At 56.3% G+C, this 56,848-nt stretch carries 56 protein-coding genes and 2 tRNA genes (2 of these 58 cut by a window edge); 21 read left to right on the top strand and 37 right to left on the bottom strand.

Features of this window, described 5'->3' with window-relative positions; translation table 11 throughout:
• From GFR01_RS06995 to GFR01_RS06960, 9 genes are all read right to left on the bottom strand, one after another.
• Positions 1-718 carry the 5' portion of an aldo/keto reductase gene (locus GFR01_RS06995; RefSeq protein ID WP_063903267.1) on the bottom strand. 119 nt of this gene lie to the left of the window's left edge, so the window shows 718 of its 837 coding nt (coding positions 1-718); its start codon is at positions 716-718; its stop codon lies beyond the left edge, outside the window.
• Between the two features lie 156 nt (positions 719-874).
• On the bottom strand, positions 875-2,131 hold the full coding sequence (murA, locus tag GFR01_RS06990; RefSeq protein WP_099181850.1) for a UDP-N-acetylglucosamine 1-carboxyvinyltransferase: 1,257 nt from the start codon (positions 2,129-2,131) through the stop codon (positions 875-877).
• A gap of 13 nt (positions 2,132-2,144) precedes the next feature.
• Positions 2,145-2,696 (bottom strand): dCTP deaminase, encoded by a 552-nt coding sequence (gene dcd / locus GFR01_RS06985; RefSeq protein WP_007281748.1) that lies wholly within the window; start codon positions 2,694-2,696, stop codon positions 2,145-2,147.
• Between the two features lie 72 nt (positions 2,697-2,768).
• On the bottom strand, positions 2,769-3,671 hold the full coding sequence (locus GFR01_RS06980; protein ID WP_099181849.1) for a DMT family transporter: 903 nt from the start codon (positions 3,669-3,671) through the stop codon (positions 2,769-2,771).
• 10 nt (positions 3,672-3,681) lie between these two features.
• Positions 3,682-3,861, bottom strand: coding sequence for a hypothetical protein (locus GFR01_RS15520; RefSeq protein ID WP_145994560.1), 180 nt, complete (start codon positions 3,859-3,861; stop codon positions 3,682-3,684).
• The gene (locus tag GFR01_RS06975) at positions 3,848-5,032 is read right to left on the bottom strand and encodes a glycosyltransferase family 4 protein (RefSeq protein ID WP_167384227.1); all 1,185 of its coding nucleotides are present in this window, start codon (positions 5,030-5,032) and stop codon (positions 3,848-3,850) included. The genes GFR01_RS15520 and GFR01_RS06975 overlap by 14 nt, the downstream gene beginning before the upstream one ends.
• Before the next feature lie 177 nt (positions 5,033-5,209).
• The gene (locus GFR01_RS06970; RefSeq protein WP_099181847.1) at positions 5,210-7,432 is read right to left on the bottom strand and encodes a pyrroloquinoline quinone-dependent dehydrogenase; all 2,223 of its coding nucleotides are present in this window, start codon (positions 7,430-7,432) and stop codon (positions 5,210-5,212) included.
• Positions 7,432-7,812, bottom strand: coding sequence for a glycerol dehydrogenase (locus tag GFR01_RS06965; protein WP_099181846.1), 381 nt, complete (start codon positions 7,810-7,812; stop codon positions 7,432-7,434). The genes GFR01_RS06970 and GFR01_RS06965 overlap by 1 nt, the downstream gene beginning before the upstream one ends.
• A gap of 151 nt (positions 7,813-7,963) precedes the next feature.
• Positions 7,964-9,082 (bottom strand): hypothetical protein, encoded by a 1,119-nt coding sequence (locus tag GFR01_RS06960; protein WP_174694678.1) that lies wholly within the window; start codon positions 9,080-9,082, stop codon positions 7,964-7,966.
• A gap of 236 nt (positions 9,083-9,318) precedes the next feature.
• On the opposite strand from GFR01_RS06960, the gene dnaK reads away from it, so the two are divergent.
• From dnaK to GFR01_RS15515, 3 genes are all read left to right on the top strand, one after another.
• Positions 9,319-11,220 carry a molecular chaperone DnaK gene (dnaK, locus tag GFR01_RS06955; protein ID WP_099181844.1) on the top strand — a complete coding sequence of 634 codons (1,902 nt, stop codon included), beginning with the start codon at positions 9,319-9,321 and terminating at the stop codon, positions 11,218-11,220.
• A gap of 118 nt (positions 11,221-11,338) precedes the next feature.
• A complete protein-coding gene (gene dnaJ / locus GFR01_RS06950; protein WP_099181843.1) occupies positions 11,339-12,457 on the top strand; it encodes a molecular chaperone DnaJ in 1,119 nt (372 codons plus the stop codon).
• 342 nt (positions 12,458-12,799) lie between these two features.
• The gene (locus GFR01_RS15515) at positions 12,800-13,651 is read left to right on the top strand and encodes a hypothetical protein (RefSeq protein WP_145994559.1); all 852 of its coding nucleotides are present in this window, start codon (positions 12,800-12,802) and stop codon (positions 13,649-13,651) included.
• 88 nt (positions 13,652-13,739) lie between these two features.
• On the opposite strand, the gene lldD is transcribed toward GFR01_RS15515, so the two are convergent.
• From lldD to GFR01_RS06925, 4 genes are all read right to left on the bottom strand, one after another.
• On the bottom strand, positions 13,740-14,891 hold the full coding sequence (lldD, locus tag GFR01_RS06940; protein WP_099182126.1) for an FMN-dependent L-lactate dehydrogenase LldD: 1,152 nt from the start codon (positions 14,889-14,891) through the stop codon (positions 13,740-13,742).
• A 144-nt stretch (positions 14,892-15,035) separates the two neighbouring features.
• Positions 15,036-15,602 (bottom strand): histidine phosphatase family protein, encoded by a 567-nt coding sequence (locus GFR01_RS06935; protein WP_099181841.1) that lies wholly within the window; start codon positions 15,600-15,602, stop codon positions 15,036-15,038.
• A gap of 68 nt (positions 15,603-15,670) precedes the next feature.
• On the bottom strand, positions 15,671-16,567 hold the full coding sequence (locus tag GFR01_RS06930; RefSeq protein WP_063905611.1) for a fructose bisphosphate aldolase: 897 nt from the start codon (positions 16,565-16,567) through the stop codon (positions 15,671-15,673).
• Positions 16,568-16,702: 135 nt separating this feature from the next.
• Complete coding sequence (locus tag GFR01_RS06925) at positions 16,703-17,173, bottom strand: Rrf2 family transcriptional regulator (RefSeq protein ID WP_099181840.1); 471 nt, start codon at positions 17,171-17,173, stop codon at positions 16,703-16,705.
• Between the two features lie 79 nt (positions 17,174-17,252).
• Here GFR01_RS06925 and GFR01_RS06920 point away from each other — a divergent pair, with 79 nt between their 5' ends.
• Positions 17,253-18,428, top strand: a complete 1,176-nt coding sequence (locus GFR01_RS06920; protein WP_099181839.1) for a globin domain-containing protein — start codon at positions 17,253-17,255, stop codon at positions 18,426-18,428.
• 3 nt (positions 18,429-18,431) lie between these two features.
• On the opposite strand, the gene GFR01_RS06915 is transcribed toward GFR01_RS06920, so the two are convergent.
• On the bottom strand, positions 18,432-19,037 hold the full coding sequence (locus tag GFR01_RS06915; protein ID WP_099181838.1) for an FMN-dependent NADH-azoreductase: 606 nt from the start codon (positions 19,035-19,037) through the stop codon (positions 18,432-18,434).
• Between the two features lie 92 nt (positions 19,038-19,129).
• Between GFR01_RS06915 and GFR01_RS06910 the strand changes: the two genes are divergently transcribed.
• Positions 19,130-19,510 (top strand): winged helix-turn-helix transcriptional regulator, encoded by a 381-nt coding sequence (locus tag GFR01_RS06910; protein ID WP_099181837.1) that lies wholly within the window; start codon positions 19,130-19,132, stop codon positions 19,508-19,510.
• 45 nt (positions 19,511-19,555) lie between these two features.
• Complete coding sequence (gene dapB, locus GFR01_RS06905; protein WP_174694677.1) at positions 19,556-20,302, top strand: 4-hydroxy-tetrahydrodipicolinate reductase; 747 nt, start codon at positions 19,556-19,558, stop codon at positions 20,300-20,302.
• Positions 20,303-20,324: 22 nt separating this feature from the next.
• On the opposite strand, the gene GFR01_RS06900 is transcribed toward dapB, so the two are convergent.
• A complete protein-coding gene (locus GFR01_RS06900) occupies positions 20,325-21,122 on the bottom strand; it encodes an SDR family NAD(P)-dependent oxidoreductase (protein ID WP_099181835.1) in 798 nt (265 codons plus the stop codon).
• A gap of 286 nt (positions 21,123-21,408) precedes the next feature.
• Here GFR01_RS06900 and metK point away from each other — a divergent pair, with 286 nt between their 5' ends.
• From metK to GFR01_RS06865, 7 genes are all read left to right on the top strand, one after another.
• A complete protein-coding gene (gene metK, locus GFR01_RS06895; RefSeq protein WP_063905617.1) occupies positions 21,409-22,593 on the top strand; it encodes a methionine adenosyltransferase in 1,185 nt (394 codons plus the stop codon).
• Between the two features lie 4 nt (positions 22,594-22,597).
• Positions 22,598-23,293, top strand: coding sequence for a tRNA (guanine(46)-N(7))-methyltransferase TrmB (trmB, locus tag GFR01_RS06890; protein WP_082784536.1), 696 nt, complete (start codon positions 22,598-22,600; stop codon positions 23,291-23,293).
• A gap of 41 nt (positions 23,294-23,334) precedes the next feature.
• Positions 23,335-24,975, top strand: a complete 1,641-nt coding sequence (locus GFR01_RS06885; RefSeq protein WP_099181834.1) for an electron transfer flavoprotein-ubiquinone oxidoreductase — start codon at positions 23,335-23,337, stop codon at positions 24,973-24,975.
• Between the two features lie 106 nt (positions 24,976-25,081).
• Positions 25,082-25,831: an electron transfer flavoprotein subunit beta/FixA family protein gene (locus tag GFR01_RS06880; protein ID WP_099181833.1), complete on the top strand. Its 750-nt coding sequence runs from the start codon at positions 25,082-25,084 to the stop codon at positions 25,829-25,831.
• Positions 25,831-26,736: an electron transfer flavoprotein subunit alpha/FixB family protein gene (locus GFR01_RS06875; RefSeq protein WP_099181832.1), complete on the top strand. Its 906-nt coding sequence runs from the start codon at positions 25,831-25,833 to the stop codon at positions 26,734-26,736. The genes GFR01_RS06880 and GFR01_RS06875 overlap by 1 nt, the downstream gene beginning before the upstream one ends.
• 118 nt (positions 26,737-26,854) lie before the next feature.
• Entirely contained in the window at positions 26,855-27,556 is a 702-nt protein-coding gene (gene lepB, locus GFR01_RS06870; RefSeq protein ID WP_099181831.1) for a signal peptidase I, read from the top strand.
• A gap of 60 nt (positions 27,557-27,616) precedes the next feature.
• Positions 27,617-27,693, top strand: a tRNA-Pro gene (locus GFR01_RS06865).
• A 99-nt stretch (positions 27,694-27,792) separates the two neighbouring features.
• Here the strand turns inward: GFR01_RS06865 and GFR01_RS06860 are convergent.
• From GFR01_RS06860 to GFR01_RS06845, 4 genes are all read right to left on the bottom strand, one after another.
• A complete protein-coding gene (locus tag GFR01_RS06860; protein WP_099181830.1) occupies positions 27,793-28,404 on the bottom strand; it encodes a hypothetical protein in 612 nt (203 codons plus the stop codon).
• Positions 28,401-29,153: a C1 family peptidase gene (locus GFR01_RS06855; RefSeq protein ID WP_099181829.1), complete on the bottom strand. Its 753-nt coding sequence runs from the start codon at positions 29,151-29,153 to the stop codon at positions 28,401-28,403. Before GFR01_RS06855 ends, GFR01_RS06860 begins: the two co-directional genes overlap by 4 nt.
• 105 nt (positions 29,154-29,258) lie before the next feature.
• On the bottom strand, positions 29,259-30,596 hold the full coding sequence (locus GFR01_RS06850; RefSeq protein WP_063905623.1) for a glycoside hydrolase family 68 protein: 1,338 nt from the start codon (positions 30,594-30,596) through the stop codon (positions 29,259-29,261).
• A 42-nt stretch (positions 30,597-30,638) separates the two neighbouring features.
• Positions 30,639-30,980, bottom strand: a complete 342-nt coding sequence (locus GFR01_RS06845; protein ID WP_099182125.1) for a hypothetical protein — start codon at positions 30,978-30,980, stop codon at positions 30,639-30,641.
• Between the two features lie 247 nt (positions 30,981-31,227).
• On the opposite strand from GFR01_RS06845, the gene GFR01_RS06840 reads away from it, so the two are divergent.
• Positions 31,228-31,611: a hypothetical protein gene (locus GFR01_RS06840; protein ID WP_099181828.1), complete on the top strand. Its 384-nt coding sequence runs from the start codon at positions 31,228-31,230 to the stop codon at positions 31,609-31,611.
• 60 nt (positions 31,612-31,671) lie between these two features.
• Here GFR01_RS06840 and hemH read toward each other — a convergent pair whose 3' ends face one another.
• Entirely contained in the window at positions 31,672-32,703 is a 1,032-nt protein-coding gene (gene hemH / locus GFR01_RS06835) for a ferrochelatase (RefSeq protein ID WP_099181827.1), read from the bottom strand.
• A gap of 464 nt (positions 32,704-33,167) precedes the next feature.
• Here hemH and GFR01_RS06825 point away from each other — a divergent pair, with 464 nt between their 5' ends.
• Complete coding sequence (locus tag GFR01_RS06825; RefSeq protein ID WP_099181826.1) at positions 33,168-33,590, top strand: host attachment protein; 423 nt, start codon at positions 33,168-33,170, stop codon at positions 33,588-33,590.
• 18 nt (positions 33,591-33,608) lie between these two features.
• On the opposite strand, the gene GFR01_RS06820 is transcribed toward GFR01_RS06825, so the two are convergent.
• From GFR01_RS06820 to GFR01_RS06800, 5 genes are all read right to left on the bottom strand, one after another.
• Positions 33,609-34,718, bottom strand: coding sequence for an anhydro-N-acetylmuramic acid kinase (locus tag GFR01_RS06820; RefSeq protein ID WP_099181825.1), 1,110 nt, complete (start codon positions 34,716-34,718; stop codon positions 33,609-33,611).
• Positions 34,718-35,605 carry an N-acetylmuramic acid 6-phosphate etherase gene (locus GFR01_RS06815; protein ID WP_099181824.1) on the bottom strand — a complete coding sequence of 296 codons (888 nt, stop codon included), beginning with the start codon at positions 35,603-35,605 and terminating at the stop codon, positions 34,718-34,720. Before GFR01_RS06815 ends, GFR01_RS06820 begins: the two co-directional genes overlap by 1 nt.
• Positions 35,606-35,683: 78 nt before the next feature.
• Entirely contained in the window at positions 35,684-36,727 is a 1,044-nt protein-coding gene (locus GFR01_RS06810) for an aspartate-semialdehyde dehydrogenase (protein WP_099181823.1), read from the bottom strand.
• Between the two features lie 24 nt (positions 36,728-36,751).
• Positions 36,752-37,390 carry a 2OG-Fe(II) oxygenase family protein gene (locus GFR01_RS06805; protein ID WP_099181822.1) on the bottom strand — a complete coding sequence of 213 codons (639 nt, stop codon included), beginning with the start codon at positions 37,388-37,390 and terminating at the stop codon, positions 36,752-36,754.
• Between the two features lie 80 nt (positions 37,391-37,470).
• Positions 37,471-37,788 (bottom strand): hypothetical protein, encoded by a 318-nt coding sequence (locus tag GFR01_RS06800; RefSeq protein ID WP_099182124.1) that lies wholly within the window; start codon positions 37,786-37,788, stop codon positions 37,471-37,473.
• 200 nt (positions 37,789-37,988) lie between these two features.
• Between GFR01_RS06800 and GFR01_RS06795 the strand changes: the two genes are divergently transcribed.
• The gene (locus tag GFR01_RS06795) at positions 37,989-38,963 is read left to right on the top strand and encodes an alpha/beta hydrolase (protein ID WP_099182123.1); all 975 of its coding nucleotides are present in this window, start codon (positions 37,989-37,991) and stop codon (positions 38,961-38,963) included.
• Between the two features lie 84 nt (positions 38,964-39,047).
• Positions 39,048-41,693, top strand: a complete 2,646-nt coding sequence (locus tag GFR01_RS06790) for a 2-oxoglutarate dehydrogenase E1 component (RefSeq protein WP_099181821.1) — start codon at positions 39,048-39,050, stop codon at positions 41,691-41,693.
• Positions 41,694-41,714: 21 nt separating this feature from the next.
• Here GFR01_RS06790 and GFR01_RS15710 read toward each other — a convergent pair whose 3' ends face one another.
• The 3 genes from GFR01_RS15710 to GFR01_RS06780 all read right to left on the bottom strand — a co-directional run bounded on the left by GFR01_RS15710 (position 41,715) and on the right by GFR01_RS06780 (position 43,441).
• Positions 41,715-41,873 (bottom strand): hypothetical protein, encoded by a 159-nt coding sequence (locus GFR01_RS15710; RefSeq protein WP_167384226.1) that lies wholly within the window; start codon positions 41,871-41,873, stop codon positions 41,715-41,717.
• A 54-nt stretch (positions 41,874-41,927) separates the two neighbouring features.
• Positions 41,928-43,238, bottom strand: coding sequence for an ATP-dependent DNA helicase (locus GFR01_RS06785; RefSeq protein ID WP_099181820.1), 1,311 nt, complete (start codon positions 43,236-43,238; stop codon positions 41,928-41,930).
• 127 nt (positions 43,239-43,365) lie between these two features.
• Positions 43,366-43,441: transfer RNA gene (locus GFR01_RS06780), tRNA-Lys, on the bottom strand.
• A 131-nt stretch (positions 43,442-43,572) separates the two neighbouring features.
• On the opposite strand from GFR01_RS06780, the gene GFR01_RS06775 reads away from it, so the two are divergent.
• Positions 43,573-43,953, top strand: a complete 381-nt coding sequence (locus GFR01_RS06775) for a DUF6525 family protein (RefSeq protein WP_099181819.1) — start codon at positions 43,573-43,575, stop codon at positions 43,951-43,953.
• Between the two features lie 32 nt (positions 43,954-43,985).
• Here the strand turns inward: GFR01_RS06775 and GFR01_RS06770 are convergent, their stop codons facing one another.
• From GFR01_RS06770 to GFR01_RS06755, 4 genes are all read right to left on the bottom strand, one after another.
• Positions 43,986-44,471 (bottom strand): peptidylprolyl isomerase, encoded by a 486-nt coding sequence (locus tag GFR01_RS06770; RefSeq protein WP_007281791.1) that lies wholly within the window; start codon positions 44,469-44,471, stop codon positions 43,986-43,988.
• 31 nt (positions 44,472-44,502) lie between these two features.
• Positions 44,503-45,021, bottom strand: coding sequence for a pantetheine-phosphate adenylyltransferase (gene coaD / locus GFR01_RS06765; RefSeq protein WP_099181818.1), 519 nt, complete (start codon positions 45,019-45,021; stop codon positions 44,503-44,505).
• Positions 45,014-47,788, bottom strand: a complete 2,775-nt coding sequence (gene gyrA / locus GFR01_RS06760) for a DNA gyrase subunit A (RefSeq protein WP_373317599.1) — start codon at positions 47,786-47,788, stop codon at positions 45,014-45,016. Before gyrA ends, coaD begins: the two co-directional genes overlap by 8 nt.
• A gap of 142 nt (positions 47,789-47,930) precedes the next feature.
• Positions 47,931-48,695 carry a class I SAM-dependent methyltransferase gene (locus GFR01_RS06755; protein ID WP_244902194.1) on the bottom strand — a complete coding sequence of 255 codons (765 nt, stop codon included), beginning with the start codon at positions 48,693-48,695 and terminating at the stop codon, positions 47,931-47,933.
• An 82-nt stretch (positions 48,696-48,777) separates the two neighbouring features.
• Between GFR01_RS06755 and GFR01_RS06750 the strand changes: the two genes are divergently transcribed.
• Together GFR01_RS06750 and GFR01_RS06745 are read left to right on the top strand one after the other, a co-directional pair.
• Positions 48,778-49,575, top strand: coding sequence for a helix-turn-helix transcriptional regulator (locus GFR01_RS06750; RefSeq protein ID WP_099181815.1), 798 nt, complete (start codon positions 48,778-48,780; stop codon positions 49,573-49,575).
• The gene (locus tag GFR01_RS06745) at positions 49,572-50,039 is read left to right on the top strand and encodes a GNAT family N-acetyltransferase (protein WP_099181814.1); all 468 of its coding nucleotides are present in this window, start codon (positions 49,572-49,574) and stop codon (positions 50,037-50,039) included. The genes GFR01_RS06750 and GFR01_RS06745 overlap by 4 nt, the downstream gene beginning before the upstream one ends.
• A 63-nt stretch (positions 50,040-50,102) precedes the next feature.
• Here the strand turns inward: GFR01_RS06745 and ssb are convergent, their stop codons facing one another.
• Positions 50,103-50,672, bottom strand: coding sequence for a single-stranded DNA-binding protein (ssb, locus tag GFR01_RS06740; RefSeq protein ID WP_099181813.1), 570 nt, complete (start codon positions 50,670-50,672; stop codon positions 50,103-50,105).
• A 128-nt stretch (positions 50,673-50,800) separates the two neighbouring features.
• On the opposite strand from ssb, the gene uvrA reads away from it, so the two are divergent.
• Positions 50,801-53,794: an excinuclease ABC subunit UvrA gene (gene uvrA, locus GFR01_RS06735; RefSeq protein WP_099181812.1), complete on the top strand. Its 2,994-nt coding sequence runs from the start codon at positions 50,801-50,803 to the stop codon at positions 53,792-53,794.
• A gap of 47 nt (positions 53,795-53,841) precedes the next feature.
• On the opposite strand, the gene GFR01_RS06730 is transcribed toward uvrA, so the two are convergent.
• From GFR01_RS06730 to GFR01_RS06715, 4 genes are all read right to left on the bottom strand, one after another.
• Entirely contained in the window at positions 53,842-54,345 is a 504-nt protein-coding gene (locus GFR01_RS06730) for a hypothetical protein (RefSeq protein WP_099181811.1), read from the bottom strand.
• A gap of 13 nt (positions 54,346-54,358) precedes the next feature.
• Positions 54,359-55,432, bottom strand: coding sequence for a purine nucleoside permease (locus GFR01_RS06725; protein ID WP_099181810.1), 1,074 nt, complete (start codon positions 55,430-55,432; stop codon positions 54,359-54,361).
• A gap of 117 nt (positions 55,433-55,549) precedes the next feature.
• Positions 55,550-56,482 carry an oxygen-dependent tRNA uridine(34) hydroxylase TrhO gene (trhO, locus tag GFR01_RS06720; protein WP_174694676.1) on the bottom strand — a complete coding sequence of 311 codons (933 nt, stop codon included), beginning with the start codon at positions 56,480-56,482 and terminating at the stop codon, positions 55,550-55,552.
• A 114-nt stretch (positions 56,483-56,596) separates the two neighbouring features.
• Positions 56,597-56,848, bottom strand: the final stretch of a protein-coding gene (locus GFR01_RS06715) for an autotransporter strand-loop-strand O-heptosyltransferase (RefSeq protein WP_099181809.1). Its footprint extends 1,083 nt past the window's final position; 252 of the gene's 1,335 nt are visible here — the last part of the coding sequence; its start codon lies off the right edge, out of view; its stop codon occupies positions 56,597-56,599.

Here is a 56,848-nt window from a genome sequence, read left to right as displayed (position 1 = left end):
CGATCTGCCGCTTTGGCGTTGCAGACTTCGGAATCGGCACCGACCCAAGCTGGTGATGCCAGCGCAGAATGACCTGACCGACACCCTTTCCAACCCTCTTTGCAATCTTTTCCAGAAGTGGGTTGGTCAATAGGTCATTGGCTCGCCCCAAGGGACTCCATGCCTGGGTAATGATCCCATGATCATGGTTCCATTTCCGCATTTCATCCTGCGGGAAATAAGGATGAAGTTCGATCTGGTTGATGGACGGCAGCACACCCGTTTCAGCCTCAAGGCGTTCCAGATGCTCTGGCAGGAAATTACATACGGCAATGGAGCGGATCTGGCCACGTTTTTTGGCCTCGATCAGGGCTTTCCAGGCTTCCACATATTTGCCCTGCTTCGGGTTCGGCCAGTGGATGTAATACAGGTCGTAATAGTCCAGTTGCGCGCGATACAGGGACTCTTCAATGGTCGCCAGGGCCTCGTCATAAGCATGGTGTCGGCCGGGGAGCTTTGAAGCGATCCGCAGATCCTTGCGATCCCGCCCACTTTCCTTCACGGCGCGACCAACGGCACCTTCGTTTTCATAGTTAAACGCACTATCGAGCGCGTCATAACCAACATTCAGGGCACTTTTCATCGCCTCAACGCCCGCTGCACCATTCAGCTTGTATGTTCCGAACGTCATGGCGGGAAAAGTGGTGCCGTCATTCAGAGTGAGTGTCGGGATCGTCATGCTCTGGTCCTTCTGACTGTCTGGTCAGAGTAGTACGCATGGAGATGGAAAGACGTTTCATGACGGTGCGTGTTTCCGCATGCATCTCCGAGCGTCAGAAACAAAAAAAGGCTCTATCCTAAAAAGGATAGAGCCTTTTTTGACGCTAGAGCCAGATCAGTCTGAAACGCGTTCAATATCCGCACCGCAGGCTGCGAGCTTGCGATCCACGCCCTCGTACCCTCGATCAAGATGATAGATGCGGCTGAGCTGGGTTTCCCCTTCTGCCGCCAGGCCCGCGAGAATCAGGGAGAAAGACGCCCGCAGATCAGTTGCCATGACGGGAGCACCAGACAGCTTTTCCACACCACGGATGATGGCAGAGCGGCCATGCGGGTTGATCCGCGCGCCCATACGGTTCAGCTCAGGAACGTGCATGAAGCGGTTCTCGAAGATCGTTTCCGTGATCATGGAAGCACCTTCAGCCACGGACAACATGGCCATGAACTGGGCCTGCATGTCCGTCGGGAAGCCCGGATAGGGTTCGGTCATGATATCCACGCCCTGAAGACGGCCTGTCCTGCGAACACGCAGGCCACGGGCCTCTTCGGTCACTTCCACACCGGTTTCTTCCAGTGTGCGGACAACAGCGCCGAGATCATCGGCACGTCCGCCAACGAGCAGCAGATCACCTCCAGTGATGCCAGCCGCGCAGGCATAAGTGCCGCATTCGATACGGTCTGGCATGACAGCATATTCCGCACCGTGAAGAGCCTCAACACCGTCAATGATCAGCGTGCCAGACCCAGAGCCTGTGATCTTTGCACCCATTGCATTGAGGCAGTTCACCAGGTCGGTAATTTCCGGCTCACGTGCGGCATTCACGATCTCCGTGCGGCCCTTGGCCAGCGTGGAAGCCATGAGCAGGTTTTCAGTTGCACCCACACTGGCGAATGGCAGGACAATCCGGTCGCCTTTCAGGCCGTTCGGAGCCCGCGCATTGATGTAGCCGTTCTCCAGACGGATCTCTGCACCCAGCGTCTCAAGACCCTTGAGATGCATGTCCACCGGGCGCGTGCCAATCGCGCAGCCGCCCGGAAGCGAGACCTTGGCTTCGCGAGCACGCGCCAGCAGCGGACCAAGCACAAGAATGGACGCACGCATCTTGGAAACAACGTCGTAAGGCGCTTCGACCGAAGCGATCTCGCCACCGATAGACAACGTGCGCGGCCCGACATCGTCAACCGAAATGCCCAGACGTGTCAGCAGGTCACGCATCGTCTTGATGTCGGCAATCTGCGGTACGTTGGACAGGACGAGACGCTCGGCCGTCAGCAGTCCGGCCACCATGAGCTTGAGGCCAGAGTTTTTCGCGCCGCCGATCTCGATTTCGCCAACAAGACGACGACCACCGCGAATGATGAAACGATCCATGACTATGCGCTCCTTACAGGCGAGGCGTCGTTACGCCGGACTGGCGCATGTATTTACCGGCACGATCTGCGTAGCTGACTTCACAGGGGCTCGCGCCCTGGAAGAACAGGAACTGGCAGATACCTTCATTGGCATAGATACGGGCTGGCAGCGGCGTGGTGTTGCTGATCTCGATGGTGACCTGCCCCTCCCACTCAGGCTCCAGCGGTGTGACGTTCACGATGATGCCGCAGCGGGCATAGGTGGATTTGCCGAGGCAGACGACCAGCGTGTCGCGCGGGATGCGGAAGTATTCCACCGTATGCGCCAGCGCGAAGCTGTTCGGGGGAATCGTGATGTCCCCCGTCCGCGTTACGAAGCTGTTTGCTGCAAAATTCTTCGGGTCCACGATGGCACTGTCGACATCCGTGAAGATCTTGAAATCTTCAGCGACGCGGGCATCGTAACCATAGGAAGACAAACCGTAGGAAATGACGCCTTCCCGTTTCTGGTTTTCCACAAACGGTTCGATCATGCCGTGTTCTTTGGCCATCTGGCGGATCCAGGTATCAGGCATGATCGGCATGGACGCATTAACTCCTACGCGTGGGGATCGATCTGCTCTACCGATAGCAGCCCGATCACGCAATGTGTCCGTTCAGCCATTTTCCGTGAGGTGCTGTTGCTTTCTGACAAGCCAGCGCGGTCTCATCTCGCTGGCCAGCACGCCACACACAATCAGCGCGGCCCCAAGAAGGGTCGTGGCTGGAAGCTGATCCCCCGCAATCCAGCCAACCAGGCCGCCCCAAACAGGCTCCCCCGCGTAAATAACGGCGGCTTTTGAAGGGGGCACGGATTTCTGCGCCCAGTTCATAACAAGCTGCACGAGTGCGCTGAGGCTCCCCAGCGCTGCGGCACATGCAACCCAGATCCACGAGAACACCGGAACGTGCTCTCCCATGACAGGCATGAGCAACAGGGCGAAAAGACCGCCTCCGGCAAGCTGGCACACCGTGATTCGGCGGCTATCCACGCCTTGAGCAAACAGACTGATCAGCACAATCTCGCTCGCAACTGCGCAGGCTGCGAGAACGGTCAGAAGATCACCATGACTGAATGTCAGGTTCAAAGCTTCCGGACCGGCCAGGGCAATCAGGCCAGCAAAGGCCAGACCTATACCAATCCAGCTCATGAGATGGGGAGGTTTGCGCAGGATCGCCCACTGAAACAGAGGCACCAGAGGAACATAAAGCGCCGTAATGAACGCCGATCGACTGCTGCTGACAAACTGCAGGCCAGCGCTCTGAAACACATATCCAACCGAGAGCGCGACACCGATAATAAACCCGGATCGAATTTCCCGCCGGGTCACGCCAGCCATATGCTTCCCTGCCAGACAGGCGACCATGAAAGCAGCCATCAGAAAGCGCACGCCTACGAAGAAGAGCGGTCCGCTATGTTGCATGGCGAGATGCAGGACGAGAAACGTTCCGCCCCACAGAGCCGTCACCCCGGTCAGAGCCAGTTCCTGCGGCGTGGGCGTCGCCAGACGAAATTTCACTCTGGGGAGCTCAGTTTTCTGAAGAGGACGAAGGCGTTGCCGGGCGGATACGCTGCTGCTGCTTGCGACGAAGCAGATTGGCTCGAAGGGCCTTGGCTTCCCGCTCTGCACGGGCATCCCGGGCAGCCTTGGCCTTGTCGGTCAGGTGAGCAGGCTGTTTATCGTTTTCGGGGTTGTCAGGTGTCATCATTCTGTCCATCGAAAGACGCTCGAAGGTGCGTTCCAAGCAACTCGTCATATACACCGAGCGTCGCGGACTGCATCTGCCGGATCGTATAATTCTGCAAGACGTGCTGACGGGCATTCTCGGCGAGGTAAGCCCGTGTCTCATCGTCAATCGACAGCGTAGCCGCGAGAGCGTTCGCAAGAGCCTGGGGATTGTCTGGCGGGACGACCAGACCCGTCTGCCCAGGAAGGACAGTCTCCATCATCGCACCCTGTGCAGTGCCAATCACAGGCTTTCCCATCATCTGGGCTTCGACGAGAGTGCGACCAAAAGGTTCTGGCCTTAGTGAGGGAGCGACTACAACCGTTGCCAGTGCACAGGCTGCAGGCATGTCCTGACAGGTTCCACCAAAACGGACACACTCTTCCAGCCCCAGTTCCTTTACACGCAGTCCCAGCGAGCGTGCGAATTTCCGGTCCGTTTCTGGGCCGGCAAGAACACAGATCCAGGGTTCAAGAGCTGTCTGCTTCAGGAGAGCCAAAGCCTCCACCAGAACGCCCTGCCCCTTCCATGCCGTCAGACGCGCAGGCATCAGAATGACATGGACACCATGCGGGATAGTCCATGTTTCGGCCAGCTTCTGGATCCGTTCACCTGAAATGCCTGCGGGATCGAAAATCCGTGAATCCGCACCACGGGGAATGGTGCGAAGACGATCTGCCTGAACGCCGTACTGCCCTGAAAGACGTCCGGCAATGTAGTGCGAAATGGCGATGACCCTTGCGCCCCTCGCGAGCACCGAATTGTAGAGTTTTTTGCCCCACCAGCCAGCCTCGTGGACTCCGTGCCACGTTGTCACAAAAGGAATATTCTCACGACGGCAAGCCAGCCATGCCGCCCATGCCGGAATACGGGACCGGGCATGAACCAGATCGACCTCTTGCTCCCGGATCAGCTTCTGAAGTTCACGCACACGGCGCCGAACGGAAACTGGCGATTTGGATTTGAGATCCAGTGGCACATGCACCGCCCCTGCGTGGCGAAGCTGTACGAGAAGCGGGCCAGTTTTCGAAGCAACAATCGCCCTACCGCCGGCCTGCGTAATGGCTGCGGCAATTTCAATAGCTCCCCTTTCCAGACCGCCCGTGCTGAGAGCTGGCAGAACCTGCAGGATGACGGGAGAGCGGGCAGTCATGGTGGGGTGACAAACCATTCTGAAAGTAAGAGCCAGACGAAACTCTCATGTCAGACCGACATCCATAGGAAAGAACCGGAAACGACAAAGGAGACTTCCATGCTTGGCTAGCACGAAAGTCTCCTTCTGACGATGGAGTGTGGCGGATATGCACGACGCATCCGCCACAGGACTTGGTTACTGTTTTACGGCATCCGGCAGCGCGTAAACCACGAGCTGGTCAGATACTGGCGTCATCATGAAGTGATGACCGCCCGCCATGATGGCGACGTACTGGTGGCCATTGGCTTCATACGTCATCGGATTGGCCTGACCGCCGCCAGGAAGGACTGCGCTCCAGACAACCTTACCAGTATGTTCGTCAATCGCGCGGATCTGGTTATCCGTTGCCGCCGCGATGAAGATCAGACCACCACCAGTCACGACCGACCCACCATTGTTCGGAGTGCCGATTTCCCATGGCAGACCCGTTGGCAGACCCCATGGACCATTAGCACGAGCAGTACCGAGCGGATGCTGCCAGAGTACCTTCTGACCGTGCTTCATGTCGATGGCCGTGATCATGCCATAAGGCGGCCGGTTACACATCATGCCCGTGTACTGATCCCAGAAAGGGGTCACGACGATACCGTACGGTGTTCCGTCCATGGCGCCGTTACCTTCGGCGCCGCCGCCGCCGGGCTTGAAGTTCGGGTCGTCGATCGGCATCAGGCCGAGCTTGTCAGCCTTCTTGCGGGTCACGAGCTGGTCGTACATCGGCGTGATGTTCCAGTTCGCAATCAGGATGCCGGACTGCGGGTCATAGGACATGGAGCCCCAGTCGCTGCCACCGTTATAGCCCGGATATTCAATCCATGGCTTATCGACGCTCGGCGGCGTAAACTCACCTACATAGTTCGCACGACGGAACTTGATGCGGCAGAAAAGCTGATCGATGGGGGACATACCCCACATGTCCGTCTCTTTCAGATCAGGCACGCGAAGAGCAGGCATCCCGACAGACCATGGCTGTGTCGGAGAACGTGGATCACCCGGGATAACGCCAGGAGACGGAGCGGGGCGTTCTTCAACCGGCAGGATCGGCTTGCCGGTACGACGGTCCAGCACGAAGGTCTGGCCACGCTTGGTCGGCATGATAAGAGCCGGAACCGTCTGACCATCCGGGCCAGGCATATCCATCAGGGTTGCCTGGGAACCGATGTCATAGTCCCAGACGTCCTTATGAGCAGTCTGGAAGACCCAGCGCGGAGACCCCGTCTTGACGTCAATGGCGACAACAGCAGAGGACACCTTGTTTTCAGCATCGCTACGCAGGGCGCTGTAATAATCAGCAGCGGAATTACCTGTCGGGACGTAAACGAGACCCTGCTCATTGTCGCCCGTCAGGGTGGCCCAGGAATTCGGCGTTCCACGGCTGTAATGGCGATTGCCCGTGGGCTGGCTGTGATCATCCGGATTGTTGACGTCCCAGGCCCAGACGAATTTGCCACTTTCAGCATCGTAACCACGGATCACACCCGATGGAGCCCACCGGCGCTGACCGTCCAGCACTTCGTGGTTCACGACCAGAACGCCATTGATGACCGGCGGAGGTGCCGTCATGGAAACGAAGCCCGGCACAGACTCACCAAGGCCCTGCATCAGGTTGACCTGACCACCATGACCGAAATTGGGGCAGAAATCCCCGGTTTCAGCATCTACTGCAATCAGGCGCATATCCAGCGTGCCTTCGATGAGGCGATTGTGGCAGGGCTGGCCTTCCGGAACGACGGAAGACGTGAAGTACGTCACGCCTTTACAGGCGGCCGTGTACGGAATGGAGTGGTATTTGACATCCACGTTCCGACGCCAGATCTGCTTGCCCGTAACCGGATCCAGCTTGATGATGTCGTTCATAGCGGAACACATGTAGAGGCCGTCACCCACCTTGATCGGCGTGGTTTCTGCGGCCCATTTATTCACCTGTCCCGGACGCGGATAACTGCCCGTGTGGTAAGTAAAGGCAACCTTGAGCTTGTCTGCGTTCTCAGGCGTGATTTCCGAAAGCGGAGAATATCGCGTCTGGTGATCATCACGCCCGTAAGCCACCCAGTCTTCGCGTGCAGGATTGGCGCTCTGCTGCGGAGCCATGGCCGGGACCTGCGAGGCATCGATCGACTCAATGTCCGGCAGATTGGCCGCGTTTACGCCGGGAGCCTGTGGGGCATAAGGCGATGGTCCAGAGAAATAACCCTGATTTTTTGGGGAGCTTTCGGTCGGTTCGCTCGCATTTCCTGGGCCAGGAACGGCCGCGGAAGGCGCCCCGCCTGACCCTGCGGGAGCGAACTGTGCGTGAGCAGCAAGCGGCGAACAGGCGAGAGCAAGTCCAGCGGCTGTTGCGAGAAGGTGAGACCGGCGCATCAGACGGCTCCTCTGAGAGTACGACGGCTTTCCATGCGACGCAGGACCGGGATGGTCAGGGCGACGAGAATGCCGAGGATGGTCGGGCCGAAAGCACGGGGCAGAAGGTCAACGGGGCTAAAACCGACTTCCCAGAGGGACCAGACCCAGGTGTAGGCCAGAGCAGCGAGATACAGGAATGCCCCGAGCGTGCGCCCCATGAGCATGAACACGCCACTGGCGACCAGCACGATGCCACAGAGGACATAGTAGGTTGAGCCGCCCAGCATCGCGAGGTCACCGCCCGCGATAACGAAGAACAGGCCCACGAGAAGGATGACGACCCCCAGAAGCAGCGTCAGCCACTCCGTAAGAGTCCTGTTGCCTTGAATATTTGGCATAACCGAATGCCTCCCAAACTGAATACTGGGGACGGTAAATCCATATTCAGTCCAGGTCCATAAAACTTCGTTTTGAAATGCCTTAACAAAGCCGTGTTCAAGGTAACAAAAATTTGTTCGGAACTATTTCTGGAGAGAATGTCTATTCTGTTTAGCCAGCTGGGATTGTGACGACCGCGCCACCAGTATGATTGGTCGCTGCCAGAGCGCTTAATACCTGCACCATTGTAAAAGCTAGCTTGCTCTGGAAATCTTTTTCATCAATCCAGAACCACATATCATTGTATTCGACGGCCGCATACCGCCGTTCAGGAACTTTGTGGCTTGAGTGAATGACTACTTCAGGACGGTTTTCAATGCCAACCTGACTAATGGTAGGAGGCGTACGCCCTGCTTTAATATCCTCTTCCGGAACCTCGACCTCATAAGCAAGCTGGGTCAGCATAGCGAGCATCGAGCGCGTCAGAATGGCAATCTGACCCGTGTGTTTTGGATAAGGTCCATAGACAATTTCCGCTTCCTCGACATGTGGATCGAGATGCAGAAGGCGTCGGACTTCCGCTTGGATAGCGAGCAAATTACTGTCCGACGTTGAGGACAGCACAAGATAGGAATGTTCCTGCTTACTCGCAGGGTCAGATTTAGAACCCTTTTTCTTGCCCGAATCATCCGAAGAAGGCGGCGGCGCATCCGTCGTAATACGAATGGTCATTGCTCCGGCAATCTGAAGCTGCCGAAGATCATGCAGGAGCAGATAAAATCGGACAGACCCGCCCCCAGCCCCGATACCCCGCACATTCGACAGTCCGTCGATGGACTGAGCCGTCAGGCGCAGAAGCGTATCGATAGGCAGCCCACCAAGGCTGAGTGGCATGATCACTGTGGGAGAAATCGGTCGAACGACATTTTCAGCATATTGCTCACCTGTCACCGGCTGATAGGTGAAGGTTGGACTTTCCCCTGCCGTCATGGTGCCAGTACCAAAAAGGTAATTACCGACCGCTGTGGCGGGATAGGCATAGAACCCACCACTCACGCTTTTTGAGACACTGTAGCCCGCAATGACCTGCGTTGTATCAAGGAATGTCGGCGGATCGGCGTAACGTAGCCGGACGATATTCAGAAGCATCTCGTGCTTCTGCGACTCACCGAGCGCACGCGAGTATTCCAGTTCATCCCGCTGGAGCCTGGATGGCCCTATCGGTCCGCAGGCGGAAAGACAGGTGAGTGCAGCCAGTATCGCGGCTCGGGAGGTCAGATGAATTTGCATGACTGCAAGCAAACTGAACCATTCCGCGCGTCAGCGGAAGCCACATCCTTACACCTCGTGCCACGGACGCGGATTTTTCATGAAAGATGTTGCTCTCAAGGCCTTGAAACACTTTGCAGCCCTGCCTAGATTTGAACACGGAAACACGAGCCTGTGAGGGTTCGGATTTGACGTCACAAGGGTTTGCCCCGGTGCCTGACAGGGCCGAGGTAAACCGCTGAAAGGACAGAAAGTACATGAGCAAAGTCATCGGTATTGACCTCGGCACGACCAACTCCTGCGTTGCAGTGCGTGAAGGCGACGAGACCCGCGTTATTGAAAACAGCGAAGGTGCACGCACGACGCCGTCCATGGTCGCATTCACCGAAAACGGTGAGCGTCTTGTCGGACAGGCCGCGAAGCGTCAGGCTGTTACAAACCCAACCAATACCCTGTATGCCGTCAAGCGTCTGATCGGCCGTCGTTATGACGACCCGACCGTCGCCAAGGACAAGGGCATGGTCCCTTACGAGATCGTCAAGGGCGACAACGGCGACGCATGGGTTCGCGCCCGTGGCGAAAATTACGCCCCGTCCCAGATTTCCGCATTCGTTCTCGGCAAGATGAAGGAAACGGCTGAGGCTTACCTCGGCGAGACGGTCACCCAGGCCGTCATCACGGTTCCGGCCTACTTCAACGATGCACAGCGTCAGGCAACGCGTGATGCCGGCAAGATTGCAGGCCTCGAAGTCCTGCGTATCATCAACGAGCCGACAGCTGCTGCGCTGGCTTACGGCCTTGGAAAGCGCGATTCCGGCACGGTGGCCGTGTATGACCTTGGTGGTGGTACGTTCGACGTTTCCATCCTTGAGATCTCTGATGGCGTGATCGAAGTGAAGTCCACGAACGGTGATACGTTCCTGGGCGGTGAAGACTTCGACAACCGCATCATCGACTTCCTGGCTGACGAGTTCAAGAAGGATCAGGGCATTGACCTGCGAGGTGACAAGCTCGCCCTGCAGCGCCTGAAGGAAGCCGCTGAGAAGGCCAAGATCGAGCTGTCTTCCTCCAAGGAAACAGAGATCAACCTGCCGTTCATCACGGCTGATGCATCCGGCCCGAAGCACCTTGTCGTCAAGCTGTCCCGCGCAAAGCTGGAAAGCCTGGTTGATGATCTGGTTCAGCGTACGCTTGGCCCATGCCGTTCGGCCATCAAGGATGCTGGCGTGTCCACGAGCGAGATCGACGAAGTCATTCTCGTTGGCGGTATGACCCGTATGCCGAAGGTCATTGAGACGGTTAAGGAATTCTTCGGTAAGGATCCGGCTCGCAACGTCAACCCTGACGAAGTGGTCGCTATCGGTGCAGCCGTTCAGGGCGCTGTCCTGAAGGGTGACGTGAAGGACGTTCTGCTCCTCGACGTGACGCCGCTGTCGCTGGGTATCGAAACGCTGGGTGGCGTGTTCACCCGTCTGATCGACCGCAACACGACGATCCCGACCAAGAAGAGCCAGACCTTCTCCACGGCTGAAGACAACCAGAACGCTGTGACCATCAAGGTCTATCAGGGCGAACGTGAGATGGCAGCCGATAACAAGCTGCTTGGCAACTTCGACCTGCAGGGCATTGCTCCGGCACCGCGTGGCGTTCCGCAGATCGAAGTCACGTTCGACATCGATGCCAACGGTATCGTCAACGTGTCCGCCAAGGACAAGGCGACGAACAAGGAACAGCAGATCAAGATCCAGGCTTCTGGCGGTCTGTCCGATGGTGACATCGATCGTATGGTCAAGGAAGCTGAAGCCAACGCTTCTGCCGACAAGGCCAAGCGTGAACTGGTTGAGCTGCGCAACAGCACCGAGAGCATGATCCACCAGACTGAGAAGTCTCTCACGGAAGGTGGCGACAAGGTTCCGGCGGCTGACAAGACTGAAGCTGAAGCTGCAATCGCAGCAGCTCGTGAAGCTCTGGGCGGCGACAACGCTGAAACGCTGAAGAGCGCCAGCGAGCGTCTGACGCAGGTTGCCATGAAGGTCGGTCAGGCCATGTATCAGGCAGAACAAGCCCAGCAGGGCAGTGAAGCTGCCGGTGCAGAAGCTAAGGACGAAAACGTTGTTGACGCCGACTTTGAAGACGTCGACGACAGCAAGAAGCACTGATCGGGTGACTTCCCCAGGTGGGGCTTCCCGCCCCACCTGACCTGTTTTCCGAAGGGCGCCCGTTCCCGCAAGGGGGTGGGCGCCGTTCTTGTTTCCGGCCCTCAGACAAGGACCGATCATGGCCACGAAGATCGACTATTACGAAAGCCTCGAAGTTTCGCGCACAGCGTCTGCGGATGAGCTGAAGAAAGCTTTCCGCAAGCAGGCCATGCGCTATCATCCGGATCGTAATCCGGGAGACGAAACAGCCGAGCTGAAATTCAAGGAAATCAACGAAGCCTACGAAGTCCTGAAGGACGATCAGAAGCATGCCGCCTTTGATGGTGGTATGGGCGGAATGGGTGGCGGCGGCGGTTTCGGCGGCTTTGGTGCCGGCGGACTGGGCGATATCTTTGACCAGATGTTTGGCGACATGATGGGCGGCCGCCGTGGCGGTGGACGTCGCACCGGCGCTGACGTTCAGGTTCAGGTCGAGATCAGCCTGACCGAAGCCTTCTCCGGCGTGACCAAGGATGTTGAAGTCCGGACGCGTGTTGCCTGTGAGTCCTGCCATGGGTCAGGCTCCGCGGACGCGGGCGGTGGCAGCACGACATGTGCAACCTGTCATGGTGCGGGCAAGGTTCGGGCTCAGCAGGGCTTCTTCCTTGTGGAACGCCCCTGCCCGACCTGTAACGGCTCTGGCCGTACAGTCCGCAATCCATGCAAATCCTGCCAGGGTTCCGGCACACAAGCCAAGACTGAGACGCTCAAGATCGAGATCCCGGCGGGCGTCGAAGACGGCACGCGTATCCGCATGGCCGGCCGCGGCGAGGCCGGTGGCGAAGGCGTACAGCCCGGCGATTTGTATGTGCATGTCGCGGTTCTGTCGCATGACATCTTCCAGCGTGATGGCGCCAATATCTACTGCCGCGTTCCGCTGCGCATGACGCAGGCTGCACTTGGGACGGAAGTGGAAGTGCCCGTCATTGATGGCAGCCGCAGCCGTGTCCGCATCCCGGCTGGAACGCAAACGGGCGAAACCTTCCGCCTTCGCGGCAAGGGCTTCTCTGTGCTGCGTTCCTCGGCCCGTGGTGACATGTATATTCAGGTTTCGGTGGAAACACCTCACCATCTAACCAAACGCCAGCGTGAACTTCTTGAAGAATTCGAGAAGGAAGCAGGAGACGATCACACCAAAGCCAGCCCCGAAAACAGCGGATTCTTTGCCAAGGTCCGTGATTTCTTCGAAGGTCGCTAATGACGGAAAAACCCCTCCCGAAACGGAGGGGTTTTTTTGACACAATTGCTAATGTCCTATCTTTTTTAAAGGGTCTTCTGCTTTCGCTGCCTTATAAAACACCCTTCTGAAAGAAGGATATTTACATTCTTCGTATTCCATACCTATTTTTCTCATTATAAGTGATTCTACAAAAGAATTACCTTTAATCCGACATGCAATAGTAATTTCCATCACCTCAATAAATAGACATATATCATAATAAAAAATCAAACATGAACAAAGTATAATTGAAAAATGCACAAACCTTATTAACATTACCTCATCAGTTTCAAGTCTAATTATAGAATTAGGAAAAACCACATGAACGATAATTTTTTAGTTGGTGATTTGATCCGGGCGAAGCAATCTGTTGTTGATGCAGCAACCTCAGAAATTTCCAGAAATACGCTAGGGCCATATTTTCTTCAACGGCGACCTGCCCTGGTATTAGGTTTTTATAGTGTTGGTTCTGGCTCTCGAAGAATTGCCTGGATCGCATATAAACGAAAAAATGGGAAATGGTATGAGTATGGCTGGCCTGTAGATCTCAGCAAATACGATTTAGTTTCCAGACCAGAGAAATCTTCAATTCTTAACCCATTTAAAACATGGGAAATACCTCCTGAACTGAAGCATATTACTCTAGTCCGATCAAAGAAATGTTTTTATAGCTTTCAGTGGGCTACTGGGACATCAACAACTGACCCCAATACACCTTTGATGTATCAACCATTGCCCATGTCAAATATTGATCTAGGTGCATATATTCGTCTTGCACTCTCTAAAGCCAGCGATCACACTTCTCAGAAAATAGACGGAAAATTGCCAGAAGATTATAGAAAACAAATTTCCCAACAAACAAATGAAAATGGAAAAATCATACGGGAAGAGCTTTGTGAAAAATACAAACTCGAATCTACCAAGCTACTTTCTTCTCGGTCAATAATTCACATCTATCAATTATTTGATTGCTACCGGTTGCATCCTTCTGTTCAATACGGGGGGAGTGATACCTTCGTTTCCATAAACGACAGCGATGAAAATTTGGGAATAGCGACATTACAAATGCTCGATAGGCCCTACATGGCTGAGAAAAAATATTGCGAGAAATATTCGTATTTTTCAAATATTATGCCTTATCTTGAACAGACCATTATCGATGCAGATTTTTAAGAAGATTTTTTTCAAAAGAAATACTGAGTTGTAAGAAGTATGATTTGGAACAACTCAGTAATCTAGACCACAATTAACAGAAAAAAATTCAACCAAATTCCGGAGCCAGACGCGCCAAGCTTTCTGACGTCAGATCTGAAATAGCACTCGCACCCGTAAGGGTCATGGCGACGCGAAGCTCCTTCTCCATAATGTCGAGCAGGTTCTCCACGCCCTTCTGCCCACCCGCAGCGAGAGCGTAGACAAAGGCACGGCCAAGCAGAACGGCGTCCGCCCCCATTGCAACCATTCGGGCGATATCCAGCCCCGATCTAATGCCGGAATCTGCCAGAATTTTCAGCTCTCCTTTAACGGCCTCTGCTATCGGCGGGAGTGCGCGGGCGCTTGAGAGCACACCGTCCAACTGACGGCCACCATGGTTGGAGACAACGATCCCATCAGCACCGAACCGGACCGCATCTTTGGCATCTTTGGGGTCGAGAATACCTTTGATGACCATGGGGCCGTCCCAGTAGTCACGGATCCATTCCAGATCTTTCCAACTGATGGACGGGTCGAAATTATTGGCGAGCCAGCCGATATAATCTTCGAGCTTGGTCGGATTACCCCGATAGCGGGAGATATTGCCCAAATCATGCGGCCTGCCACGCACGCCAACATCCCAGGCCCAGATGGGATGCGTCATAGCCTGCACGTAACGCCGGATCGCTGCGTTCGGACCGGACATCCCTGAGTGCGCATCGCGATAACGGGCTCCCGGCGTTGGCATATCTACCGTAAAGACCAGTGTGGTAATGCCAGCGGCTTTAGCGCGTTCCAAGGCGTTCTTCATGAAGCCCCGATCTTTCAGCACGTAAAGCTGGAACCAGATGGGAACAGGGCTACGTCCCTGAACTTCTTCAATCGGGCAGACCGAGACGGTCGACAGGGTGAAAGGAATGCCCTTTCTTGCCGCCGCGCGGGCAGCCTGTACCTCACCTCTGCGCGCATACATACCTGTCAGGCCAACGGGAGCCAGAGCGGCAGGAATATTGAGTTTGCGCCCGAACAGTTCCGTACCTGTGTTAAGAGCGGAGACGTTTTTCAGAATGCGCTGACGCAGGGCAATATCGGCCAGATCCGAGATATTCCGGCGCATTGTCTGTTCTGCGTAGGACCCGCCATCAATGTATTGGAACAGAAAAGGGGGCAGGCGACGGCGGGCTGCTTCTCTGTAATCCGTTGCGGAAGAAATAATCATGAACAGCTCCACCATCATTAACTGCTCTTGATGACAGGGAGGCTGTCTGCCTACCCAATACCAGCCAAGAGACGATCCTGCGCCCTGACACTAAGACGCAAAACGCCATCCGCACAGGGAGCACGAAAAATTTCAGACGGGTTTTCAGGTATTCAGTTTACGCAGCACCTGGGCGTTACGCTGAAAGCCCAGAACAGAGACAGACGCTGTATCAAGGAGAATATTCTCGCCCAGACGGACGTCATTGCTCATCCACATACTGATGAGGCTGCGCAGGATGTGACCATGCGCAAACAGAGCAATCGTACCCTGCTGCGTCAGAAGGCGATCAAGCAGACGCCCAACCCTTGTTCGAACCTGTTCCGCATTTTCTCCGTTCTGGACATCGGATGTCCATAAGGACCAGTCCGGTTCGGCCTTGAGAATATCAGCGGAGGTTCGCCCCTCATAAACGCCGTAATCCCATTCCGTGAGGTCAGGCTCCATCTGGGCCTGAGCACCAAACCCAGCCAGTTCGCAGGTTTCACGAGCGCGTTGAAGAGGACTGCAAAACACTTGATCGAATGTCTGATCTGCGAGACGCGATTTCAGGGCGCGTGCCTGTTCCCGACCATTTTCTGTGAGGGGAATGTCCGTTCGGCCTGTGTGCTGGCCGCTGACGGTCCAGTCCGTTTCACCATGCCGGATGAGCCAGAGCGTGGGCGTGTTCATATCCCGTATCCTTCAGGCTTTTCGGAAAACGAAAAGAGGCCTGTACTGACGCAGGCCTCTGGACTGCTTCAGGCCTTGTTGACCGAAGCGTCGTAAATCCGGTCCACTACTTTGCTCAGGATCGCATTGAACTCCTGATCGGACTGGGACACGCGCAGATCGTCCACGAGCGCACGGGAGAAACTGGCGATCATGCCGTGATTGGCCTTAAGCTTCTGGCAGGCCTGATCCAGCGGATAACCACCTGACAGGGCGACGACACGCTGCATCCGGGGGTGCTTCATCAGGTCTGCATACAGGTCTGCCTTTTCAGGGATCGTGACCTTCAGCATGATCGGATAATCACCAGGCAGCGCATCCAGACCAAGGGCCAGTTCCTTAGCGAGAATGGCCTCAGCCTCTGCTTTCTCAGGACTTTTCACGAGGACCTCGGGCTCCATAATGGGAACCAGGCCATGAGACGCAACCTGAGCGGCAATATCGTACTGCTGCTGAACGATCGCCTTGATCGCTCCGGGATTGGCCAGACGGATCACTGACCGTTCCTTGGTTCCGTACACGCCCAGTTTGGCCGCACGCTCCAGAAGAGTATCCAGACCGGGAATGGGCTTCATCAACTGAGCGCCATCCTTTTCCTCTTCCAGGCCTTTGTCGATCTTCAGGAACGGGACAATGCCGCAGTTTTTCCACAGATAGGTTGGAACAGGGACATCTCCGACCGTGCCATCCATGGTTTTCTCAAACAGGATTGCGGCCAGAACCTCATGACTCTGAAAAGCTGGAGACGTGATAATCCGGACCCGCATTTCGTGCATCAGTCGGAACATGTCTGCGTCATTGGAATAGGCATCGGGGCCAATGCCATATTGTGCGAGAGCTTTGGGCGTTGATCCGCCGCTTTGATCGAGGGCGGCAATAAAACCAGGTTTCTTTGAGACCTGCTCAGCCATTGTTGCATCAGGCATGAACGTCACATCCTTTTCTTCAGTCTGCTGACCAGAAGTAACGGCTGACCTTCGCGCGGGATGTCGAACTCTTCCAATCACATTGCACGGATTAGGGACATGACATGCATTCGTTCAGACGGACTGAAAGCGAAGTCAGTCTCTTTCCGAATTGCCCGACAAAGGCTGTGTAAGTTCCGGGAACAACCGCGCCAGATCAGCAGGCTGCAAAAGGTCTGCAAGGGTATAGCGGTCCAAAACTGTTAAAAATGCACCGAGTGCTTCACCCAGCACGCTGCGCAGATGACAGGATGGAGACAGAATACAGGCACGATTCCCGGCGGAGCGCCCTTCACAATCCACCAGCATCATGTCGTCCTCCGTGAAGCGAACGACCTCTCCTATTCCGATTTCCTGCGCCGGCCGGCCCAGCGTCAGACCGCCACCACGGCCGCGTGTGGTTGTGATGAACTGTCCCTGCCCCAAACGGTGCACCACCTTCACGAGATGGTTCTCTGAAATCCCGTAAGCCTGCGCAATGTCACGGATGGAAACACGCACGGAAGGGCGACCGCCCAGATAAAGCAGGGTCCGCAGTGCATAGTCAGTGTGAAGGGTCAGCCGCATACGAGTCCTCTGGCAGATTGACGAGGCGAAGTCACGTGCCTAAAGATGTATTTGTTATACACCTTTAAGAAGACCCATCATGTCCTCTTCAGACCGCAGCCTTACTCCAGACGTTATCGCCATCATCAAGGCGACCATTCCTGCGTTGGAAGCGCACGGGCTCGACATCACGACCGAAATGTATCGTCGTTTGCTGGCAGACCCTGCCATTGCGGAAATGTTTGACCCGACCCATCAATCCAAAGGAACGCAGCCCCGCGCTCTGGCCATGGCTGTTCTGGCGTATGCAAAGAACATCGATAATCTTGGCGTTCTTGGAGGGGCTGTAGAGCGCATTGCTCAAAAGCATGTCAGTCTGGAAATCCTGCCCGAACATTATCCCCATGTCGCAACGGCGCTTATTGGCGCCATTCAGCATGTTCTGGGCGGTGCCGCGACCCCGGCGATTCTGGATGCCTGGGGCCGAGCCTACTGGGCTCTGGCCGATATTCTAATCGGTCGCGAGCATCAGCTTTACGATACGAGCGCTCAGGCTGATGGGGGCTGGACGGGGTGGCGCTCTTTCAAGATCGCTCAGGCCCATCAGGAATGTGAGAACGTGACAACGCTCGAACTCAAGCCTGTAGATGGCAAGAGCGTTATTCGGGCTGTTCCCGGCCAGTATCTGGGCGTGGATCTGGATATCCCGGACTATGGCCAGACGCGGCGCAATTACAGCATCACGTCGAAGCCGGGTCACGACGGTTACACTATCAGTGTTCGGCATGTGCCAAACGGTGTCGTCTCAACGTGGCTCAACAGCGCAGACAATGTAGGGCATGAGATCCGCCTGTCACCCCCCGCTGGCGGGTTCGTCCTACCCGAAAAGATTGAAACGCCTGTCGCGTTCATCTGCGCTGGAATCGGGATCACACCCATGATCGGCATGATCGAATCCCTGGCGGGAAAGACAGATGCAACACCGGTCAGCGTTATTCAGATCGCGCATTCTGCGGAGGCAGCACCTTTTTCCAAGAAACTGCGTGAGCTTGCAGACACTTCAGGAAACATCAGCCTGCACACGCGTCTGACGTCCGTAGAAGGTCGGCCGGACGCAAACTGGATTACGTCTCATATTCCAGAGAACGCAGCCTGTTATCTCTGTGGTCCGACCGGCTTCATGCGCGAGATGGTGCAGTCTCTTCCAAAAGCCGGTGTTCCAGTCGAACGTCTGCGTTACGAGACGTTCGGACCGGACACCGGCGTTACGGATTAAACCTCAAAGAGCAGCGATGGCGCTCTCTGCTTCCGCAAGGATACGAGGGCGATCATTGCCACCATTCGTGGCCAGACCTTCGGCCTCGATGACCTTGATATCCGTAATTCCAAGGAAACCAAGAACAGCCTTGATGTAGGTCACCTGATGCTCGAAAATGGCTTGTGGCGTTCCTTCCGAGTAGATGCCGCCACGGGCACCAGCAATTACGACCGTCTTGCCACCGGCAAGCCCTTCAATACCATTCGCACCATAGCGGAATGTCTGACCCGCGATCGCAATACGATCGATCCAGGCCTTGAGCTGGCTGGGAATGCCAAAGTTGTACATTGGTACGCCAAGCACGAGGACGTCAGCCGCCTTAAAATCAGCCAGAGCTTTTGCCCCTGCCACAAGCACAGGGTTGGACGCTGCGTCGCCTGTCAGTTCCTTCCCCAGAAAAGACAGCGATTCGCCATCCAGATGCGGGAGCGGTTCAACGGCCAGATCAAGGGACGTCACTTCCAGGTCCGGATGTTTCTGGCGATAGCGATCGACAATGGCGACGCTGAGCTGACGGGTGGCGGAAAAACCGCCGAGAATGCTGGAGTCGATATGAAGCAGTTTCATCTTTTCTCTTCCGGTTCCTGATCGTAACCAGCACAAGATAAGAAACCTTTCTCATACCTCCGCAAGACGGCACATTCAGGGATCATAGGCACATGGATGTTAGTACCCTTCCCCCTCCTGTCACGCATGAGAGCGATACATGCGCTGTTGTCCGCGCCATTCTGGCGCGCGTGGGAGACAAATGGAGCATCCTGATCGTTCGGATGCTGGGTGATGGCTCCATGCGTTTCAGCGAACTCCGTCGATCCATTGAGGGAATTTCCCAACGCATGCTGACCTTGACGCTGCGGAATCTGGAACGCGACGGGCTGGTGGAACGCACCGTTACCCCCACCACGCCACCCCGCGTGGATTATGAACTGACGGATCTCGGGCGATCTCTGCAAAGCATTACTGAAGCCTTTGGCCGATGGGCCGTCACGCATCGGGATCAGATCGAAAACGCGCGCATCCGTTTTGACGCGCGCCAATAATCCCCTAGGTTGCAGCCAATAGTTTCTGACGGTCAGGCACAGATTATGACGACTCTTCCCCGGATTGGTATTGCTGGCATTACAGGCCGACTAGGCTCTCTCTGTGCTGAAGAAGTGGGTGTCTCTCTTGCAGGTGGCCTTGCCCGACATTCCGATGACGGTCGGAACATCACGACCAATCCGGCCGATCTCGCCAAGATCTGCGACGTTGTGATCGACGTCAGTCACGCTTCGACCGTGCAGGCCCATGCCAAAGCTTTTGCTGCCGCAGGATGTCCGTGGGTTCTTGGAACGACAGGTCTAAATTCGGAAGATCAGGCTGCGGTCGACGAGGCCGCAAAGCATATCCCGGTTCTTCAGGCAGCCAATTTCTCTCCAGCCCTTACGCTCTTTCTGGAACTCGCAAAACAGCTTGGCGCGGGCCTGCCGGGATATGACGCGGAAATTGTGGAAGTGCACCATCGCCAGAAGGTTGATGCTCCGTCTGGCACAGCCCTTGCGATTGGGCGAGCTGTCGCGGAAGGGCGAAACGTAGCCCTTGAGGATGTCATGCGCCTCGATCAGAATGGCGCTCGCCCGGATGGCACCATTGGCTTTGCTTCCCTGCGCGGCGGCCAGATCGTGGGGGAACACGACCTGATGTTCATGGCAGCAGACGAACAGATCACTCTGTCTCACCGCGCCCTCGACCGCAGGGTCTTTGCCCGGGGTGCCGTCATGGCAGCCCGATGGCTCGCACAGCAGCCACCGGGTTTGTACGGCATGGCAGACGTGTTTCGCCGGACGGTTTGATCATCCGGCGAAGATCAGGCTTTCAGCCGCCGGAAATTTCCAGATTCACACCTGTCATGAAGCTGGAATCGTCTCCGAGAAGGAAAGCCACGACACCCGGGATCTCACTGATATCTCCATAACGACGCATCGGGATGCTACCGATCATCTGTTTGGAGACTTCTTCCGGATTAGTTGAGAAATACTGCGTATTGGCCTTGGCCTGCAATTCAACCTGCCGGTCCCACATGAAGCCCGGCCCCATGTAACCCGGGCTGATCGCATTAACGCGGATGTTGTAAGGTGCGAGGTCGAGAGCTGCCGTTTCGGTCAAGGCAATGATTGCGCCCTTGGATGCGCCATAAGCCGCCATGTTTGGTGGCCCTTTTACGCCTGCCATGCTGGCTGTATTCACGACCCGTCCATAGCCGTTTTCAATCATGTGCCGGGAAACTGCTTTCAGAACATGAAAAGCACCCGTGACGTTGATATTCAGCACACGGGGGAAATCTTCTGCCGGGTAATCCTGAATCGGCGCAAAAGCGCCCTGATACCCGGCATTGTTGAAGAGAAAATCGATTTTCCCAAAATCTTCAACAACCTGACTAACAACATCATTGACCGAAGCTTCAGACGTCACGTCACAGAGATACGACTCTGCCTTCACACCTTTCTCGCGGACAGCGGCCTGTGCTTTCGCCAACGCTTCCGAATTCATGTCCAGAAGAGCAATGTCTGTCCCCATTTCTGCGAGACGCAGCGCAGTGGCGAGACCGATATTGCCTCCAGCACCCGTTACAAGACAGGATTTACCGCTAAAGAAACTAACCACGTATGCCATTTGTACCTCATCGAGATGTGGCGCTTTCGCACTCCCCATACATACCGGCATACTGTCTGACCGTCTGCACCTTATTTTCACTATTATTTACCGTGAAAATATGTCTGATTTTACGTATTTTATACAATTACTTATGCAGATATCGCGCAGAAAAAATAACCAACCATTCCCTAGGCACTTGACCCCTGCGTGCAATTCCGCCAAGCCGTGCCTTCCTGAATGCTGCAGTCTGTCCGTCATGGCGCCTGCGGCCCTTTTCACCACTCATTCCCTGCGAGGTCCCTGAGTGCGCAATCACGGCGATTTCCTGTTCACCTCTGAATCTGTTTCCGAGGGCCATCCCGACAAGGTGGCAGACCGTATCTCCGACACCGTCCTGGACGCTTATCTTGAAGCCGATCCGGAAGCCCGCGTTGCCTGTGAAACGCTGGTCACGACGAACCGTGTCATCCTGGCCGGTGAAGTCCGTGGCCCGAAGGCTGTCGAAGACACGCTGATCGACCGCGCACGCGAGGCCATCAAGGACATTGGCTACGACCAGGCAGGTTTCTCCTGGAAGAACGCCGAGATCACGTCTTACCTGCACGCACAGTCCGCTGATATCGCCCAGGGCGTTGACAGCGGCAGCGACAAGGACGAAGGCGCTGGCGATCAGGGCATCATGTTCGGCTTCGCAACACGCGAAACCGAAAACCTGATGCCGGCTCCGCTGTTCTACGCCCAGACAATCCTTGAGCGTATCCGCGACTACCGCAAGAACGGCGATGCCCGCGGTGCAGGCCTTCTTCCGGACGCGAAGAGCCAGGTCACGCTGCGTTATGTCGATGGCAAGCCGGTTGGCGTGACGTCTGTCGTGATTTCCACGCAGCACGCTGAAGGCATGAGCCAGAACACGATCCGCGAAACGCTGCGCGGCGTCGTCAATGACGTTCTGCCGAATGGCTGGAGCTGCCCGGAAGACGAGTTCTATGTGAACCCGACCGGCAACTTCGTCATTGGTGGCCCGGATGGTGATGCTGGTCTGACAGGTCGTAAGATCATCGTGGACACATACGGTGGTGCAGCCCCTCATGGTGGTGGCGCATTCTCCGGCAAGGACCCCACGAAGGTTGACCGTTCGGCTGCTTATGCTGCGCGTTACCTTGCCAAGAACGTTGTTGCTGCTGGCTTGGCAGATCGCTGCACGATCCAGCTCAGCTACGCCATCGGCGTTTCCAAGCCGCTTTCGGTCTATGTGGACCTCGACGGCACAGGCAAGGACATCGACGAAGCACGCCTCGGCCTGCTCCTCAATGAAGTTGTGGATCTGTCCCCGCGCGGCATCCGCAAGCATCTGCGCCTGAACCGCCCGATCTATGTTCCGACGTCCGCCTATGGTCACTTCGGCCGCGTGCCGAATGCTGCTCTGGACAACTTCACCTGGGAACAGACGGATCTGGTTGACACCCTCCGCAACGCACTGAACAGGTAAGCCCCTGACACAGTCTCTCAAACCCCAGCCGGAGCGGCTTTACGGCCGCCAGCGCGGCCACCCGCTCCGGGCAAGGCAGCAGCATCTTCTTGAAGAAACGCTGCCGCGCTTTACTTTTGCGTCTGCGGAAAACCCGACTGCCGGGTTTTCCTCGCCGGTCTCACGCGTCTTTCTTGAAATCGGATTTGGCGGCGGTGAACACGCAGCAGCCCAGTCTGAAATGAACCCGGATGTCGGGTACATTGCCTCAGAGGTTTTCGAGAACGGCCTGTGCTCCCTGATGTCGCGCCTTGTGCCGGATGGTCAGGAAGATACAGCCCAACCACCCGAGCATTTCCGCATCTGGCCAGAAGACGCCCGTCTTCTGCTTAAGGATATGCCCGACGGTTGCCTTGACCGCGCTTATCTGATGTTCCCGGACCCATGGCCGAAATCCCGCCATGCAAAGCGTCGCTTTGTGCATCCAGAGAACCTTCGGGAACTTCATCGCGTTCTTAAGCCCGGCGCCATCTGGCGTGTGGCAAGCGATCATCCCGTTTACCAGGACTGGGTGATCGAAGTGATGGGCAAGCAGGATCTGTTTGATGCTCCCCCTCCGGAGACGGAACGTCCCGAAGGATGGTCTCCAACCCGATATGAGGCAAAAGCCTTCCGGGAAGGACGACAGCCCTTCTACTGGACCTTTACCCGGCGCCCTTGAGGCGCCGTCCCTTTATCTGACTACAGTGAGTTCCTGACATCATGACCCAGATCGAACGCGAAGAAATGGAATTCGATGTCGTGGTGGTCGGTGGTGGCCCCGCCGGTCTGTCCGCGGCGATCCGCCTGCGACAGATTGCGCCGGACGCGTCGGTATGTCTGATCGAAAAGGGTAGCGAGATCGGTGCGCACATCGTCTCGGGTGCCGTCATCGAGCCGCGTTCGCTTGAGGAACTCCTGCCAGACTGGCGCTCTCTTGGTGCGCCACTGAACACGGAAGTCACGGAAGAGCGCATGCTTTTCCTGACTGAAAAGCGCGCCTTTCAGATTCCTTATCTGGATCGCGTCATGCCCCATATGGCGAACCACGGAAATTATGTGGTGTCCCTTGGGGAAGTCTGTCGCTGGCTGGGTGAACAGGCCGAAACACTTGGTGTCGAGATCTATCCCGGGTTTGCAGGTGCTGAACTGTTCATCGAAAACAATCGCGTTGCCGGCGTCATTACGGGCGATATGGGCATCGAGCGCGATGGCACGCATGGTCCCAACTTCACGCCCGGCATGATCCTTCGTGCCAAGCAGACGATCCTGACCGAAGGGGCACGCGGTTCCCTGAGCGCCCATGCCATGAAGCGTTTCGGTCTACGCAAAGGTGTCGATACCCAGACTTACGGCCTCGGCATCAAGGAAGTCTGGGAGATCCCCAAGGAGAAGCATCGTCCCGGACTCGTGCAGCACAGTTTTGGCTGGCCGCTGGATGACCACACCTATGGTGGCGCATGGCTCTATCATTTCGGAGAAAATCTGGTCAGCTATGGCTTTGTGACCGGCCTGGACTACAGCAACACTTACCTTTCACCCTTCGAGGAAATGCAGCGCACAAAGTTGCACCCGGCTTTCCGGGAACACTTCGAGGGCGGCAAACGCCTGATCTATGGCGCACGTGCACTCTCCGAAGGTGGCCTTCAGTCCATTCCTCGCCTGACATTCCCCGGTGGCGTTCTGGCTGGTGACTCGGCAGGCTTCCTGAACGTTCCCAAGATCAAGGGAACGCACACAGCAATGAAATCCGGCATGTTGGCCGCCGAAGCTGTGGCCGAAGCGCTCCAGACCGAACGGGCTGAAGCATCAAGCCTGACAGAACGCGTACGCAACTCCTGGCTCTGGTCCGAGCTGCGCGATGTCCGCAATATCCGTCCGGCTTTCGCCAAATGGGGCATGAAGGCTGGCGCGCTCTACGCGGGCATCGACAGCATGATCCTGCGTGGCCGCGCCCCTTGGACACTGCATCATCCGCATGCCGACAATGAGACGCTACGTCCATCAGCACTTTGCGAGCAGATCGATTATCCAAAGCCAGACAACGTCCTGACCTTCGATCGCGTCAGCTCGGTTTTCCTCAGCGCCACCAACCACGAGGAAAACCAGCCTGTCCATCTGAAGCTGCGGAATGAGGCCATCTGGCGCACCGTCAACCATGACGTCTTTGATTCGCCGGAAAGCCGCTACTGTCCGGCCGGCGTCTACGAGCAGGAAAAAAGCGGGGAAAATGAGTGGTCCCTGCGCATCAATGCGCAGAACTGCGTCCATTGCAAAACCTGCGATATTAAGGACCCGACGCAGAATATCGAATGGTGCACGCCAGAAGGCAGCGGCGGCCCGAACTACCCTGTCGGGATGTAATTCTTCCAAACAGACGGGCCGCTTTCTGACCGGAATGTGACTTCCTGATCCATTTCCGGTACGGTGGCGCCCGTTTTTCCAGCGGCGTCAGCAGCGAAAGATCACGATGAAAATTCTGGTCCCAGTCAAAAGGGTGGTCGATTACAACGTCAAGGTGCGTGTAGCGGCCGATGGTAGTGGTGTCGAAACGCAGGGCCTGAAAATGTCCCTGAATCCGTTCGATGAAATTGCGGTGGAAGAAGCCATCCGCCTGCGCGAAAAAGGCGTGGCAACCGAAGTGGTCGTAGTGACCATTGGCGTTCAGGCGGCGCAGGATATCCTGCGTACCTCGATGGCGATGGGCGCAGACCGGGCCATTCTGGTCAAAACAGATGATACGCTTGAGCCGCGTGCCGTCGCCAATGCCCTGAAAGCCATTGTCGAACGCGAACAGCCAGGTCTTGTCTGCATGGGCAAACAGGCCATCGATGATGATATGAACGCAACCGGCCAGATCCTGGCAGCCAAGCTCGGCTGGCCACAGGGCACGTTCGCTAGTGCAGTCAGTGTGGCGGACGGTCGCATTGAAGTTTCTCGCGAAATCGACGGTGGTACGGAAGTTGTCTCCCTGGCTCTTCCCGCCGTGGTGACAGCCGATCTGCGCCTCAATGAGCCCCGCTATGCGTCTCTCCCAAACATCATGAAGGCACGCAAAAAGCCTCTCGAAACGCTTGAGGCTGCCGATCTCGGCGTTGATCTTGCCTCCCGCCTGACTGTCGTTTCTGTCGCAGAGCCGGCAGAACGCAAGGAAGGTATCAAGCTGGGCAGTGCGGCCGAACTGGTCGAAAAGCTCAAGACAGAAGCGAAGGTGATCTGATGACCGCTCTTGTTCTGCTCGAAGTCGAGAATGGTGAAGTCCGTCAGGCATCACGTTCAGCCCTGACAGCCGCCACACGCTTTGGCGATGTAGACGCCATCGTTTTTGGGGAAGGCGCCAGTGCCGCCGCAGCCCTTCCGGGCATCAAGCGGGTTCTGTCCGTGCCCGGTCTAGCCACGGATCTGGCCGAACCTGCCGCCGATCTGCTGGCGTCCATCGCAAAGGACTACAGCCACATCGTGGCGTCTGCCTCTGCCAGTGGAAAGAACATTCTGCCGCGTCTGGCAGGCCTGCTTGACGTTCAACCCATCCCGGATGTGGTCGAAATCAAGGATGCCGAAACGTTCGTTCGTCCGATCTACGCAGGCAATGCACTGGCAACCGTCCGGTCTTCAGACGCCATCAAGATTCTGACGGTTCGGGGTTCCAGCTTTGATCCCGCTCCGAAAGACGGCGGCTCCGCTCCGGTTGAGACACTGGACGCACCAGTCAGCGAAAAGTCCGTTTTCGTGAAGGTGGAACTCTCTGCCTCCGATCGCCCGGAACTTGAGGCAGCCCGTGTGGTCATCTCGGGCGGCAAGGGCATGAAGGACGCAGCCAACTTCAAGCTGCTCGAACCCATTGCCGACAAGCTGAACGCCGCCATTGGTGCATCCCGTTCTGCTGTGGACTCCGGCTTTGCACCGAACGAAATGCAGGTCGGCCAGACCGGCAAGATCGTGGCTCCGGAACTCTACATCGCTGTTGGCCTGTCTGGCGCAATCCAGCACCTGGCCGGCATGAAAGACAGCCGCGTGATCGTGGCCATCAACACGGACCCAGAAGCCCCGATCTTCCGTGTCGCCGATTACGGTATCGTGGGCGACCTTTTCGAGGTTCTGCCCGCACTCGAAAAGGCCCTCTGAACCTTTTCAGCAGGCGATCCATGACGGATCGCCTGCTTTTTGCATGACGTGAACTGTCCAGAACTTAAGTTGCAGACCGACCTCCGTGTGACATCCTATTGCACGACGGAGACACCCAATGACCCTGCGACGTACCTTCCAAAAAATTCTTCCTGCGTTTCCCCCGCTGCTCGGCGCATTCTTCATTCACAGCGCATTGGGCGCCGCCTATGTCGTGCCTTCGGCCTCAATGAAGCCAACACTCGAAATCGGGGATGAGGTCGTCGCTATCATACCGCCTTACGGATGGGGAACAGCCAGTCTTCCTTTTGCAACGCGGATTCCTGTTCTTCCGCATCTCCGCATTTTCACCCGCCTGCCGCACCGGGGAGATGTGGTCGTTTTCCGAGCGCCTGCCAATCTGAATGAAACCTGGGTTAAACGTGTCATCGGCCTGCCGGGAGACAGAATTGCCCTGTCCAACGGACATGTCTTTTTAAATGGAAAAGCCCTTCCCTGGCACGAAAAAAGCCCCTATCAGGCCGAACTCACCCCAGGAAGGTTCGTACCTGCCAGACGGTATGAGGAAACACTCCCCGACGGTACGCACCATGACATCCTCAAACTGACAACAGCAGGAACGCTCGACACCGTTCCCGCCTTTACGGTGCCCGCAGGCGAGCTCTTCGTCATGGGCGATAACCGCGATGACTCTGCAGACTCACGTGTGTCTGTCAAAGACGGCGGCGTCGGCCTCCTGCCCGTCTGGAACGTTCAGGGAAAAGCCGTCACGGTGCTGTTCTCATGGCACCACCTCAAAAGATTGCTGCTCTCCGTCTGATTTTCCGGCGCGCCCTCTTGCGCGTTTTGTAAATCCCCGGTAGGAGAAGCGCCGTCGGCACGGAGTGTAGCTCAGCCTGGTAGAGCACTGTGTTCGGGACGCAGGGGCCGGAGGTTCGAATCCTCTCACTCCGACCAGCCGATAAACGGATAATCAGAAAATCTGATCAGAGCAAAACAGACAATGCTCTTCCGTGCACATTTCAAATACAGCTCTGACTTCACTTATTCTGATGCTCAACGCTCTTTTATGCCCACAAAGGGATGAACCGGCTGATCGGCTTTGCACAGCTTCAAAGCATCCGGCTTTTGAAGATCCAGAATACGCACAGCCAACGTCTGCCGAGATATCAGAATTTTCTCCCCTTCCTTGTCGCGAATAGCGTCAGACTGGCCAAGCAAAGCGCCAGCATATTCAACCTCACGCTGCATTTCTGCATCCGGCAACGCCGACAAAGGCACAAACTGCACAGGCAAACTGAGCTGCTGTGTTGTTGAACGGCTGGCATCCGCTGTAATTCCCAAAACGGGAACACTTGTCAGGGCTGAAACAGAGAAAGAACCGGACTGGGTCAGACTGCCATTCAACTGTATCGCCACAGGTCCGGAAACAAGCGCAACAACAGGGTCTACATTCCGCTGCGCACATTGCAGCGCACGAATATTGGTATCAAAGCGGTTTGCCTGCTCTTCAGACCAGTCCTGCACATCTGAAGCACTCACAATGCCAGCTCTCGTCAGATCTTTCTGAACCCCACCCAACGCTGCATCGATTGAAGTTTGCGCACCACCGGTAAAAACACAGCCCGACAGCAAAAGCCATATGGGCAAAACATAGAACGGCCTCATGCCGCACTCATTTCCGCAACGAGTGCATGAATAGCTTCCGCCTTGGGGGACACACCGTTTACCGTCAGCCAATTCTGCCGACTCACCAGCCCATAGGCCTCATCACAGATCCGCAGCAATGTATCCCAAGGCATGAATGTCCGACTGCCCCATGTATTGAAAAATACACCCTCAGTCGTGTAACCCGTCAGTGCAATCGCATGGCCGCCCACATAGGCATGATCCTGAACGGCATTCCAGTCCCAGCTCGCACCCAATGGAAGATCAAGAAACCCACGAGGCACCTGCACCCCCGCCAGAACGCCCCCAAGATAAGAAATGCCCCGCTTGATCCCATTGACGGAATGGGCATCAATAACCCCGTAGGCCGTCAGATAATCCTTGGTCTGACCAGGCCGAACAAAGCCGTTTCTTTTCCAGTATCCCAACTGTTCAAGCAGAATAGTGCCATTATCGTTCTGACCCGTTAACGGATCAAATCCCGTAACTGCGCCATAATTCTGCAGAACCTGCTCGCTGGACAGAAGAACCAGCCCCTGAGCCGCCTTCGTCCAGGTGGCCGTGAGAGCTGCATGCGCAGCAAACGCGCAACAACCAAACCGGTCATTGCCCCACATCTGATAAGGCACCCCTGCAGACCAATCCTGACTTTCCGGAACCTCTGGAACATGCGCCGCCAGAACAGGCGAAAACCGATAGGTCCGCGCATCATAACGAGGTGGCAGCTTGCCGAGCCTGCGTTCCGTCATCAATCAACGCTCCAGAAAAATGAAAAGCCACCCCCATGCAGGGGATGGCTTTCGTAATGTCTCACTCCCGACTTTCAGGCAGAACGGATCCTGCCTTTATAAAAATCAGGCGCGAACGTCATAGGCCAGAGAGGCCGGCCAGGCAGCCTGCGCAAAAACCTGCGCATAATCATGAACTTCCGTCAGGAACGTCCGATCACCATCCAGAACCAGCCGTACCGTCGGAGCAAGCGTGCCGCCAATACGATAGGTATCAGGGCTTTCAGCGTTCTGACCGGCCGCCGGAATCGTATCGATAAACGACTGAACATAGCCCTGCGCATCTACGAAATGCGAGTACGTCGAATATGGCTGCGAAGACGGGTTACCAAGTACCAGACCCGAGCTGTTCAGAGGCTTGTAGGGACCAAAAATCCCCTTCTCGGAGACGAAACCATACACACCATCAGGGCCCGTGCTTTTGCCCGTATAGGTGGAATGATGGCTGATGGTGAATAGATAGGTCAGACCATCCTTGAAGACGAAATGCGGACGCTCCGTCTGATCATTCACGCCCAGAGCCGTCACCAGGGCAGGCATCAGCTCCCAACGGGAATAATCGCCCTTGCGCCAGTTGGACACACAGCGGGACAGACCGATTGCGGCAGCACCATACTGCGCACCCGCATCCACCGCATAACCCGGCGGAACATGGCCCATCTCATCAGAACCGACGACAAACTGCCCCCGCATCCCGGGAACATTGCCTTCAAACAGCGTGTAAAGCTCGCCGTCGCCCGGATTGATGAACGGCTGCGGATCGCGGAAATCGAAATACGCGTCTTCAGAGGCATTGGCGTAATGAACGCCGTCAGCCTTGAACATTTCCGTACTGGCCGAGAAGCCCTCAAACCAGACACCCTTGTCATCAGCATGAATGGTGCCCGAACAGACAGCCGGAACAGAATTGCCGTCCGGTGCGCCAACGGACGTATAGAACATGTCCACCTTGTTCTCGGTGCCCTCACGCATCACCAGAGAACCAGACCACTCCCACGGACGCAGATCAGCAGACGTCTGAAACAGGCGACCACCCCACGTCCACTCAACACCATCGGCGCTGTACCAGTAGCCGATATAGGCACGATCATTGCGGGAGTGCCATTCGTCATAAATCTTGGCATTGGTCTTGTCGATCTTGTCCACAGCCAGGGACCAGAGAACAAACCAGCCCTTATACGTAACAGTGCGCATATGCATGTCACGAAGGGCACCACTGTCCCAGATCATCACATCGTTGGACATGACCGGGAAATTGTAGTCGATTACCGGCATTGTCGTCGTCGGATCGTCTGTACGAACCTTCAGCGCATCGGCAATCGTCCACCGGGACGAGCGATAGTTCGGAAGCACGCGACGAACAGCCGTGTGCTGATCCAGAATTCGGCTGGAAATAGCATTCATATTTTCATGATCCGTATGAATAGTGTTTGAAAAATAACCCTGTCAGGCGCCTTGTTGCGGAGCCTTGCCAGGAGAAGGGCCCGTTGCTTCCGAAGCAGCGTCTGTTTTCACGCCCTCTCCGTCCTTCGAAACAACGACCTTCTTGCTGACCTGCCGTTCCAGACGGTTGGCAGCCCAGCCAATGTTCAGCCCCAGAAGGGCCACCAGACGGTAAATTCCGTTCAATCGTGATGTATTCTGTGGGGGAGGCAAAAAGACCGTAACCAGTTTGCATCCAATAATCAGCAAAGCCACCCAAAGCTCATATCGGGCCGGGATGTCAGCTAGCAGACCAGAAAGGTCCAAACCGGGAATATCCACACTCTGAAATCCTGCTTGGCGCATAAAAAAAGAGGCTGCATCCATCAGGATGAGCCTCTCGTAAAATCTTATTCTCAATATGAATTATCGAACCATCAGCTGAGTGAATTATGGCTCAATGCCATAGTTATATGAAAAACCCGGATGCAGTTCAAGCTTAAAATGTCAGACATAGAGGAGAAGAGTTGAAACCTTCCCTGCACGGACCTAATTTCGACACTTAGAAAGTCTCTTTTCCCTAGAGAGACACTTACGAGAGACCAAACCCACCATGACGATCCGCTTAACGCGATCCGCACTGGCTCTTGCAGCCCTTCTGACCGCCGCTCCTGCCGCCCTTGCCGAACCTGGCGGCTGCATCAAATACGGCGCCGCCGGAGCTGTCGGCGGCCATATCGCCAATCATCACGCCGTCGTCGGTGCTATGGGTGGTTGTGCCGCTGGCATGTATCGCCGTCATCTCTATCGCAAGGATCTCCGCGAAAAGGCAGCCCTTTGGGACAAGGAACACCCTGCAGATCCAAATGCCAGCTGGTGGCAGCGCCATCATGATGCCGCGTCCACCAAGCAGAAAGCAGAATGGTACGACGCCGAACATCCTGAGCCGGGTCCAAACACACCGGCGCCAGCTCCCCAGCCCAACCAACACTTCTGAAAACAGAAACGCCCGGCCTGAAGCCGGGCGTTTTCTTTTCCGAATGCTCTCAACAGCCTCTCAGGAAAACTGGAAACCCTTGAGCGCAGAACGGGATAGACCTTCCAGAAGGTCAATAGCTTCATCCGTATCGTTTAAACAGGGAATCGGGGCGAAATCTTCACCGCCGGCATGAATAAATTCCTCACGAAGCTCATTACCAATTTCGTCGAGTGTCTCAATGCAATCCGACATAAAGCCAGGCATAATTACTGCAATCTTGGTGATCCCCTGCTTGGGCAGCGCGGTAACATAAGGTGCCGTATAAGGCTGGATCCATTCCAGCGGCCCAAAGCGAGACTGGAATGTGAGCGGCATCTGCTCATCGCTGAATCCCAATGCTTTCCGCAAGGCCACAATCGTGCGCTGACACTCTTCCTGATAGGAATCGCCTTTTTCAACGCAGGTTTTCGGCAATCCATGAAAGGACGCAACAACAGCTTGAGGCTTGAAAGACAAACCTTCCAAAGTCTTACGAACAGACTGTTCCAACGCCCGGACAAACAGTGGGTGATCCGGAAAAGACGGCATCGTCAGCACAGCGGGCTGACGGCGTAATTTCATGAGTGCGCGGAAAAGATGATCGTTCGCTGTCGCAGTCGTCGTCGCGGAATACTGCGGATAAAGCGGAATGCTGATGATCCGGTCACACCCCTGATCCATCAGGCTTTCAAGGCCCTGTGCAACAGATGGCTGCCCGTAACGCATTCCCCATTCAACTGGCACGCCGTCACCCTTGAGACGCAAAGCCAGCTTCTCAGCCTGTCGCTGGGTATAAACCCGCAACGGCGAAGCATTCTCTTCGCGATCCCAGATGCGTGCATAATTCGCACCACTGGCGAATGGACGTTTTGTAAGAATGATGCCCTGCAAAATGGGCTGCCAGATCAACGGCGGACTTTCTATCACGCGCCGATCAGAAAGAAACTCACTCAGGTAACGACGTACGGCAAAGTAGCCAGTATCGTCAGGTGTCCCGAGATTAAGGAGAAGAACGCCAGTCCGCCCATGAGGAGGAGAAGCATTGCGTGGTTTTTTAAAGAAAAAGGCCATAGTGCCCTTCAGTGTGAAACAGGGCTAACAACGGCGAAAGAGGAAAAACGTATCGAGTATCGGGATACGCGTCCCTTTCGGGACGCTATCGTCGGCGCTTTACACGCGCATAGGAGAAGCTTGGTCGTTCAGCCCTTAGGGATGCGTTATAGACAATAACCGCCATGACAGCGCCGATTGATCCGATATACGGCATGAAAGTATTCATCAGAGCCATATTCGCCTCCTTGAACCCTCTGGGAAAGTTTTCCGTGGGCTCAATATTGAGAGTGGTCATATCGCCGCCGGGTTTCAAGAAAAAAATTCATATGCCCCGCAAAAACTTTACTACCACGCGCAATAATCTTTGTTTTTCATGAATTTAGCGTCTCAGGAATCGGCCAGAATCCCCTTGCGTACGCAACTTCCCGAACCTCTACTCGTTAAAACAGGGACACATTTGATTGTTCGAAAGGACCAAGACAATGGCGACTCAAGATCCAGTCATTTACGTCATCGCTGACGGCGAAAAAGGCCGCTTTCTTCGTTTGGAAGGAAGCCAGCTTCGCACCATAGAGAGTTTTGACCTGCATAAAGGCTCCGATGCAGCCAAAGACGTAGGGTCCATCAAAGCAGCTCACACAAATCCAAAAGAGCAGCTCAAAACCCATTTCACGAAAGATCTGGCGACGCATATCAATAAAGCCGCACAGGATTCCAATATCGAGGGCATTTTCCTCGTTGCTCCGGCACAGGCACTGCACGACATCCGTGAGCATCTCGACAAGCCAACAACCAAAAAGCTGTTCAAGACCCTGACAAAGGATCTGACAAACACCAGCGATCATGACCTGCTCACGCATCTTGACCGCCCGGAAACCGGCTGGCCTGAACTCGCCCCGGTCTAAGTCAAAAAGCAGACCACGTCATGCTACGGCGCGGCCTGCCACGCAGGCCTGACGTGTTCCCGTGGTCTGAGGCCACGAGGAAGGCAACTGTCGAAGATAACGAACAGCCAGAAGCGCAAAACACTGCGCCTCCAACGCATCTCCATCCCATCCCAGAACGTCAACAGACGATACGTCTCCTAGGCGCGACCGCAATCGATCCATCAGTACCGGATTGTGTCGTCCTCCGCCCGCAACAAACCACTTGTCCGGCGTAAACTCCATCGGCGTCCGAGCAATCGCCTCCACCGTAAATTCTAGCAGCGTGGCCGCTCCGTCTTCAGCGGAAAGCCCCCGCACAGCTTCCATAGCTGGCCCATGAAAGCTCAACCGGTCCAGGGATTTCGGCATGGGACGACTGAAATAAGAGCCATTCAGCAAACGCTCCAACACGTCCTGCTTCACTACCCCACGGCTAGCCAGCGCGCCATTCGTATCGCAAGCCGTTCCCGTATGACGCTCCGCCCAGTCATCCAGCAGAGCATTGCCTGGCCCCGTATCGCAGGCCCAGACCTGACGATTACCGTCCTTCACGGGCCCCAGCAGCGTGACGTTCGCCACCCCCCCGATATTCAACACAGCCACAGACTTCTCTTCTCGGTCCAGAAGAGCGGCATGAAGGACGGGAACAAGCGGCGCTCCTTCTCCCCCATAGTCCAGATCCCTCGCCCGGAAATCATAGATAACGGGAATGCCACATTGCTCCTGCAACAAAGCACCATCGCCAATCTGCCAGCTTCGTCCCATGCCCGGCTGATGCAGAATAGTTTGCCCGTGGAAGCCAACGACGTCCGGTACAATCGTCGGCATCATCTGCCGAAGAGCGCTGACAGCCTCAACATGCCTGAGCGTTACTTCTCGTTCGACATCCTTCAGGTCAGCCTCACTTCCAGAAAGTTCGACGGCATGATCCAGAAGCAATCGCATCCGATCCCGTAACATCTGATCATACGGAAGCGTCAACGCTGGCCCATATTCTGCAATGCGTTCCCCATCCGTCAGAACAAGAGCCGCATCCACGCCATCGAGCGACGTCCCACTCATCAATCCAATGGCCCAGCGCAGATCGCCCGATCCCGTTTCAGGCATTACAGAGCAGCCAATGCGGCATGCAGGTCACCCTTATAGCGCTGAAGAAGCGCTTCAACCTGCTCGGCCTCCACCCCATGCCGGATCAGAACAGCCCGTTTCACATTCCCACCAACCAAGGCAAGCGCTTCCCGTACCTCTTCGTAAGTCCCGCCGGAAAGTTCAGACACCATGCGCTCGGCACGCTTCTGCAGCTTGTCATTGCTGATCCGCATATCCACCATACGGCCGCGATACACATGCCCAAGCCGCGTCATCAGGGCTGTAGAGAACAGGTTCAGCACAACCTTCTGCGCCGTCCCTGCGGCCATCCGAGTCGATCCAGCCAGAACCTCCGCTCCTGTCGGAATAGAAATCCCGATTTCAGCGTCTCGAAGCAGACGCCCATCCGCATTGCCACTAACCCCGATCGTCAGCGCCCCTGCATCACGGCCTGCACGCACCATCGCGCAGGTGTAAGGCGTATTCCCGCTAGCAGCGACCCCAATCACCACATCATTCGCAGTAGGAACATGCTCGCTCAGGTCAAGACGTGCCTGATCCTCCCGATCCTCCGCCCCTTCAACGGCCTGCGTCCCGGCCCCCGCTCCACCCGCGAGCAACAAAACCAGACGCTCCGGCGCAAGCCCGAAAGTCGGCGTCAGTTCAACCCCGTCCTGAACCCCAATCCGACCGGACGTCCCTGCTCCCGCATAAATCAGACGACCACCCCGTTGAAGACGTGGCACAGCAGCTTCAACAGCCCGTTCAATCGATGGTAGCGCCTCCCCAACCCGATCCAACGCAGCCTTCTGTGATTCCAGAAGACGACCCAACAGAGCATCAAGGGGGAGAAGCTCAATCGTCTGGTTAACGTCCAGAACTGTTTCGGTACGTGGAACCGTCACAAATAACCCTCTTCATCGCGACATAAAAAATGCGCCAGAAGGTCTCCCCTCAGACGCATTCAACTTTAAAGAAGAAGCTTATTCCTTCACGGGAAGGAGCGCCCCATCCTTGAGAAGACCCTGCTCAACCAGGCTCTCCGCAATCTGCACCGCATTCAGTGCAGCACCCTTACGAAGATTGTCGGACACACACCAAAGGGCCAGACCATTCTCCACGGTCGGATCAATCCGCAGGCGCGACACATACGTCGCATCTTCCCCAACACACTCAATCGGCGTCACATAGCCACCATCCTCGCGTTCATCACGCAGGATCACGCCTGGAGCCTTGCGAAGCGCCTCACGGGCCTTCTTCAGATCGATAGGCTTCTCACACTCAATGCTGATCGCCTCGGAATGACCAATGAAGACGGGTACCCGCACGCAAGTCGCCAGAACCTGAATATCCGGATCGAGAATCTTGCGGGTCTCAACCGCCATCTTCCACTCTTCCTTGGTCGCACCATCGTCCATGAAGCGATCAATATGTGGAATGACGTTGAAGGCGATCTGCTTGGTAAACTGCGCAACCGTCGGCGGATCGTTCACGAACGTGCCCTTGGTCTGACCAAACAGTTCGTCCATGCCATCTTTGCCTGCACCAGACACCGCCTGATACGTCGAAACCACAATACGCTTGATCTTGAACAGATCATGTAGCGGCTTCAGCGCCACCACCATCTGCGCAGTGGAGCAGTTCGGGTTCGCTATGATGCCACGACGCGCCTTCTTCAGCGCTTTAGCATTCACTTCTGGCACAACCAACGGAATGCCCGGCTCCATACGGAAATGGGATGTATTGTCGATCACAACACAGCCCGCAGCCGCAGCCTTCGGCGCATACACCGCCGAAACCTCACCGCCCGGCGAGAAGAGCGCAATATCCCAGCCCTTGAAGTCAAACGTCTCAAGGTTCTGAACCTTGAGAACCTTCTTGTCCCCAAAGGAAATTTCTTTTCCGACTGAGCGTGGCGACGCTAGCGCCACAACCTCGTCCACAGGGAAATTCCGTTCCGCCAGAATGCGTAGCAGTTCGCGCCCCACCGCTCCCGTGGCGCCCGCAACCGCAACCCGATAACCCATGATCTTTTCCCGTTCCCTTTAAAATCAGCCTACGAAAGGCAGACGCTTGACCAGCGCCGAAAGACGATGTCGCCGCAGTTCGTACTGGGCCTTCTGACCCGTCGCCATATAATTGAGCTGGATGGCATACCGCGTCCCAACAAACTGCCGATGCCCATGCCAGGTCGTCGGCCCGTTCGGGAACACCAGAAGCGTCCCCTCCGCCGGCGTCACCTCAACATCATAGTCCTCAACATCGTCCGGACCATTCAGCAGGCGCAGACAGCCATCCCGTGACGCCCAATCCTCTCCCCGCGGATTCAGATACAGCAGGATCGTCACCAGCTTGGCATCAGAGTCCCGATGAATGCGACCGTCTTTTTCACGCGTCCGCCCACGCACCGTCAGCATCGTCGGCGCATCTGCCAGATCCAGACCAAATTTTTCCGCAATCAAGGCCTTGAGCCGAGGCCCTTGCAATTCCTCAATCATGCCCGCCACACGCGGCGTGAGCTTTAAAGCCTCGGGCGGAAAAGACCCACCGGATTTCATTTCCGGCAAATCAGCCACAACAGCCTTGAGATCATCATTGCTAATGAAATGCGGCACCACGACATGCGGGAAAGGCTTCTCCGCAACCGGTGTCTGCGTCAGGGCATCATAATCGAGAGAAATGTTGGACATAGCGCCTGAGGCTAGCCCCGCCCTACAAACCCGGCAAGGCCTATTCCACACATGCCAGCCTTCTGTCGGACGAAAGAAACTTACCCTCTGAGCGGCTTGTATGCCTTGGAAACCCTGCTTGTCGCCAGATATCGGACATATCCTGCCCCCAGCCGGTTTGCCCCTCCGGTACAGACCTGCGGATGCGGAACGTCCTTCACCTCTCCAACCCAGGCCGTATGCAACAGCTTGGGATTGATCCGGCAGACAATCAGCCGCCGATCCACACCCGACATTCCCGCATCTTCAACAAGGCGGTTCTGCGGGCTCCCTGTGTCAGGCGACGCCGACTGAGCCTGCGCAGCCGGCACGCCGATCCCGAGAACGATCAAAGCATAAAAGACAGATAGAGCACGCATGAGCAGAACTCCCCACACGCCCACGGCGATTTTTGGAAACGGCCAGTAGGCACTGCTCCTATGACGACTCTCGCACTAAAAAAGTTGCGGCATTTTTGTGGCAAACTTTACCTATCGTTGAATCCTGCCTTTCAAACCGCTGTTATCAACAGACGTTCAGAAAATGCCCCATTGTCTTCATGCCGCCCGAAGGAACCTCGATGAACACTCTGCCCCTCGTCCTTCCTGAACTTCGTCCAGCCCTCGACACTTTCCCCTCTGTCGATCTCAGCTCGGAAACCCTTCCCGCACTGAGGAACGCACTGGAAGACAGGGCAGCACAAGCTTTCCAGACTGCCGAAGACTTTCGTGTGACGGTCGAACAACGCCACATTACAGCAGGTGTCGATAACGAGAGAACGCTTCGCCTTCTCACGATCCGCCCCATGCAAACCGCTTCATCTCCAGGGCCGGTCCTGCTTCACTTTCATGGTGGCGGACACTGCGCCGGCCGTCCCGAGCAGAATACCGGTGACCTCTGCCGTTTCGCACAGGAGTTAAACTGTCTGGTCATTTCCCCGGACTATCGCCTGACACCCGAGACCCCATTTCCCGGCGGCATCGAGGATGCTTACACCACCCTCTGCTGGATCCATGACAATGCCGAGACTCTCAACATCCGCCGTGACCAAATCGGCGTCACCGGCGAAAGCGCAGGCGGAAATCTTGCCGCCGCGCTCTGCCTACTCGCGAGAGACCGACACGGCCCAGCCATCCTGTTCCAGAACCTGATCTACCCCATGCTGGATGACCATACCGTCAACGACGCCCCCAATCCGTCACCTACCGCCGGAGAATTTGTCTGGACGCGCGCAAGCAATACCTACGCATGGAACATTCTTCTGACCCCTTCACACCCGGGTGATGAAGATATTTCCCCTTATGCCGCCCCAGCCCGCGCCACGAATCTGTCCGGACTGCCGCCAACCATCATGACCGTTGGCGCTCTCGACCTTTTTCTTGAAGAAGACCTGCTCTATGCCCAGCGCCTCATCAGAAGCGGTGTCTCTGTAGAGCTGGATGTCGTTCCCGGCGCCTATCACGCCTTTGACGTCACCGGTGCCCCCATCGCAAAACAGACGCTTGAACGACGCATCACTTCCATGAAGCGCTTCCTCTCCCCATCTGACGATTGACACGGAATGCTTTATCCAAATGCGTTCCCCACTTTCCCGTGATGGGCTAGAGTTCGCGCCCCCTGGGACTGGAGACCGATTTTCATGGGCGATCACCGCGACGACCGCGATGCCATCAACGGCGCCAACACCGTCTATCTGGCCGAGCTTCACGCTCGCTGGCAGAACGATCCTACATCCGTTGATCCAGCTTTCGCCGCTCTTTTCGACACACTCGGCGCAGATCGCCCCTCGACGGAAACAACCAGTGGTAGCGCCGAGACCCTAAAAAACGCCTACCGTTTGCGCGGCCACTCACTAGCCAAACTCGATCCACTGGGACTGGCTGCCACACCCACACTTCCAGAACTCAGCCCCCCAGACGCTGACCGCGACCTCTTGGCCCGTCTGCGCCGCGCCTATTGCGGCACCCTGACAGCAGAATTCATGCACATTCAGGATCCCACCCAGCGTCAGTGGTGGATTGATCGCCTCGAGAACACCGTGCCTGTCGTCGCCATGGAACCAGAACGCATTCTGCTCGCCCTGACACGCGCCGAAGGATTCGAAGGCTTTTGCCAGAAGCGCTTCATGGGAATGCGCCGCTTCGGTCTGGAAGGCGGAGAAAGCGTTATCGTCGCCCTCCGCACCCTGATCGACGCCGCCGCCCGGGACGGCGCAAAGTCCGTCTCGCTCGGCATGCCACATCGTGGCCGCCTGAACGTCATGGCCAACATCCTGCGCAAACCCTTTGCGGCCATTTTCAGCGAATTTGCAGGCGCCTCGTTCAAGCCGGACGACATCCAGGGCTCCGGAGACGTCAAATACCATCTTGGTACTTCCACCACGATGGAACACGCAGGCCATACCCTGCGCATTTCCTTGCTACCAAACCCATCCCATCTGGAGGCAGTCGACCCCGTCGTCCTCGGACGCGTCCGTGCTGATCAGGACCGCGAGAAAGACAAAGACCGCGATCGCCATCTAGGTATCCTCGTTCACGGTGACGCCGCCTTCGCTGGGCAAGGCGTCGTGTATGAAACCCTCGCACTCTCCAAGCTCGAAGGTTACCGCACTGGCGGCACGGTTCACGTCATCATCAACAACCAGATTGGCTTCACTACAGTCCAGTCAGACGCCCATTCTGGTATCCACAACACGGACATCGCCAAATCCATTCAGGCCCCCATCCTGCATGTGAATGGTGACGATCCTGATGCTGTCGCCCGGGCTGCCCTTCTGGCTCATGAGTGGCGCCGTGATTTCCACTCGGATGTCGTTCTCGATGTCGTCTGCTATCGCCGCCATGGACACAATGAAACCGATGAGCCGGCCTTCACTCAACCAGCCATGGTTCACGCCATCCAGTCCCGTCTTACAACGCGCCGTCTCTACGCTGACCATCTGATCCGCGAAGGTCTCCTGACAGCCGAGCAGGTCGAAGACATGTGGCAACACTTCCAGCGCAGACTGGAAGAGCAGTACGCCGCCGCAGAACACTACCGCCCGAACGCAACAGACTGGCTGGACGGCCCGCAGGACTCTACGCGCCTTCAGGATGAGCCAGAACGCATCCAGCCCATGACCGGCGTTCCGCTCGATCGTCTTCGGATGGTTGGTGAAGCCATCGGCACCATCCCGCAGGGCCTGAACGTACACCCGCGCCTCGCGCGCCAGATCATTGCCCGCGGCAAAGCCGTAGCAGATGGCGGACCGTTAGACTGGGCCACAGCCGAAGCCCTCGCGTTCGGAACTTTGTCCATGGACGGGCATCCCGTCCGCCTGTCAGGCCAGGACAGTCGCCGCGGCACATTCAGCCAGCGTCACGCCGTCCTGTTCGATCAGGACACCGGCCGGGAAGAAACCCTTCTGGCCCATATCGCCCCCCATCAGGCCCCTCTGCATCTCTGGAACTCTCCGCTCTCTGAATTTGCCGTCCTCGGCTTCGAATACGGCTATTCACTCGGTGATCCGGATGCGCTGGTTCTGTGGGAGGCTCAATTTGGGGACTTCGCAAACGGTGCACAGGTCATTCTTGACCAGTTCATCGCTTCCGGCGAAACGAAATGGCTCCGAACATCCGGCCTGACGCTCCTGCTGCCACACGGCTACGAAGGCGGTGGCCCTGAGCACTCGTCAGCCAGACCAGAGCGTATTCTCCAGCTCTGCGCGGAAAACAATTTGCGCGTCTGCAACATCACCAGCCCGGCAAACTATTTCCATGCCTTGCGCCGCCAGATTGCAAGGCGCTGCCGCAAGCCACTGGTCATCTTCACACCCAAGTCTCTCCTGAGACATAAGGAAGCAACCTCTCCACTTGTAGAAATGGGTCCACACACACGCTTCCAGCCCGTTCTGGCAGATCCACAGCAGATTACAGACGCCAGAAAGATCATCCTGTGCTCAGGAAAGGTTTTCTACGACCTCACTGCCGAACGCGCCCGACAGAACCGCACGGACGTCGCCATCATCCGCCTGGAACAGCTTTATCCTTTCCCCCATCACGCCCTGATCCAGCAGCTGGAATTATACCCGAACGCTGAACAGATCATCTGGTGTCAGGAAGAACCGCAGAACAACGGTGCATGGATTTTCGTAGACCGGCGCATTGAACGCGCTCTACAGGAATGTGGGCACAAAGTTCAGCGCCCACAATATATTGGCCGTGAGAGTGCCGCTTCACCAGCTACAGGCCTACCGGGTGCTCACGCCGCCCAGCAGGAAAAACTGGTTCAAGACGCCTTGGCCTGACTACAAGCCAGAGCCTTATCTTCAGGTTGGGCCGCCCTGATACCCGAAACTGCTACGACCCGATCCGGTATTTCCATACCCATCACCCCGGAACTGCCGTGAGCCCTGGCCACCATAATCAGGGCCACACGCAGCAAGTGCCAGCAGAGCCGCAAGCGCCAGACTTACTTTTAATCGCATCGTTTCATTCCTCTTTCCCAAATGACCATCCAGAAACGTGTCCGTTTGTATGCCTCAAGACATCCCGACATTGACCAGAAAAACCATATCCGTCGCCCGCGTCAGCGCCACATAGCAGAGCTGCTGCGTTTCAAGAGGGTTTCCTCCTGACCGGCGTCGAATATCACCCAGATCAACAAAAACATTCCTGAATGTACTGCCCTGAGACGTATGCACGGTCATGGCATAAATAGCCTGAAGGTTCAGCAGCGCACTCTGGAACGCAAACCGGTGCTGCCACCGCTTGCGTTCCTGCCTGGCTTCCTGAACAAGCCGGCGCTCTACAGCCTGAAGTTGCCGCTCATCTTGAACCAGATGAGCCGTAATTTCTTCTCCAGCCATCGTCAGCACAGTCAGCTCCCAGGATGGAATATCCGTAGACCAGGCCGCCACAGAGCCGCAGGCTTCAAACCGGTACGACAGGCGAGACGCCTGAATATCCACCACCAGCACTTCTTCATTCGTCGCAATCTGCTGACGATTTTTATCTTCATTCTGCCGACTGAACGGTGCCCGCGCGACGGCACGCTCCCCTGGCATGAACGGCATTTCGATATGCTCTCCATATCGCCACCGCCGAACCATCTGATTAACCTGATGCACCCGATGATTCGTCCAGCAAAGATAACGGAAACTATCGTTATCTGCATCAAAGGCATCGGACGTAAACGCTTTGCGAACCCAGCTTTCCACGTCCTTCGGAATAAACAACCCGGATGAATCCTGACGGGCGTCCTGTACCCAACTCCAGTCCACAGAGCCACCTTGGCTCTGGCGAATGACAGTCGCTGCCTCAAGAATAGGATTGCCCGCTGCCTGTCGGACAACCGTTTCAAGATGCGATCTGGACGGAACAGAGAAGGAGGGAGACGCCTCTTCCCCCACCGGCGGAAGCTGCGCCGGATCGCCTACAAATAGGACAAAACAGTATTTCAGAAGATCGCGGATCCATCCCATGAGCTCTCGTGAAATCATGGAACATTCATCCACAATCACCACACCATCAGGAATAGTCTGGGGCCGCTTGGCCCTCACAAGCGTGGTCTGCCCGCCCTGTGTGGAAGGTTGCAGCCCCAAATGACTCTGGATAGTCCGGCACTCAACATCCTTGTCCACCTTAGCTCGCAAAACAGCCGTAGCCTTGTGGGTCGGGGCCGTGATGACCGTCACAATCTTCAGTCGCAGAAAATGCCGTGCCACTTCCTGCATCAGCGTTGTTTTTCCGCTACCCGCATAGCCGGTCAGCAAATGCGTCGGGCGCCCCTCAGCGTGCGCCTTGATAATTTCGTCGAGTGCAGTTTTCTGGGAAAGGGTCAGCGTCACCATACCTCACTCCTTCCCACACTCTCAGCAGGTTCACCACCTGGACAATCGCCAAGACAGGCAGAAATATTGCCCGAACCTGTGGCCCGGCATAAGCAGCCAACGAAGATATTTCAGTATTTGGGAGAGTTGGTGAACCGGCTGGGACTCGAACCCAGGACCATTCGATTAAAAGTCGAATGCTCTACCAACTGAGCTACCGGTTCATCCGAGCGGATGGCTACCCCACAACCACCATGGAGGTCAACCTCCAGAAACAGGAAAACAACACTGCTGGATTTTATAGTTATGTTATAACATATATAAATTCTGTCGTTTCAAAGCCTGAAAACAACATATGCCTGCAGAAACCCCACTCCGCACCAACCAACAGCCATTTAACGACCGCACCGTCCGAAACGAAATCTGGAAGCGTTTTGAAGGAAACGAATGGGAAGCTTTCGATCAGCTTCCACCCTCAATTCGCAAACGCCTGAACGAACACGTCTACGACGCCTGGTCCGTCAACGCCTTGATGCTCTGGAAGCACTACAAGCGCATCTACGGACGGACGCCCCGCGCTGAACGCGCACTGATCAAATATCTGGATTATTGCGAGCGCCTTGAACGTCAGGCTTTCTCTGAGCGCTATGCCGCCCAGTGTGGGACGCCTTATCCACACGATGCCGCCAAAGCGACTGTCCTCCGGACGCCGGAAGACAGGTCCCAGCCTGCCTGAGCGTCAGGAACGCACAGACAGGCTAGTCAACCTCAGGCCTCGACGTAGGCCTTAACAATGGTGTCCGGGTCCTTGACCATGCCCGACGAACCAGCGCCACGCTTGATCTGATCCACGTATTCCATGCCCTCAATAACCTTGCCAGCAATCGTGTACTGACCGTTCAGGGACGGAACATCCTGGAACATGATGAAGAACTGGCTATTGGCAGAGTGCGGCGCCATTGTGCGAGCCATACCCAGCGTGCCACGCTCAAACTTCGCCTTATCCGTGAACTCAGCCTTCAGGTCCGGATAGTTGCTGCCGCTCGTGCCAGTGCCGGTCGGATCGCCACCCTGTGCCATGAAGCCTTCGATCACACGATGGAACTTCACACCATCATAAAAGCCTTCGCTTGCCAGAAGCTTCAGACGCTCCACAGCCAGCGGCGCCAGATCAGGGCGCAGCTCAATGACGACCTTGCCGTTCTTGAGTTCGAAAACCAGCTTGTTGCCGTCGGGTACTGCGGTCTCAGACATCTTGGAACCTTCCAGAAATCAATGAAGGTTCCTATGTCGCCCTTCGACCCAGTTTCGACAAGACGAGACTTGCAACATCTTCACTGACAAAGGAGGAAATATCGCCATTAAGCCGGGCAATTTCTTTCACGATCCGGCTGGCCGTCGTACGATGCCCTTCAGAAGACAGCAGAAAAACCGTTTCAATTTCAGGGGCTAGACGACGCAACGCACCAGAAAGCTGACTCTCAAAGTCGAAATCGCCTCCAGAGCGAAGACCACGCACAACCGTTCCTGCGCCAGCCTTGCGCACTGCATCAACCAGCAGAGTATCAAACCCCAGAACTTCAATCCGGTTAGCATGAGGCAGTTTGGAGACCTCCTGCCGCATCATCTCCAGACGCTCTTCAAGCGTCAGAAGCGGATGCTTGCCCTCATTGACCGCCACACCAACCAGCAGGCGATCAAAAAGAGCAGACGCACGATCAATAATATCCAGATGACCAAACGTCACCGGATCAAACGTGCCGGGATAAAACCCGACACGCGGATCAGTCTGCCCCTCAGGCATCAGGGGTTGTGTCACCCGCTGAAGCTTCACCGTTCGGCGACGCACCATCAACTGGCACTGCGGCACCTTCCGGCGTAGCGACGACATCCCCTTCGATCAGATCGCCCTCTTCCCCGTCATCTTCCACAACCGGGAAGACGCAGATGACAGTTTCACTGTCGTTCAGACGGAAGAGCGTCACGCCACTGGCCTGACGCGCCATGACACGCACCTGAGACACCGGCAGACGGATCAGACGGCCCGTATCCGTCACGAGCATGACATCCGTGCCCTCAAGCGTCGGAAGTGTCCCAACCACTTCCTTGCCACGACGATTAGCCGAGAAGGTCATGTTCGTGATGCCCTGACCGCCACGGCCCGACACACGATAATCATAGGCAGAAGAACGACGGCCAAACCCGCCATCCGTCACGGTTAGAAGAATTTCTTCCTGCTGCTCCAGCTCCTCGAAACGCTCCTGTGTCAGATCACCAACGATCTCTACAGTTTCTTCGTCACCGGACAGCACGTCTTCTTCGGTACCCTCGGCCAGCGCTGCATTCTCGGCACGACGCTTCGCATTGGCCATCCGCAGATACGCAGCACGCTCTTCAACGCTGGCATCCACATGGTTGAGGATACACAGTGAGATCACTGCATCCCCGTCCCCCAGACGAATACCTCGCACACCCGAACTGCCACGGCCGGCAAACACACGCAGCGTATCATCCGTGATCTGGAAGCGGATGCAGCGGGCGTTCTTCGTAGCCAGGAACACGTCCTGACCTTCACGACACGTCGCCACCCCGATCAGGGAATCGCCCTCATCCAGCTTCATCGCAATCAGACCAGACGCCCGGATATTCCGGAAATCGTTCAGACGGTTACGACGAACATTGCCGCTGGCCGTCGCAAAGGTGAGGTGCAGATCTTCCCACAGCTCCTCATCCTGCGGCAGCGGCAGAACTGCCGTAATGGCGTCCGAACCCAGTTCCGGCAACAGGTTGACCAGTGCGCGGCCCTTGGAGGTCGGAGACGCTTCCGGCAGATGCCAGACCTTGGTGCGATAAGCCTTGCCGCCCGAAGAGAAGAACAGCACCCACTGATGAGTATGGGCATTAAAGCTGCGGATAATAACGTCATCACCACGACGGCCAGACGCCGTACGACCACGACCACCGCGATTCTGTGAGCGGAACATCTCAAGCGGCGTGCGCTTGATGAAGCCATCACGCGTGATGGTCACAACCATCTGACCCGGCTCAATCAGGCTTTCGTCGGACTGATCGCCCAGAGCATCGGAAATTTCCGACATGCGTGGGGTGGCAATTTCTGCACGGGCCGCCAGCAATTCATTGCGCATGACATCCATGCGACGACTGTGACTGCCAATGATGTCGAGCAAGTCGGCAATTTTGGCCGCAACTTCGCTCAACTCACCTTGGATCTTCTCACGTTCCAGACCGGTTAGACGCTGCAAACGCAGTTCGAGAATACCGCGAGCCTGCGCTTCTGTGAGGCGAACCTTGCCATCATAGATGACATTGCCTTCGTCCTGGATCAGCTCCAGCAACGGCACAACTTCGCTCGCATCCCACTCGCGCGCCATAAGCAGCTCACGCGCTGTCGAGGCATCAGGGGCCGAACGGATCAGCGCGATCACTTCGTCGATATTGGCAACGGCCAACACAAGGCCAACCAGCAGATGCCCACGATCCCGAACCTTGTTCAGATCGAAGCGAGCACGACGCAGAATGACGTCTTCACGGAAGCGGATAAACGCTTCCAGAACGTCCTTCAGGCCCATCGTGCGCGGCTTGCCTTCGTCCAGCGCCAGCATATTGACGCTGAAAGACGTCTGTAGCTGCGTGAAACGATAGAGCTGGTTCAGCACGACCTCCGGTGTCGCATCGCGCTTCAGCTCGATGACAACGCGCATTCCCGAACGGTCACTCTCATCGCGGATATCGGAAATACCTTCGATTTCCTTGGCGCGGACGAGATCGGCAATCTTCTCCTGAAGCGTTGCCTTGTTCACCTGATACGGGATTTCCGTGATGATGATCGCCTGACGATCCTTCCGGATCTCCTCGATCTCCGCACGGGCACGAACCGGTACCGATCCACGACCCGTCTCGAATGCCTTGCGGATACCACTCCGGCCCATAATGATGCCGCCGGTCGGGAAATCCGGACCGGGGATAATCTGCATCAGCTCATCCAGCTCAATCGCCGGATTGGCAATCATCGCCAGCGTGGCATCAATAACTTCGCCGGGGTTATGCGTCGGGATATTCGTGGCCATACCGACCGCGATACCCGAAGCGCCATTCACCAGAAGATTCGGGAACGTCGCCGGCAGAACCTTCGGCTCGTGTTCGCTTTCGTCGTAGTTCGGCTGGAAATCGACCGTATCCCGCTCGATATCATCCAGCAGGAACGATGCAGACTTGGCCAGACGGGCTTCGGTGTAACGCATGGCGGCCGGACTATCGCCATCGACCGAACCAAAGTTACCCTGCCCATCAATCAGCTTGACGCGCATCGACCAATGCTGCGCCATACGGACCATGGCATCGTAAATCGAGCTGTCACCGTGCGGATGGTATTTACCCATCACATCACCGACCGCACGAGCAGACTTGCGGTATGGCTTGTCAGACGTAAAGCCACTCTCGCGCATCGCATACAGGATGCGGCGATGGACAGGTTTCAGGCCATCACGCACATCCGGGAGGGCGCGCGAGACGATCACCGACATCGCATAGGCCAGATAGGAGGAGCGCATCTCCTCCTCAATCGTCACCGGAAGACGATCGGAAGGTACAATATCAGTCGGCTCGTTCAGCTCGGTCAAGACAGGTCCACCACGCTAAAATACAGTCCGCACAGCATAGCCCATGCGCGGCCCACATGCCACACCTACCCCATTACGGCCTGCTTGCCGTGAAAACGGTCACATCCAGCAGGAAACTGCCGTCTTCTTCCAGCCCCAGCCTTTCCTTGACCACGGCCGGTGCCCCACGCTGAAGCGAACGGATCCCTTCCACACGTTCTACCGGCGTCTGCGTTCGCGCCACCCAGCTTTCAAAATCCATCCTCAGACGACTGCGCGTCAGGCCCTCCATCGAAAATCCGGACCGCCCCAGCGCGCTCACCCACTCCCCACTGGAATAATCCCGCACATGCGAAATATCCCGCATGAGTTCCAGCGCCTGAAGCCAGCTATCAGCGAGAGCGTTTTCGGGTGCCGTCACATCAACAAATACAGCCAGCCCACCAGGCTCCAGAACCCGTCGGGCCTCACGCAGGCCTGCTTCGAAGTCATCCCAGTGATGAGCCGTAAAACGACAGAGCACCGCATCAAAGGCAGCGTCTTCAAACGGCAGGTTTTCCGCCGGAGCCTGCCGAACCTCAATATTAATCAGCCCACGCCTGGATGCCTCATCCTGAACAGCCGTCAACATGCCCGACGTAATGTCGCAGGCGACAACCTGCCCGGTATGAGGCGCCACAGCATAGCTTACGTGACCACCCCCGCACCCAAGATCCAGAACACGCTCAAAATGTCGCTCCTGTACCGCCTGAACAATGGCTTCCAGATCAGCACCCTGACTATGAACCACACTTTCCACATACGCCGAAGCCCGCGCTTCGTAGTGCCCTGCAGCAAATTGCCCAGCCTGTTTCGTCATTGAATGCTCTCCTTCTGAAGCCAGCATTCCAACATCTTAAACTTGGTATAAGGACCTAATTTATCATGGTATAAATTGTACTATGCCATCAGAACGCCGCCAGACTCTGGGTCAGTTTCTTCGCACACAACGGGAAAAGCTTTCGCCATCACAAGCGGGACTTCTCGTTCTTCCTCACCGCAGACGAACACCCGGCCTACGACGTGAAGAAGCCGCCCAACTCTGCGGCATCAGCACAACCTGGTACACTTGGCTGGAACAGGGTCGCGAGGTCACATGCTCTCCGGCTACCCTGTCGCGCATCGCCACAGCTCTGAAAATGTCCGTCACAGAAAGGCGCTATCTTTTCACGCTGGCTGAACTCCGCGACCCGCAGCAGATCGCTTCTTCATCTGCAACACCAGACGCATTGCTGAGTCTGCCGCGACAAATCAAAAGCCCCGCTTATCTGCTTGACCCGCTATGGAATGTTCTGAGTGCCAACGATCCTGCCCAAGCACTGTTCACAGGATGGATGCACAGCCCAGAGCCCAACCAGCTCCGATACGTTTTCATGAACCCTGAAGCCAGAACCTTTCTGACGGACTGGCCCGACCGCTCAAGACGCCTGCTCGCAGAATTCCGCGCCGACACAGCCCACCTTGCCAGAACCACAGCGTTTCAGGCCCTGACCTCTGCTCTTCAAACTGAAAGCCAAGAGTTTCTCCATTTCTGGCAGGACCAGCGTGTTCTGCCCAGAGAAGGCGGCCAACGCAGCTTCCAGCATCCAGTTCTTGGGCTGTTGAAATACGAACAGATAACCCTCACCCCCGCAGAGCACGCAGGGTATAAACTTGTTATCCTGACGCCGAACGCAATTGAGCAGAACAGCGCATCATGAGCCCGACATTCACCATCCACCCCGCCGATTTTTCTAACCCGCAAACGCGTGACCTTCTGGCCCTTCATCTTGCCGGGATGCATGACAACACCCCAGCCGGACATGTCTTCGCTCTCGATCTGTCAGGCCTCATGGCACCTGAAATCGAAGTCTGGACCGTCCACCACCTGGATCACGTGGCCGGAATCGGCGCACTCAAACGCCTGAATGATCAGACAGGGGAGCTCAAATCCATGCGCACGCATCCTGACTTTCTGAGGCAGGGCGTAGCCCGCACTCTTCTGGATCACCTTATTCACAGAGCACGTTCTGAGGGGATGAAAACACTCAGCCTTGAGACTGGACGCGGACCTTCCTTTGAACTGGCTCTAACTTTGTACCAAACCCGAGGTTTTCAACCGGGCAAAGCCTTCGGTGACTATCAGGCTTCGGAATTCAACCAGTTCTTCCATCTGACCCTCTGAACGCCCGCGATGGACATAAAAAAACCGGACTGACATTGCCAGCCCGGTTCCACACGCATCCCCTCAGAACGGGATTTCGTCATCCAGATCGTTATCCGGCGGCGCATCCCAGCCACCACCACGGTTGCCACCACCAGACGACCCGCCTGAACGGCCGCCATCATTACCGCCGCCGAAGCCACCGCCCCGGTTGCCGCCACCAAAGCCGCCACTGTTACTGTTTCCACCGCCATAAGACGAGCCGCCTCCGTCGAAGCCACCCTCATCGCCGCCGCCACTACGGTTGCTATCCAGCAACACCAGCTCACCGCGGAAACGATCAATCGTCACTTCTGTCGTGTAGCGCTCCTGCCCGGACTGGTCGGTCCATTTGCGGGTCCGCAATTCGCCTTCCAGATAGACTTTACGGCCCTTACGCAGGAACCGTTCTGCCACATCGCCCAGACGGTCATTGAAGATCACGACACGATGCCATTCGGTGCGCTCCTTGCGCTCCCCGCTCTGACGATCGTTCCATGTTTCGGACGTCGCAACCGTCAGATTGACGATTTTCGAGCCTGATTGCGTATTCCGGACTTCCGGGTCTTTGCCCAGATTCCCGACCAGAATCACCTTGTTGACGCTACCTGCCATTCCATACCAACCAATTTTCTTGAATTGTTCTTTTCATATAGGGCGTGAAAACCCATCTATAAAGTGATCTAGCACCGTTCAGGCGCGTTGCGAACACAATTGCCTTTTCTGTACATCCCGGGGTTTTCGTGAGCTTTCCAGACAATCATTCGATCCGTGTCCGTGGCGCACGCGCCCACAACCTCAAAAATATCGACGTCACAATCCCCCGTGACTCGCTCACGATCATCACGGGCCTGTCTGGCTCGGGGAAATCTTCGCTCGCATTCGACACAATCTACGCAGAAGGCCAGCGCCGTTACGTAGAAAGTCTTTCGGCTTACGCTCGCCAGTTCCTGGAACTGATGGGAAAACCGGATGTGGACTCCATCGAGGGCCTTTCGCCCGCCATCTCGATCGAGCAGAAAACCACTTCGAAGAATCCCCGCTCGACCGTCGGCACCATCACGGAAATTCACGACTACATGCGCCTGCTCTGGGCGCGCGTGGGCATTCCCTATTCTCCCGCCACCGGCCTCCCTATTGAAGCACAGACCGTCAGCCAGATGGTGGACCGGGTCATGACGCTCCCGGAGGGCATGCGCCTGATGCTCCTCGCACCGGTCGTCCGTGACCGGAAAGGCGACTGCAAACGCGAACTCGCAGAACTGTCCCGCAAGGGCTTCACCCGCGTTAAAATCGACGGTGAGCTCTACGAAATCGCCGAAGCCCCGGAACTGAACCGCAAGACCCGCCACAACGTGGAAGTGGTTGTGGACCGGATCGTCGTCAAACCTGATCTGGAATCCCGCCTGGCCGACAGTTTTGAAACCGCCCTCGAACTTTCCGATGGCCTCGCATATGCAGAGGAAGTCAAACGCGCTGACGACAAGGCCACTCCAGCCCACATCGTCTTCTCGTCCCGTTTCGCCTGCCCGGTTTCAGGCTTCACGATTGAAGAGATCGAGCCGCGCCTGTTCTCCTTCAACGCACCAATGGGCGCCTGCCCGACCTGTGACGGTATCGGCACGGAAACGCATTTTGATGCCAATCTGATTGTCCCGGATGACAGCCTGACACTTGCCGAAGGCGCCATTGCCCCATGGAAAGGCGCCAGCACGGACTGGTACGACCAGACGCTTGCCGCACTGGCCCGTCATTGCGGCGACACCATGAATACACCATGGGGCGACCTGAAAACCGAAACACGCGACCTGATCCTTAACGGCTCCAGGGAAGCGATTGCCATTCCCTACCGGGATGGCAGCAAGGTCCATACTGTGACCAAGCCCTTCGAAGGCGTGCTGAAAAACCTCCGCCGCCGCATGGCCCAAACCGATAGCATGTGGGTGCGGGAAGAACTGTCGCGCTACCAGTCCGAAAAGCCCTGCCATGTTTGCCATGGCGCACGCCTGAAACCTGAAGCACTCTGCGTGAAGGTCAATGATCTGAACATTGCCGAAGCTTCAGACATGCAGATCCGCAAGGCCCTCGACTGGTTCTCAGGCGTCGAAGCCACCCTGACACCTCAGCGGGCCGAAATCGCCCGCCGCATCCTGCGCGAAATCACGGACCGGCTGCATTTCCTCGACGATGTGGGCCTGGATTATCTCACGCTTTCCCGCGGGTCCGCCACGCTGTCCGGTGGGGAAAGCCAGCGCATCCGTCTGGCCTCCCAGATTGGCTCCGGCCTGACCGGCGTCCTCTATGTGCTGGATGAACCTTCTATCGGCCTGCACCAACGCGACAACGAGCGCCTTCTTGGCACACTGGAGCGCCTTAAACGCCTTGGGAACACCGTTATCGTCGTGGAACATGACGAAGATGCCATCCGGGCTGCCGACTATCTAATCGACATGGGACCGGGCGCCGGCACACGCGGCGGAAACGTCATCGCCACAGGCACACCCAAAGAGGTAGCCAAGAACAAGGACAGCCTGACGGGCGCTTACCTGTCAGGCCGGAAGTTCATCCCCGTTCCGGAAAATCGTCGCACCTCTGACAAGACGCTCACCCTCGTCGGCGCAAAAGGCAACAACCTCAAAGACCTGACCGTCGATTTCCCACTCGGCACATTCATTGCCGTAACGGGCGTATCAGGCGGCGGAAAATCTACACTGGTTGTGGATACGCTCTACAAGGCCCTGTCCCGACAACTCATGAAGTCGAGCCAGTCTCCGCTCCCCTATGACCGACTGGAAGGCGTGGACAACCTCGACAAGATTATCGAGATCGACCAGTCCCCCATCGGGCGTACACCGCGCTCCAACCCCGCCACCTATACAGACCTGTTCGCCCCTATCCGGGACTGGTTCGCCGAACTGCCGGAATCCAAAGCGCGCGGCTACAAACCCGGCCGCTTCTCTTTCAATGTGAAGGGCGGCCGTTGCGAAGCCTGTCAGGGCGATGGCGTCCTGAAAATCGAAATGCACTTCCTGCCGGACGTGTTCGTTACCTGCGACACCTGCAAGGGCGCGCGCTACAATCGTGAAACGCTGGAAGTGAAGTTCCGCGGCAACTCCATTGCGGACGTGCTGGCCATGACCGTGGACGAGGCTCTTCCCTTCTTCCAGGCCGTCCCGAAAATCCGTGATCGTCTGGCCATTCTCCAGCAGGTCGGCCTCGGTTACGTCGCTCTAGGCCAGCAGGCAACTACGCTTTCAGGCGGTGAAGCCCAGCGCGTCAAACTGTCGAAGGAGCTTGCCAAACGCGCCACAGGCCGCACGCTCTACATCCTGGATGAGCCAACGACCGGCCTGCATACGGAAGACGTGCGCAAGCTGCTTGAAGTACTTCATGCGCTGGTCGATCAGGGCAACACTGTTCTGGTCATCGAACACAATCTGGAAGTCATCAAAACGGCAGACTGGCTGATTGACATCGGCCCGGAAGGTGGAGACGGCGGCGGCAGTATCGTTGCCGCCGGGACACCGGAAGATATCGCGGCCTGCAAGGCTAGCCACACCGGACGCTTCCTCGCCCCCCTTCTGACTGCTCCGGGCGTTCGTCAGCGCAGGGAAACCACCGTGATTGGCACACCCCAAAACCTCATCGACACCTTGCCGCCTCGAAAAACCAAAACCAAACCGGCATCCGAGAAGCCGACCCGTGGTCGCCCTAAAAAGACGAAAACTCCTGCCTGATATAACTATTCCGGCTCTTTCCATCAGGCGAGAGCCGGTTACCCAACCTAAAGCACGATCAATAGTCCGATCACCAGAAACAGAAGCCCATTAAATAAGCTATGGGAGAGCGCCGTGGTCCAGAACGGACTCACGCCTTCTGAAGCTTCTGCCCGCCGGTAGCAGAGATAAAAACAGGTCCCACCGACCACACCCGTACAAAGCGCCGTCAGGAAACTGCGGTGAAAATGATCTCCGCCATAATGAACCCATACAAAGGGCGCGACGCACGCAATCCACGCCAGACCAGAGGCAAACCTTTTCCTACCAAACAGTCTGTCTACAATCCGGATGGGAATCCAGAAGTTCAGAAAGGTCTCGAGAACAGGCGCTAGTAAGACGCCTGACAGAACCAGCGCGAGTGGATTAAGAGCAGGGTCATGATCCTCGGGCTGCCAACCCGCCCAGATTATCAGCCCATGCAAAGGAAAAGAGATGCCGAGATTGATCACGGCATAGCGTAGTGCAATCCCGCCGCTTACCGGAAAGGGTGTCGTCTTGGCTTCCCACACGACTTACCCTGCATCAGGGTGCATGACCCGGAACATGGTCTTCATAGACCGACCAGTGTCCTACCAGTTCATGCACGACAACACTTCCCACACGCCATGCAGCTTCATAAGCCGGCAGACCATCGCCCGAATACTCTTCCGACACAGTCTGATACGCCTTCCGACCCTTTGGCGGCAGCGTGTAGTTGGAAGCGGTCCGTAGAACCATGAGCCGCTGGAAATCCGCTTTCTTCATCCGGTCCAGACGAACCATGGCTGATGCAATCGCGGAATCCTCCATGTTACTCATGGCGAACACGCCCTGAGCGTTCGTGAACATTTTCACCCAGTCCCGCGCATACTGGTTCAGATAATGACCGTGCCAGTAGAGATCCGACGCAAAACTGTCTCCCTGAATGACGGACGGCGCTTTCAACGCCGCAGGATACTTCGCCCATCCTTTGGAATAAGCCCGCATCTCCGGCGTATTCATAAGCTTCACCGCCTGCGTGCGCTCCCACGCCCAGTGCGAAAGCCCAGCATTCAGCGAAAAGACAATCGGATATCCAGCATCCGGACCATGCTCCTGATCCGACCCCTCGAGCGCTCCAGGTCGCACCGCTCCAGCCGCGTAAACACCGTAAGGCCAGTCTCTCGGCACTTCACGCATATCAATGGACTGCGCCACATCATTCACAACATACCGCGCCCATGCTGCTGACCCTACGGACATAACCTGCGGATCCGCCCCGGCAATACCGGCCACCAGCCAGTACGCCTTCGTCAGATCAAAACGCGGGTCCATGCCCAGCGCCATGATGGATGGCCCGGCATTCACCAGCGTCATCCCCGTCACGATCGCGATTTCGGTATGTTCCGGATTGGTGAGAATGTCATGCACGCCACCCGGAAACGCCACATGTTCCGTCAGATGCTCCCGCTCGGCCCAGAGCTGAAGCTCCCCAGGCTGATCGCCGGTGTCCGCACCCTTCTCGAAGGTCGTCACAACCACAACTCGGACAGGCCAGGGCTTCTGTGCAAATGCCACGGCGGGAAGCGCCATCATCCCGGCACACACCAGTCCAGCCCAACGAAACATCTTCACCATCACACCGCCTCAGCCGATTTCATTACGGATCCAGAAAAACCAGCAGAAGCGCGGACAGGTCAAGTCGTTGCCCATCCTTCTTCGCAACTCTAACGGTTTGTCATTCCCGGAATAGCCTCAGGAGCCCAGATGTTCTTTCCCACGCTTACGCGCCAGCATTTCCTGACGCTCGCGCGAGGCATAGCGCTGGCGCTGCTCTTCCGTACGCTCATTATGACAATGCGGGCAGGACACGCCCTGTACGAACAACGGAGACGCCTTGTCCTTTTCGCTGACAGGACGACGGCAGGCATGACAGACATCGTAACTGCCAATTTCCAGACCATGCTTCACCGAGACACGCTGATCGAACACGAAGCATTCGCCTTCCCAGAGGCTCTCTTCTTCAGGAACGGCCTCCAGATACTTCAGAATACCGCCCTTAAGATGATAAACCTCATCCAGCCCTTCGGCTTTCACAAAAGACGTGGACTTCTCGCAACGGATACCCCCAGTGCAGAACATGGCAATCTTCGGCACCTTGCCCTTTGCCTCAAGCTCTTTGCGCCGATTGCGGAACCACTCGGGAAACTCGCGGAATGACCGCGTCTTGGGATCTTCTGCCCCCTTGAACGTCCCGATCGCCACTTCATAATCATTGCGCGTATCAATGATGATTGTCTCCGGATCGGAGATCAGCGCATTCCATTCATCGGGGTCAAGATACTGACCCACATCCTTCCGGGGGTCGATATTAGGCTGCCCCATGGTGACGATCTCTTTCTTGAGCCGCACCTTCATGCGCCGGAATGGCAGTTCCGGAGCCCGGGATTCCTTGATCTCCAGTTCCTCACAACCGGGTAAAGCGTGGATATGCTCCAACACACGCTCCATTCCCTCGTCAGAGCCTGCAATGGTACCGTTAATGCCTTCCGGAGCCAGTAGAAGGATACCCTTGATCCCTTCCTGATCGCACACCTGCTGCAAAGGCTCCCGCAGAGCGGAAACATCCTCGAAGGGCGTAAAGTTATAAAGCGCGACGATACGGATCGGCGGAAGGACATCAGACACAGGGGGGCGACCATCCAGCTCTGCGACCGCAGGCAGACCCACGATCAGGTGATAATACGCCCCGCCAATATCAGGCTCCCGCCTTCAATTCCAGAAAACTCCTGATTGTCTCGGTCAGGCAGCCGTTTCCATCATCGGCAACCCCTTATCCTTGATCAGACGTTTAAGTGTGTGAATGACCTGGGTTCCCGTGATCAGACGAGTGCATTCAAACTGCCTCTCAGTCCCTTTATGCCGTGGGCACCAGAAGAAATCATGATGATCGAACTGGTGCTGCGGGTCATTCCAGCAGGAATTGCAGGTATGCCAGTTGATGATGCGATACGGCGTGGCAAACTCGTTGTCCGGATGGGTAAAACCGGAAAT

It is taken from the genome of Gluconobacter frateurii (assembly GCF_002723955.1).
In the GTDB taxonomy this organism is placed as follows: Bacteria; Pseudomonadota; Alphaproteobacteria; order Acetobacterales; family Acetobacteraceae; genus Gluconobacter; species Gluconobacter frateurii.
The sequence above is the reverse complement of the archived record's forward strand: the minus strand, read 5'-3'. Positions and strand labels throughout refer to the sequence as shown.

What these genes read in the sequence shown, in the direction of transcription:
- murA (WP_099181850.1), bottom strand. Translation starts at nt 2,131, where the DNA reads ATGGATCGTTTCATCATTCGCGGTGGTCGTCGTCTTGTTGGCGAAATC.
- dcd (WP_007281748.1), bottom strand. Translation starts at nt 2,696, where the DNA reads ATGCCGATCATGCCTGATACCTGGATCCGCCAGATGGCCAAAGAACAC.
- GFR01_RS15520 (WP_145994560.1), bottom strand. Translation starts at nt 3,861, where the DNA reads ATGATGACACCTGACAACCCCGAAAACGATAAACAGCCTGCTCACCTG.
- GFR01_RS06975 (WP_167384227.1), bottom strand. Translation starts at nt 5,032, where the DNA reads ATGACTGCCCGCTCTCCCGTCATCCTGCAGGTTCTGCCAGCTCTCAGC.
- GFR01_RS06970 (WP_099181847.1), bottom strand. Translation starts at nt 7,432, where the DNA reads ATGCGCCGGTCTCACCTTCTCGCAACAGCCGCTGGACTTGCTCTCGCC.
- GFR01_RS06965 (WP_099181846.1), bottom strand. Translation starts at nt 7,812, where the DNA reads ATGCCAAATATTCAAGGCAACAGGACTCTTACGGAGTGGCTGACGCTG.
- GFR01_RS06960 (WP_174694678.1), bottom strand. Translation starts at nt 9,082, where the DNA reads ATGCAAATTCATCTGACCTCCCGAGCCGCGATACTGGCTGCACTCACC.
- dnaK (WP_099181844.1), top strand. Translation starts at nt 9,319, where the DNA reads ATGAGCAAAGTCATCGGTATTGACCTCGGCACGACCAACTCCTGCGTT.
- dnaJ (WP_099181843.1), top strand. Translation starts at nt 11,339, where the DNA reads ATGGCCACGAAGATCGACTATTACGAAAGCCTCGAAGTTTCGCGCACA.
- GFR01_RS15515 (WP_145994559.1), top strand. Translation starts at nt 12,800, where the DNA reads ATGAACGATAATTTTTTAGTTGGTGATTTGATCCGGGCGAAGCAATCT.
- lldD (WP_099182126.1), bottom strand. Translation starts at nt 14,891, where the DNA reads ATGATTATTTCTTCCGCAACGGATTACAGAGAAGCAGCCCGCCGTCGC.
- GFR01_RS06935 (WP_099181841.1), bottom strand. Translation starts at nt 15,602, where the DNA reads ATGAACACGCCCACGCTCTGGCTCATCCGGCATGGTGAAACGGACTGG.
- GFR01_RS06930 (WP_063905611.1), bottom strand. Translation starts at nt 16,567, where the DNA reads ATGCCTGATGCAACAATGGCTGAGCAGGTCTCAAAGAAACCTGGTTTT.
- GFR01_RS06925 (WP_099181840.1), bottom strand. Translation starts at nt 17,173, where the DNA reads ATGCGGCTGACCCTTCACACTGACTATGCACTGCGGACCCTGCTTTAT.
- GFR01_RS06920 (WP_099181839.1), top strand. Translation starts at nt 17,253, where the DNA reads ATGTCCTCTTCAGACCGCAGCCTTACTCCAGACGTTATCGCCATCATC.
- GFR01_RS06915 (WP_099181838.1), bottom strand. Translation starts at nt 19,037, where the DNA reads ATGAAACTGCTTCATATCGACTCCAGCATTCTCGGCGGTTTTTCCGCC.
- GFR01_RS06910 (WP_099181837.1), top strand. Translation starts at nt 19,130, where the DNA reads ATGGATGTTAGTACCCTTCCCCCTCCTGTCACGCATGAGAGCGATACA.
- dapB (WP_174694677.1), top strand. Translation starts at nt 19,556, where the DNA reads ATGACGACTCTTCCCCGGATTGGTATTGCTGGCATTACAGGCCGACTA.
- GFR01_RS06900 (WP_099181835.1), bottom strand. Translation starts at nt 21,122, where the DNA reads ATGGCATACGTGGTTAGTTTCTTTAGCGGTAAATCCTGTCTTGTAACG.
- GFR01_RS06885 (WP_099181834.1), top strand. Translation starts at nt 23,335, where the DNA reads ATGACCCAGATCGAACGCGAAGAAATGGAATTCGATGTCGTGGTGGTC.
- GFR01_RS06880 (WP_099181833.1), top strand. Translation starts at nt 25,082, where the DNA reads ATGAAAATTCTGGTCCCAGTCAAAAGGGTGGTCGATTACAACGTCAAG.
- GFR01_RS06875 (WP_099181832.1), top strand. Translation starts at nt 25,831, where the DNA reads ATGACCGCTCTTGTTCTGCTCGAAGTCGAGAATGGTGAAGTCCGTCAG.
- lepB (WP_099181831.1), top strand. Translation starts at nt 26,855, where the DNA reads ATGACCCTGCGACGTACCTTCCAAAAAATTCTTCCTGCGTTTCCCCCG.
- GFR01_RS06860 (WP_099181830.1), bottom strand. Translation starts at nt 28,404, where the DNA reads ATGAGGCCGTTCTATGTTTTGCCCATATGGCTTTTGCTGTCGGGCTGT.
- GFR01_RS06855 (WP_099181829.1), bottom strand. Translation starts at nt 29,153, where the DNA reads ATGACGGAACGCAGGCTCGGCAAGCTGCCACCTCGTTATGATGCGCGG.
- GFR01_RS06850 (WP_063905623.1), bottom strand. Translation starts at nt 30,596, where the DNA reads ATGAATGCTATTTCCAGCCGAATTCTGGATCAGCACACGGCTGTTCGT.
- GFR01_RS06845 (WP_099182125.1), bottom strand. Translation starts at nt 30,980, where the DNA reads ATGCGCCAAGCAGGATTTCAGAGTGTGGATATTCCCGGTTTGGACCTT.
- GFR01_RS06840 (WP_099181828.1), top strand. Translation starts at nt 31,228, where the DNA reads ATGACGATCCGCTTAACGCGATCCGCACTGGCTCTTGCAGCCCTTCTG.
- hemH (WP_099181827.1), bottom strand. Translation starts at nt 32,703, where the DNA reads ATGGCCTTTTTCTTTAAAAAACCACGCAATGCTTCTCCTCCTCATGGG.
- GFR01_RS06825 (WP_099181826.1), top strand. Translation starts at nt 33,168, where the DNA reads ATGGCGACTCAAGATCCAGTCATTTACGTCATCGCTGACGGCGAAAAA.
- GFR01_RS06820 (WP_099181825.1), bottom strand. Translation starts at nt 34,718, where the DNA reads ATGCCTGAAACGGGATCGGGCGATCTGCGCTGGGCCATTGGATTGATG.
- GFR01_RS06810 (WP_099181823.1), bottom strand. Translation starts at nt 36,727, where the DNA reads ATGGGTTATCGGGTTGCGGTTGCGGGCGCCACGGGAGCGGTGGGGCGC.
- GFR01_RS06805 (WP_099181822.1), bottom strand. Translation starts at nt 37,390, where the DNA reads ATGTCCAACATTTCTCTCGATTATGATGCCCTGACGCAGACACCGGTT.
- GFR01_RS06800 (WP_099182124.1), bottom strand. Translation starts at nt 37,788, where the DNA reads ATGCGTGCTCTATCTGTCTTTTATGCTTTGATCGTTCTCGGGATCGGC.
- GFR01_RS06795 (WP_099182123.1), top strand. Translation starts at nt 37,989, where the DNA reads ATGAACACTCTGCCCCTCGTCCTTCCTGAACTTCGTCCAGCCCTCGAC.
- GFR01_RS06790 (WP_099181821.1), top strand. Translation starts at nt 39,048, where the DNA reads ATGGGCGATCACCGCGACGACCGCGATGCCATCAACGGCGCCAACACC.
- GFR01_RS15710 (WP_167384226.1), bottom strand. Translation starts at nt 41,873, where the DNA reads ATGCGATTAAAAGTAAGTCTGGCGCTTGCGGCTCTGCTGGCACTTGCT.
- GFR01_RS06785 (WP_099181820.1), bottom strand. Translation starts at nt 43,238, where the DNA reads ATGGTGACGCTGACCCTTTCCCAGAAAACTGCACTCGACGAAATTATC.
- GFR01_RS06775 (WP_099181819.1), top strand. Translation starts at nt 43,573, where the DNA reads ATGCCTGCAGAAACCCCACTCCGCACCAACCAACAGCCATTTAACGAC.
- GFR01_RS06770 (WP_007281791.1), bottom strand. Translation starts at nt 44,471, where the DNA reads ATGTCTGAGACCGCAGTACCCGACGGCAACAAGCTGGTTTTCGAACTC.
- coaD (WP_099181818.1), bottom strand. Translation starts at nt 45,021, where the DNA reads ATGCCTGAGGGGCAGACTGATCCGCGTGTCGGGTTTTATCCCGGCACG.
- gyrA (WP_373317599.1), bottom strand. Translation starts at nt 47,788, where the DNA reads ATGCGCTCCTCCTATCTGGCCTATGCGATGTCGGTGATCGTCTCGCGC.
- GFR01_RS06755 (WP_244902194.1), bottom strand. Translation starts at nt 48,695, where the DNA reads ATGACGAAACAGGCTGGGCAATTTGCTGCAGGGCACTACGAAGCGCGG.
- GFR01_RS06750 (WP_099181815.1), top strand. Translation starts at nt 48,778, where the DNA reads ATGCCATCAGAACGCCGCCAGACTCTGGGTCAGTTTCTTCGCACACAA.
- GFR01_RS06745 (WP_099181814.1), top strand. Translation starts at nt 49,572, where the DNA reads ATGAGCCCGACATTCACCATCCACCCCGCCGATTTTTCTAACCCGCAA.
- ssb (WP_099181813.1), bottom strand. Translation starts at nt 50,672, where the DNA reads ATGGCAGGTAGCGTCAACAAGGTGATTCTGGTCGGGAATCTGGGCAAA.
- GFR01_RS06725 (WP_099181810.1), bottom strand. Translation starts at nt 55,432, where the DNA reads ATGGTGAAGATGTTTCGTTGGGCTGGACTGGTGTGTGCCGGGATGATG.